At 39.2% G+C, this 57,671-nt stretch carries 35 protein-coding genes and 1 pseudogene; 15 read left to right on the top strand and 21 right to left on the bottom strand.

The window, feature by feature from the left end:
* The first annotated feature begins 86 nt into the window (after window positions 1-86).
* Entirely contained in the window at window positions 87-1,235 is a 1,149-nt protein-coding gene (locus AC2JBO_RS05080) for an alkaline phosphatase family protein (protein WP_496952545.1), read from the top strand.
* A gap of 259 nt (window positions 1,236-1,494) precedes the next feature.
* Here the strand turns inward: AC2JBO_RS05080 and AC2JBO_RS05075 are convergent, their stop codons facing one another.
* The gene (locus tag AC2JBO_RS05075) at window positions 1,495-7,194 is read right to left on the bottom strand and encodes a phytase (RefSeq protein ID WP_496952544.1); all 5,700 of its coding nucleotides are present in this window, start codon (window positions 7,192-7,194) and stop codon (window positions 1,495-1,497) included.
* Window positions 7,195-7,557: 363 nt separating this feature from the next.
* Window positions 7,558-8,163 carry a DUF8692 domain-containing protein gene (locus AC2JBO_RS05070; protein WP_496952543.1) on the bottom strand — a complete coding sequence of 202 codons (606 nt, stop codon included), beginning with the start codon at window positions 8,161-8,163 and terminating at the stop codon, window positions 7,558-7,560.
* A gap of 190 nt (window positions 8,164-8,353) precedes the next feature.
* On the opposite strand from AC2JBO_RS05070, the gene AC2JBO_RS05065 reads away from it, so the two are divergent.
* Together AC2JBO_RS05065 and AC2JBO_RS05060 are read left to right on the top strand one after the other, a co-directional pair.
* The gene (locus tag AC2JBO_RS05065; protein WP_496952542.1) at window positions 8,354-9,094 is read left to right on the top strand and encodes a dienelactone hydrolase family protein; all 741 of its coding nucleotides are present in this window, start codon (window positions 8,354-8,356) and stop codon (window positions 9,092-9,094) included.
* Window positions 9,095-9,218: 124 nt separating this feature from the next.
* Window positions 9,219-9,470 (top strand): hypothetical protein, encoded by a 252-nt coding sequence (locus tag AC2JBO_RS05060; protein ID WP_496952541.1) that lies wholly within the window; start codon window positions 9,219-9,221, stop codon window positions 9,468-9,470.
* Between the two features lie 178 nt (window positions 9,471-9,648).
* Here the strand turns inward: AC2JBO_RS05060 and AC2JBO_RS05055 are convergent, their stop codons facing one another.
* The 8 genes from AC2JBO_RS05055 to AC2JBO_RS05020 form a co-directional block, all read right to left on the bottom strand.
* The gene (locus AC2JBO_RS05055; protein WP_496952540.1) at window positions 9,649-9,828 is read right to left on the bottom strand and encodes a hypothetical protein; all 180 of its coding nucleotides are present in this window, start codon (window positions 9,826-9,828) and stop codon (window positions 9,649-9,651) included.
* Between the two features lie 4 nt (window positions 9,829-9,832).
* A complete protein-coding gene (locus tag AC2JBO_RS05050; protein ID WP_496952539.1) occupies window positions 9,833-10,276 on the bottom strand; it encodes a type II toxin-antitoxin system VapC family toxin in 444 nt (147 codons plus the stop codon).
* Window positions 10,277-10,529: 253 nt separating this feature from the next.
* On the bottom strand, window positions 10,530-11,912 hold the full coding sequence (locus AC2JBO_RS05045) for a reverse transcriptase family protein (RefSeq protein WP_496952538.1): 1,383 nt from the start codon (window positions 11,910-11,912) through the stop codon (window positions 10,530-10,532).
* 450 nt (window positions 11,913-12,362) lie between these two features.
* Window positions 12,363-14,000, bottom strand: a complete 1,638-nt coding sequence (locus AC2JBO_RS05040; protein ID WP_496952537.1) for an SWIM zinc finger family protein — start codon at window positions 13,998-14,000, stop codon at window positions 12,363-12,365.
* 84 nt (window positions 14,001-14,084) lie between these two features.
* Window positions 14,085-17,333: a WGR domain-containing protein gene (locus AC2JBO_RS05035; protein ID WP_496952536.1), complete on the bottom strand. Its 3,249-nt coding sequence runs from the start codon at window positions 17,331-17,333 to the stop codon at window positions 14,085-14,087.
* A gap of 112 nt (window positions 17,334-17,445) precedes the next feature.
* A complete protein-coding gene (locus AC2JBO_RS05030) occupies window positions 17,446-17,760 on the bottom strand; it encodes a type II toxin-antitoxin system RelE/ParE family toxin (protein ID WP_496952535.1) in 315 nt (104 codons plus the stop codon).
* Complete coding sequence (locus AC2JBO_RS05025) at window positions 17,757-18,041, bottom strand: type II toxin-antitoxin system Phd/YefM family antitoxin (RefSeq protein WP_496952534.1); 285 nt, start codon at window positions 18,039-18,041, stop codon at window positions 17,757-17,759. The genes AC2JBO_RS05030 and AC2JBO_RS05025 overlap by 4 nt, the downstream gene beginning before the upstream one ends.
* Window positions 18,042-18,162: 121 nt before the next feature.
* Window positions 18,163-19,125, bottom strand: coding sequence for an aldo/keto reductase (locus AC2JBO_RS05020; RefSeq protein ID WP_496952533.1), 963 nt, complete (start codon window positions 19,123-19,125; stop codon window positions 18,163-18,165).
* Between the two features lie 90 nt (window positions 19,126-19,215).
* Between AC2JBO_RS05020 and AC2JBO_RS05015 the strand changes: the two genes are divergently transcribed.
* A complete protein-coding gene (locus tag AC2JBO_RS05015; RefSeq protein ID WP_496952532.1) occupies window positions 19,216-19,809 on the top strand; it encodes a DUF1802 family protein in 594 nt (197 codons plus the stop codon).
* A gap of 36 nt (window positions 19,810-19,845) precedes the next feature.
* On the opposite strand, the gene AC2JBO_RS05010 is transcribed toward AC2JBO_RS05015, so the two are convergent.
* Together AC2JBO_RS05010 and AC2JBO_RS05005 are read right to left on the bottom strand one after the other, a co-directional pair.
* Window positions 19,846-21,381, bottom strand: a complete 1,536-nt coding sequence (locus AC2JBO_RS05010) for a P-loop domain-containing protein (RefSeq protein ID WP_496952531.1) — start codon at window positions 21,379-21,381, stop codon at window positions 19,846-19,848.
* A gap of 388 nt (window positions 21,382-21,769) precedes the next feature.
* Window positions 21,770-22,609 carry a fasciclin domain-containing protein gene (locus tag AC2JBO_RS05005; RefSeq protein WP_496952530.1) on the bottom strand — a complete coding sequence of 280 codons (840 nt, stop codon included), beginning with the start codon at window positions 22,607-22,609 and terminating at the stop codon, window positions 21,770-21,772.
* An 87-nt stretch (window positions 22,610-22,696) separates the two neighbouring features.
* Here AC2JBO_RS05005 and AC2JBO_RS05000 point away from each other — a divergent pair, with 87 nt between their 5' ends.
* Complete coding sequence (locus AC2JBO_RS05000; protein WP_496952529.1) at window positions 22,697-23,386, top strand: PD-(D/E)XK nuclease family protein; 690 nt, start codon at window positions 22,697-22,699, stop codon at window positions 23,384-23,386.
* 58 nt (window positions 23,387-23,444) lie between these two features.
* Here AC2JBO_RS05000 and AC2JBO_RS04995 read toward each other — a convergent pair whose 3' ends face one another.
* From AC2JBO_RS04995 to AC2JBO_RS04985, 3 genes are all read right to left on the bottom strand, one after another.
* The gene (locus AC2JBO_RS04995) at window positions 23,445-24,668 is read right to left on the bottom strand and encodes a DUF790 family protein (RefSeq protein ID WP_496952528.1); all 1,224 of its coding nucleotides are present in this window, start codon (window positions 24,666-24,668) and stop codon (window positions 23,445-23,447) included.
* 216 nt (window positions 24,669-24,884) lie between these two features.
* Window positions 24,885-26,981 (bottom strand): S-layer homology domain-containing protein, encoded by a 2,097-nt coding sequence (locus AC2JBO_RS04990; protein WP_496952527.1) that lies wholly within the window; start codon window positions 26,979-26,981, stop codon window positions 24,885-24,887.
* A gap of 166 nt (window positions 26,982-27,147) precedes the next feature.
* On the bottom strand, window positions 27,148-28,680 hold the full coding sequence (locus AC2JBO_RS04985; protein ID WP_496952526.1) for a DEAD/DEAH box helicase family protein: 1,533 nt from the start codon (window positions 28,678-28,680) through the stop codon (window positions 27,148-27,150).
* Window positions 28,681-28,742: 62 nt separating this feature from the next.
* Here AC2JBO_RS04985 and AC2JBO_RS04980 point away from each other — a divergent pair, with 62 nt between their 5' ends.
* From AC2JBO_RS04980 to AC2JBO_RS04945, 8 genes are all read left to right on the top strand, one after another.
* The gene (locus AC2JBO_RS04980; RefSeq protein ID WP_496952525.1) at window positions 28,743-30,074 is read left to right on the top strand and encodes an adenylate/guanylate cyclase domain-containing protein; all 1,332 of its coding nucleotides are present in this window, start codon (window positions 28,743-28,745) and stop codon (window positions 30,072-30,074) included.
* Between the two features lie 199 nt (window positions 30,075-30,273).
* Complete coding sequence (locus AC2JBO_RS04975) at window positions 30,274-32,460, top strand: CHASE3 domain-containing protein (protein ID WP_496952524.1); 2,187 nt, start codon at window positions 30,274-30,276, stop codon at window positions 32,458-32,460.
* A gap of 100 nt (window positions 32,461-32,560) precedes the next feature.
* The gene (locus AC2JBO_RS04970) at window positions 32,561-34,075 is read left to right on the top strand and encodes a sensor histidine kinase (protein ID WP_496952523.1); all 1,515 of its coding nucleotides are present in this window, start codon (window positions 32,561-32,563) and stop codon (window positions 34,073-34,075) included.
* 106 nt (window positions 34,076-34,181) lie between these two features.
* Window positions 34,182-34,628, top strand: coding sequence for a response regulator (locus AC2JBO_RS04965; RefSeq protein ID WP_496952522.1), 447 nt, complete (start codon window positions 34,182-34,184; stop codon window positions 34,626-34,628).
* A 70-nt stretch (window positions 34,629-34,698) separates the two neighbouring features.
* Window positions 34,699-36,540, top strand: coding sequence for a tetratricopeptide repeat protein (locus AC2JBO_RS04960; protein WP_496952521.1), 1,842 nt, complete (start codon window positions 34,699-34,701; stop codon window positions 36,538-36,540).
* Window positions 36,541-36,712: 172 nt separating this feature from the next.
* A complete protein-coding gene (locus AC2JBO_RS04955) occupies window positions 36,713-36,898 on the top strand; it encodes a ribbon-helix-helix domain-containing protein (protein WP_496952520.1) in 186 nt (61 codons plus the stop codon).
* A gap of 81 nt (window positions 36,899-36,979) precedes the next feature.
* Window positions 36,980-37,924 carry a hypothetical protein gene (locus tag AC2JBO_RS04950; RefSeq protein ID WP_496952519.1) on the top strand — a complete coding sequence of 315 codons (945 nt, stop codon included), beginning with the start codon at window positions 36,980-36,982 and terminating at the stop codon, window positions 37,922-37,924.
* Window positions 37,925-37,996: 72 nt separating this feature from the next.
* Window positions 37,997-39,952, top strand: coding sequence for an Hsp70 family protein (locus tag AC2JBO_RS04945; protein WP_496952518.1), 1,956 nt, complete (start codon window positions 37,997-37,999; stop codon window positions 39,950-39,952).
* A gap of 537 nt (window positions 39,953-40,489) precedes the next feature.
* Here the strand turns inward: AC2JBO_RS04945 and AC2JBO_RS04940 are convergent.
* The 4 genes from AC2JBO_RS04940 to AC2JBO_RS04925 all read right to left on the bottom strand — a co-directional run bounded on the left by AC2JBO_RS04940 (window position 40,490) and on the right by AC2JBO_RS04925 (window position 48,354).
* On the bottom strand, window positions 40,490-42,181 hold the full coding sequence (locus tag AC2JBO_RS04940; RefSeq protein WP_496952517.1) for a DUF262 domain-containing protein: 1,692 nt from the start codon (window positions 42,179-42,181) through the stop codon (window positions 40,490-40,492).
* A gap of 212 nt (window positions 42,182-42,393) precedes the next feature.
* Complete coding sequence (locus AC2JBO_RS04935; protein ID WP_496952516.1) at window positions 42,394-44,616, bottom strand: CHASE2 domain-containing protein; 2,223 nt, start codon at window positions 44,614-44,616, stop codon at window positions 42,394-42,396.
* Window positions 44,617-44,782: 166 nt separating this feature from the next.
* Complete coding sequence (locus AC2JBO_RS04930; protein ID WP_496952515.1) at window positions 44,783-45,562, bottom strand: DUF928 domain-containing protein; 780 nt, start codon at window positions 45,560-45,562, stop codon at window positions 44,783-44,785.
* A gap of 95 nt (window positions 45,563-45,657) precedes the next feature.
* Entirely contained in the window at window positions 45,658-48,354 is a 2,697-nt protein-coding gene (locus AC2JBO_RS04925) for a CHAT domain-containing protein (RefSeq protein WP_496952514.1), read from the bottom strand.
* Window positions 48,355-48,881: 527 nt separating this feature from the next.
* Here AC2JBO_RS04925 and AC2JBO_RS04920 point away from each other — a divergent pair.
* Both AC2JBO_RS04920 and AC2JBO_RS04915 read left to right on the top strand, forming a co-directional pair.
* Window positions 48,882-49,385: a toxin-activating lysine-acyltransferase gene (locus tag AC2JBO_RS04920; protein WP_496952513.1), complete on the top strand. Its 504-nt coding sequence runs from the start codon at window positions 48,882-48,884 to the stop codon at window positions 49,383-49,385.
* A gap of 67 nt (window positions 49,386-49,452) precedes the next feature.
* Window positions 49,453-56,526 carry a calcium-binding protein gene (locus tag AC2JBO_RS04915; RefSeq protein ID WP_496952512.1) on the top strand — a complete coding sequence of 2,358 codons (7,074 nt, stop codon included), beginning with the start codon at window positions 49,453-49,455 and terminating at the stop codon, window positions 56,524-56,526.
* A gap of 100 nt (window positions 56,527-56,626) precedes the next feature.
* Here AC2JBO_RS04915 and AC2JBO_RS04910 read toward each other — a convergent pair whose 3' ends face one another.
* Window positions 56,627-57,385 (bottom strand): DUF928 domain-containing protein, encoded by a 759-nt coding sequence (locus AC2JBO_RS04910; protein WP_496952511.1) that lies wholly within the window; start codon window positions 57,383-57,385, stop codon window positions 56,627-56,629.
* Window positions 57,378-57,671, bottom strand: a pseudogene (locus AC2JBO_RS04905) (CHASE2 domain-containing protein); the annotation flags it as partial. The gene AC2JBO_RS04910 and the pseudogene AC2JBO_RS04905, both read right to left, overlap by 8 nt.

The following is a 57,671-nucleotide window of genomic DNA, read 5'->3' as shown; positions in this document are numbered from 1 at the left end:
ACATAATTAACCACATAGACAACAAAAAGACACATCGACTTTATCTGAGCTAATTATAATCAAGATGTTCAATATACCTAAAATCTATGTTAAAGCGTTTTCCTAAACTAAAGTCTTTTCTTCCTCTAATCGCATTCACTTTGATAACAGGCTATGTAAACAAAAGTAAAGATGAAGCTGTATCCAATCCAATTAAAGTTAATACAATCGCAGCAGTAACAGGCGCCGATGAAAAAATTCCTAAGTATAATCACATATTTGTCATCATTGCAGAAAATAAAGCTTATAGTCAAATGATAGGTGATGGTAAAAATACACCTAATTTGACTAATTTCGCAAATACTTACGGACTAGCAACTAACTTTTACGGTGAAGTTCATCCAAGTGAAGCTAATTATATTGCAATACTTGGAGGTAGTACCTTTGGTATTCATGATGACGATGCTTATTATTGCCAAGCTGGAAGTTCTGACCGTTTTTGTCATAACTCCAAAAAAGCCGACTATGCTAATCATACAATCGATAGTCGCAGTTTAATTGACCAACTCGAAGAAAATAAATTAACTTGGAAAGGATATTTTGAAGATATTCCAACTCCTGGTTCTAAAGCTGTTGTTTATCCTGATGCTAAACGCGCGCTTTATGCTTCAAAGCATAACGGGTTCATGAACTTCAAAAAAGTGCAAAATGACCCTGACATTGCAAATAAAATTGTTGGCTTAAATCAATTAACTACTGACCTACAATCAAATCAGGCACCTAACTATAGCCATATTATCTTAAATCAGTGTGATGAAATGCATGGACTTGCAGAATGTCCTAATCTGAACAATTTGATAGCAGTAGGGGATAAGCAGATAGGTAATATAGTCAGTCAAATACAAAATTCTAAATTATGGAAATCAACAGAAAATAATGCCATAGTTATCACGTGGGATGAAGACGATAACCCAATAATAAAAACAGAAACTCAGGGTTGTTGTGGTACTGACCCAAAAAGTAAGGCAAACTTTGGTGGTGGACACATTGCCACTATTGTTATTACTAATCATGGTGGGCGCCATATTGTTGATGCAACACCTTATAACCATTATTCACTATTGCGAACTACTGAAGATGCTTTTGGAATTCACGAATATTTAAATTATGCGGGTGACACAGAACACGGTGTTAAACCAATGACAAGCTTGTTCGCAACAGAAGTACATCAGATTTCTTTACAAACCACAAAATAATAGTAACCGTTCCTAACGTAGAATGACACTTACCTAACAATTGTAGGTTGGGTGGAGGCTTAGTTCGCACATGTTATGGCTATGGAGAAACAATTGACACAAAGCTTTAATTAGTAATCACGGAGATTGAGACAAAATATCTGCTTTTCTAGGCGCCTGAATGTAACAAATCCCCCTAAATACCCCTTAATAACTTAATAACTTAATAAAATTAGGCATGGCACAGGCAGGATGCCTGTGCCACATGAAATATGGAATACTATGCGAAGGTTGTGCTGGTGATGGTGTTGGACTGTACCGACTTCAGTGTTGCTAGTAAGTCGTTACTGCTAGTAACACGAAGTTGTGTGTCGGAACCTGTTTGGCTAATGGTTATGTCGTTGAATTTAAAACCACTGCCTAAACTAATTGTGTCGTTGGTGCCAAATCCATATATAGTAGCTTCACCGACACCTTGGTCTAATTTAAAGGTGTCTCTTCCACTTCCAGTATAGATAGTATCAATTCCTGAAGATGTTATTGTGTTGTCACCTTCACCTGCGTAGATTGTGTTGTTGCCACGACCTACGTTGATGATATCGTTTCCGGCGCCTGTATAGATTAAGTTATTGCCGTTACCAGCAAAGATGTTGTTGTTTCCTTCTCCTGCGTAGAAGATGTTGTTACCGTTGCCTGCGTCGAAGTAGTCGTTTCCGGCGCCTGCATACAAGTTATTATTACCTTCACCACCACGCACTATATTATTACCTTCACCTGCATAAATGGTGTCGTTACCACCAAAGCCGTAAATGTTATTATCAGCACTAGTGCCGTATAAAGTATCGTCTTCAGCAGTTCCACGGATAGCTACTGCGCGCGGGTTAACTTCAAACTGGCTAACGATACGAGGAGTACGGTTGATAACATCAGTTGGGTTAGCTTCTAGTTGTTCACGGGTATAAGCATCAACACCGTAGGTTGTTAATACTAGTTTTTGTGTGGTGGGGTCTATATCAAACTCTGTCCAACCAAAAGTATGGGCAGCTATGTAATCTCCCTGAAGTAATTTGGCGTTAATTAAACCGTCTGCTTGGGGAAGGTTGTTGTTCAAACCAAGCGGGTCATAACCAAGTCCAGCAAGTTGCTGGTTGACTAAGTTCTTGATAAACTGGTCTTTACCTGTTGTCGGTAAGGAGTCATAAAAGGCTTTTTGTGCAGTGGAAAGTAAACCTAAGTTACTAGCAATTCCCGCTACTGTTTGACCAAATGGAGCATCAAATGCTACCGAACCTGTAGTAATTTCAAAGGCGCCTGTTGCAAATTGTCGCTGTCCTGGTGCGGTTTGGTAAGTAAGATTGTTTACTAAAGTACCGTGAATATCCGCAGAAACAAATACAACGTTATCGATGTTGTTGTCATCGATATATTTCAATATTTCGGTACGTTCCGCAGCATATCCTTCGTAACGGTCGGATGCACCCGAAACTCCTAAGTTTTGCGCTGGTTCGGGAACCATAACAAATTTCCAGGTGATACCTTTGTTTTGGGCATCGAGTAAATCTCGCTTCAAGTCTTGCACTTGCGGGCGCCCTAACAATGTACGATTGGGATTGAACGAGTTTACTAGGAACGAAGTTGGGTTTGTTGGGTCAGCAGCAGGTAGTTCAGCATCGCGGAATGAACGCGCGTCTAGTACGAACGAAGCAGCATCACTACCGTAAGTATTATAACGGTAAAGTTTGCGTTCTCCGGCTGTGCGTGCATCACCAGTTTCACCGTAAAATTCATTACGGATAGGGTTATATTCTTGGAATGCTTGTAAACCGTTTTCGTACAATGGCGAATCGTTGACTAATCCTGTGTTGGCGCCATACAATGCTTGCTCACGAGCTGAAGCTTTCGCTAAATCTTCACCACCTTCAAAATCATTAACAACTTCGTGGTCATCGATAGTTGCCAAGATAGAAGTAGACGCGCGTAAATCACTCCATGTGTTTTGACCGTAACGCTTACCATATACTTCAGCGTGTTTGGTGCGATAATCATCAAGGGTTATTGCTTGAGTTTTTTCGGTTCCATCAGGATTTTTGAGCGCTGGTGAGGGAAAATCAGCGTAGATAGTATCACCAAATTCAAAGAAAAAGTCCAAGTTACGGTTGTCAGCGTTGGAAATTGCTGGATAAGGACTTAATTCACCTCGCCAATCTCCTGCTACTCCAAATGTTAACCCAGCTTTTGTGCCTAATGCTGCTGCTGTATTAAATTTTCCTGTGGCAGAGGCGCCTGCTGCATCGGTAACACGGTAGTAATATTGAGTTCCAGAGTTTAAGCCTGTAACATCAACTTTTACAGGTTGTAAGCTGTTAGTTACATTTGCTGTTGTTGTACCTGCAATGCTACTAAAATCGGATGACGTGGAATATTCAAATTTGACGGCGCCTGTAAAGTTACTACGTGCCCACAATACTGTAGAGTTTTGGGTAGTATCACCACTAGCAATTCCATTTAATAAAGAATTTGCTTGAGGTGCGCGCGGGTTGTAGTTGGTAGTATCTATTTTTAACGGGTTCGGTAAAGCGTTCGCAATATTTTCCCAAGGTACAAATTTAAAGTTGGTATTGACGTTCTCACCGTTAACAAGTTTTGCTGGTAGGTTTTGACCGTCTTGGGTGACGAATAAACCAAATGGGAAGTTAGGACCTAATGGTACATTAATAACGTCGGCGCCATCTGAATTTTGAACGCTATCAATTGCTCCGTTGTTACCTACTGCAAATCTACCCAAGAAATCATTACTGCCTTCACGAGTATATACTGCAAAGGTACTGTCACCCTGACTCGATGCGAGTAAGTACCCTGTACCGTCTTTACCGTAATATATAGTCAACCCTTCCGCGTCATCGGTAAGATTTTTTCCACCTTCAAAACGCACTTTGTCTATTAAAGTACCTGTTGTACCACCATCAGGTTCTGCTTGGAACTTCCAAATACCTACATCTTCTTGGGCAATATATAAATAACCAAGTTCTTGGTCTACAACTGTTCCTTCGGTTTGCGGCGAACGTCCTTCTGCTGTTGGTGAAGGTAAAGTAAAGTTGCGAACGAGTTCGGCGCCTATATTACCATTACCTTTGTCAACTAGTTTAAACTGTCCAACATCTCCCGTTGCTCTGCGGTTAACGAAGGCATAAAAATCACCTGTTTTAGGGCTATGATATAAAGCTAATCCATATGCACTGCGTGTTGATGGTGAATATGGAGGTGCAAACGGCGCCGCTTCAAATAGTGTACTAATATTGCTATCGGTGATATCTTTGAGATACTGACCAGAAGTACCGTTAGGGTCGATTTGGAAAATTGCGAGTTTATCGTTGTTACGGTCGGATGCTACGGCGATATCTACAGACTTTCCACCTAGCTTAAAGCCGTACTGTAAATCAACGTTGTTATATCTAATATTACCTGGATTTATTTCCTGTAAAAGATTACCAGATAAATCATATACTCGTAAACCTGCATTTTTGGCAGTTCCAAGCACTAAGCTCTTTTGACTATCTGTAGAATTTACATAGATAGCAGGGTCATCTGCATCCGCGCGTTGACTAAATGGTAAAGTTGAATCGTTAACTAAATCGGGACGAGTTTCAACGGTTGGGATAACTGTGGGTACTAAGTCAGCATCTAAAGCTAATATTTGAGTAAATTGTGTAGCACTAAAGTTATTATCGCTGACTAATACAATAGACTGGCGCCCGTCAGCAAGTTTCGGACCAAACGTCAAACCTTCAACGTTATCGAGTCCGGTAGGTAACTTTAGGTCATCAAGGTTTAATAACAACCGTTTTTCAACAGGTCTTATTGCTGCTAATTTATCACTGCTTAGATTATTTAACGAATCAATTGTACTAATATCACTGGCGCCTTGCAAAGTGATTTCATACAGTTTGATAGTATTACCTGTACCTGTTGAGAAGGAACGTTCTAAAGCAAGTAGTGTACCGCGATTATCTAATGCTAGTAAATCTACTAGTCCGTTGTTATTAGATGCTGTAGTTGGGTTTGATGGCGCCGCTACAGCATCGGTATTATATAAGTATTCTTTCTCAGGTTGTCCAGTAATGAGGTTGTATTGAATTATTCGCGAACGAGTTCCATTAGTTGTTGTGGCAACAGCACCATCTTGGAACAATGCGTTTTCGGTAGCTGTGTACAGGAATTTTTGGTCTGGAGAAATAGTCAAACTTTCAAATGCTAAGTTGTTACGAACACCTGCTGTTTGAGTATCACCCGCATCAACTCTACCGTTATTATTTGTATCTTGAACAAAGGGAAGGAATTTTGTGGGTACTGGCAGTGACCGAATAAACTGTCCTGTTGTTAAAGAGTATTCGTTAACAAACGGGTTAGTTACACGTCCTGCACTTGGGTTAACTTCACCTTCTGAAGAAATAAATACTGTACCTTTATTTGTAAGGGCAATACCTTCTGGGTCAAGACTTAATTCTGGGTACAAGTTACCGCTGGCATCTTTGATAGGAGTTGCGTTTGTAAAAGTGGCGCCAGTGGTAGCGATAGTATTCGGGTTGGTTGTAAAAGTATAGAACCGCGCGGGGCCAAATTGCGAACGGTCATCAGAGATTGCATAAAAGCGGTTATTAACAGCATCGTATGTAACACCCGATAAACCACCTAATTGTGTTTGCCTTCCATTTACTGTACCTGCGGCGCCGTCAGGAATAAAGCCTGTAGGAATTATAGTTTGTCCCTGGAAAGAAATATTCGGAATTGTTGCACCATTTGTAGAAGGGGAAACTTGAAGGTCTGCCCATACTAAACGGTGGTCGGAACTGGGGAAACCTCCAGGTAAGCTAGAGTTAAATGTACCGACTGCGGAGAATCCTGGGTCTGTGTTGAGAGGCCAGTAAACTGCACTATTATTTATAGTGAGATTACTTGAAGGTAAAACGTAGTCGGTGCGAAGATTTCCTGGGGCAGTATCTGCAAAGTCTGCTGTGTCGAAAGCTGGGTTGCCTCTTTGTGTACGGTTGGCGCCTCCTTGTAATTCTGATTGTTGGGGTCCACCTGCACTTGTAGGGATAAAATTAGTGTTAACGCGCGGGTTGTTGAGAATCTGGAGAATGGCGTTATCAAAGCTATCACCATCGTTAGGGTCAGCGTTTTGATCCCCCATGATGACAAATTGAGACCCGGCATTCAAACCGCCTTTATTACCGCCATCATCATATATATAGTTACCTTGACCAGGGGTAATATAATCTGACCAAAAACGAATTTCGTCATGGTTGCGTTTGCCGTTGCGGTCTTCGGGGCCATCAAATGTAGGTGGTGTTGGATGACTAACTAAAGCGTGAACGGTTTCACCGTTTATTTTGATGGGTATATCCCAATGACTTTTTGAAGAAAGACGTAAAATAGCTTGTTCTTCCGGAGAGTACCAAGGTGTGGAAGCGGGAGTCGCGATGGTGGAAAGAAGCGAGTTTGGCATGTCCTTCCATAAGAAGTTTTGGAAGGTGCGGATATTTGCTGTATCTATAGGGTATTTTGACAGCAGCAACATTCCAAATTGACCGGGGAAATTACCAAACCCAAATGCATCATCTCCGTATCCTGGGGCGCCTGGTGTTGTGACGACGCTACCATTGTTGTTGAGGTCAAAGCCAGAAGCTATACCAGTGTTGGAAGGGGCAATGTAAACGTAGGGATAGTTAACAGGAGTGGCGCCGTTTTGGCTTACTGAGAGGTAGTTTTGTTGGAGGAGTTTAACTGGCGCCAGTGGGTCACTAGCAACATAGTCAAATTCGTTGATAAGTAAAATATCGGGGTTGTTGCGTTGAATGATTTCAGCAACAGCTTTGGCTTGGGCATTATTTGGTGTCGATAAATCTCTAACTAAATCACCTTCGTTGTTGCGGTTGAGGGAAGCGTTAAACTGGGAAAAGCGAATAGTTGAGGAATCCATATATATTTTCAAGGGGCTGTAGATTGTGTTTATAAATCACAGAGGTTAATTTTTACTGATACGATGAAAATCAATCTGCCTAAAGTAGTATTTTTTATTGATTTGAATCAAGTATTTCTGACGATATTTTGCTTTGCAATATTTACTACTTTGACCATTAACCCCTGTATATACTATTGAAAGTCTGTTAATTTAAATACTGATATGTTTTAGTTTATGCAATGGTTAAGGTCTTGTAGGTTGGGTGGAAGCTTTGCGTTCACGTAGTGTTCCGTGGGAAAACCCAACAAAGCATCAAAAAATGTTAAGTTTAAAAATACGAACCGCAAAGCACGCTAAGTACGCAAAGAAAGAAAGGGAGATTTAAGTGTTTTTTGAGAATGAGTTTATTATTTCTTTGTAGCAAACTAGCCAAAAATAAAGTGCAGCATTAAGTCCGCTGAACAACTTGGGTATACCTTCTGCAAAGTTTGAGATATTTTGAATATGTAGTGAGTCAATAGTAACTGCGATTATGAGTAAAATTAAGCTTGCTAAAAGTAAAATATAGGGTGTTGATTTAATTCTTTTCCAGAAAGCTTTGCCATAACTAAAGGCAATTATTGCATAAACAAAGATAGTTAGGAGCTTTGGGATACCAAAATAGGCGAATATTATATGAACACGATATATTTCATTGATTAGGAAACCTAACATTAGTAGCGCAGAATAAAAAATAAAACTATTGTTTTGATTATGAGGCTTAATCTTGTTCAGTAAACCAAAAGTAAATGCACAAACTACTGGAGGTATACAGCACAATAACTCGAATGTATGCGTCAATACTCCTGCGGTGGGATATTCTGGACTTGCTGGCGGATTAAACAATCCTCCTATAGGTAGATTTAACGAATAAGCGCAGGCGATTATTGATATCATTACTAGTAAACATAAGCTGTTGACCCAAATAATGGAACGGTAATTTTTCATAAATATCTATTCAAAAACTATAATTTTGGTAACTACTACAGAGTTTTAATCTGGCTATTGATTATACACAAGATATTTACGATTTTCCAGAAATTACTATTAATTATGTATAAAGATACAGTCAATAAAAGTTGGAACGAATGTAACCAAAATGTATTAAATTAATCTTGTCGCGTTTTTGAAATATACAATGACAAACTTTGAAATTAATACATCTGATGTCAAAGTACCTAATAACGACTTGAAAATTGACGCTTACTTAGCTCAACCTACACAAACAGAGCAAATTCCAGCAGTTATAGTTATTCAAGAAATCTTTGGTGTCAACAGTCACATTCGGGATGTCACCGAACGGATAGCTAAACAAGGGTATGTGGCAATTGCACCTGCGATGTTTCAACGTGTTGCTCCTGGTTTTGATGTTGGGTACTCTCAAGAAGACATGCAGCTTGGTTATCAGTATATGCAACAAATCAAGGCGCCGGATATTATGAGTGATATTCAAGCGACTATTGCTTATCTTAAAACTTTACCCAATGTTAAGGCGGAAGCAATAGGCGGCATTGGTTTTTGTTTTGGTGGTCATGTTGCTTACTTAGCTGCAACACTACCCGATATTAAAGCAACTGCTTCGTTCTACGGAGGTGGAATTGCTACTTCGGGTCTTGGTGCGGATACTGCAACAATTAACCGAACTTCGGAAATAAAATGTACTATTTACACATTTTTTGGTACAAAAGATTCATTAATTCCACAGGAGCAAAATCAGCAAATAGAGGCAGAGTTGAAGAAACATCATATCAATCATCGTGTATTTAGGTACGATGCAGACCACGGATTTTTCTGCGACCAGCGCGCGAGTTATAATCCTGAAGCTGCTGCAGATGCTTGGCAACATGTATTGGAATTGTTCCAAAATAATTTAAAGTAACATCTTGTGGAACGGGCATCTCTTGCCCGTCGCTTCGCGATAAATTGATTATGCCGTAACGCAGAAGCCGCGTAAAAGATACATATTTATAATCAAAAAAGAATAATTAAAAAAGAGGTACTCAATGGCACGGGAAGTAACAGATACCGATAACATAACTTGGTCATGCGCTGAGGCTTATTCAGGGCTTTCTGACAACGAAGAAAAAAGCGATGCTGCTAAAGTTAGTGGTGAGGATGATACATATTGGGTTGTTTGTACTCCAAGTGGTGGCGCCAAGTCAGTAAGGATTAAGCTATCAGGTGATTGGGAAAATTCATATTCGGATGAAGAACTACTAGACCAGATTAAGCAAGAACTACAACCAACAGCTTAATAGTAGTAAAATCGGTATATAAAGCGTTAGGTATGTGGTATATTGAAAAAAGTTCAGCGTAGCAATAAGGGTGTAGGGTGCGTGATAGCTATTACAATCTACAATAAAATTAAAAATTAAAAAGCTATCACGCACCTCCCTCCGTCACTTGTCACAACATTTGAATTTACATAAATTATTAATTTTCAATTTTTTCATTAGTCTTAATAAGTTTTGGAGGATAAGAAACATAAGTAATTTTACTTTTTTTCTCACTCTCTTTGATATCTTTGTAAATTGCCCATAAGTCGTAATTAAATTTAGCGGCATGGGCTTCTCGAACTTGTCTTATTTCTTCTACAATTGGGTCTTCTTTCATTGTTTTAAGTCTCCAAAAGTTCCTCTGGTGTACAAATTGCGACTGGTTCATAACCTCTTGAACGACAAAAACGTTCAACTTGTTGGCGAATTGCCGCGTTTGCAATATGCTTACAATTCCATGTTATTAAATAATCCACCCCGTTTGTAACCGCAATAGCAATATGAAATGCATCATCAGTAGCTTTTTTAGGTAGTATACCAGTTTCAACCAGCGTTTGTGCTAATGATACCGCTTCTTCTGTAATTTCAAGCAATTCTATCCCAGATAAAACTTTAAGCCTTTCTTGGGCTGCAATGGTATCTCCTGCACTAACTTCTCGAATAACCAGTTCCCAAGCAACAATGTTAAATGCTTCTCTACAATTTTCCCACCAGTCTCGTGTGGTCTGTTGGTGTCCCGCAATAACTACATCACGGTTAGGACGGGAAGTTAAATAACTAATCACCGAAGTTTTTACATAAACTTTGGCTTTTATAAGACAACTAATTATTTTTATAATAGAGTTATTCTACTATAATTAGAATTTACGATACTGTCACAATCAGGAGTCGGTGCGTGACGCTACAAGTCTTACTTCTACGTTGAAATTCCTTTATAGCGTCACGCACCCTACGATTTTTATGTGCCACTCGCCTAAGTCCTGTATATATAGCAACTGCGTGTGTTGTGGATACAAGAGAATTTACTATAAGCGTATTTTACTTGAGTTTTTCTTTGATTCGTTTTACTTGCTCTTGAAACTCGGCTCCTTTTTCTGGGTTGACCATTGCGATAAAATCAGCAAAGCCTGTAATTGCAGCAATGGTGTTGGAAGTGTTGCCCCAGTGTTTGCCTTTTATACCAGATTTTTCGATTTGATATAAAGTCGCGCGGAATTTGTTTAGTGTTTTTCTAGAAACAGTGGGTTTCTCGTTGACTACTACACCTGTAACTTCTTGTTGGTTGTATTTTCTTTGGATTCGAGTTTTATCTTGGTTTATTGTAAAGCCTTCGTGTGTAACGATGGACTCTGTACGTCGGAGAATGTTACAGATGGAGTTGAGGCTGTCACCAGAAGCAGAAAAGGTTAAATCATCTGCATAGCGAGTATAAGTGAAACCTAATTTTTCTGCCATTTCTGTTAAGCGACGGTCTAAACGACGACAAAGCAAGTTGGAAATGGCTGGACTGGCTGGTGAACCTTGGGGAAGAAATCTATCACCAACCGCAACATAATAATTTTCACCGTCTAATTCGAGTTCTTCGACTTCAGCAGCAGTACATATTAAAGCAAAAATAGTTGCTGCGGCGCCTGAATAACCGAAGGAACGGAATAGTCCTTTGACTCTTTTGTAAGATATGGAAGGGAAAAAGTCTTTTAAGTCAAAGTTTATAATTACTTCAGCACCAACGTGAGGAGTTGCGTTAGATACGATAGAACGTTCTCGACGAAAGCCATGTGCAGCATCATGAAGTTCTAATTTTTCAAGAATACTTCCTAATATCCAGTGCTGCGCTTGCTTCAAATTTGGCATGGGCGCCGATATAATGCGTTCTCCCCCTGTTTTCTTGGGCATTTTGAAGCGGATATAGTGAGAGACTGTGGAAGTTTTGCGGTTGAATGCTAAGAAACGCAATTTACCAACAGTGATTCCCATTGCTACTGCTATTTGTTCGGGAGTATTACAAATAGGTAACGAGAGTGAATTTAATCTTTCTTCATTACCTTCAGTATTGTTTAAATCACCTGAAACGTCTTCACCAAGGTAAAGAATTTCTTTCTCTTTTCTTTGTTTCCAAGCTTCCGCACGTTCTTTTCGTTCTCGCTCTTGCCGTTCTTTGGTTTCCTGGCACCTGCGACGTGATTCTTCTGAGCGTTTCTGATGAGCCTGTTCGTGTTGTAGTAGCTGTGAATTTTGCTGTCGTAATGTTTGTAATTCCCTTTGAATTTCTTCCTGGCGCCGAATATCTTCTTCTGAGTCTTGGGGTGAATCACCTTGCCAAAAGCCATAGCGTTGCATGTCTTCGAGAATGAATTTTTCCTTGCCAACTTCGCGGACAAATTGGCGCATTTCTTCTCGGTTACGGGGCTGGTCGCTCATATCATGCTGTAGAGACTAAATATTTAATGCTTTCAGCTTAACTTTGAGGCTTCAAAAATGTCAGGATTATTTGTATAAAAAATTACGCACATCTGCTAGTTTGTAAACCCCTTCGTAAATCCCTCAAGGCTAGACAGTTTTACTCAGCGGAGCCACCCCCAACCTTTTTTAAACAGAGTCACAGTCTCAAATGTCACTTTGCATTTGGAACTGAATAGTCGTCGGTTTTACTGAAACCAAACCGCGACACTGGGTGGCGGAGCGCCGTAAAGAACTGGCTAGTGATGCATGTTTAAACTTAGCGCAAGGACGATGATACATCGTCCGGATTGCAAGGTTAATACTTACGACTAGCTGCTGTGCGCGAACTTTTATTTTTTTGTATCTATAGCTTAATCGTACTCTAGTGATTTTGGGAAGGGGGAAAGCTAAAAATTTACAAAGTGATATTTATTCAGACTGGCGCCTAAATTGCATTCGTAAGGCTAGCATGTGTTCACAGGGACCTTTGTAGAGTTTGTGGTGCTTGTACCAGCTACAAGTGCATTGAGCTTGTGTGATACGCTCATCTTTGTCAATGGTTAAAGATGGGGTGTAAGTTTTGCCTTTACTTATGACACGACCGTTCAAGGTCAATATGCCTTCTTTTTCGTTGACAGATGTAACTTGTACAGCGTTTTGCTTTAAGAAGCGTGTAGCTTTTTCTTCGCGCTCGTTGGCAAAGCGTAAACGCTCTATCGGTAGCGGTTCGCGGCTTAGTTCTCTAACTCGATACACTTGTTTGTTTAAGTCATATATTACTCTACCTGCTTGTGTATAAGCACTTAAGGCTCCCATTACTGTTGTACGAGTAATACCTAAGCGTTGTGAAAGATTATCTATATTTTCTACCCAATTTTCCCGCAGTGCATTAAATATTGTCCTTTGTGTCCACTCGTCAACATCCGCGCGCGGCGCCATCAAGTCAAAGTTACCAGCACTTGCCCAGTCATTGGCTGTCCACCCTGACAAACCCAAGGTAAAAGACATATCACCTAAGTCGGCTACGTAAAAGGAAGGCATACCCGTACCTAATAAGTACACTGTAAATTTTTCGGCAACAGGAATCAGCCGTTCGAGAATGTGAAGACGACGGCGCCCCCATATACGAATTGTTTGAGCATCCCCATGATAAATAGAACGATGACAGACGAGTTCTATATTCCAGGGTTCAAATATAACCCGCACTGGTTCACCTGGTTTGAGGTGGTAACACATACTGCGCGGACCTTCTTTTTCTTTGTGGCGCCGTAGTATGAAACATAAGTTATGGACATCCATTGGGTGCAAGTCGAAGCTCGTTGCTGGTAAGCACATTGCTGAACTGACTTGTAGAAAACCTCTGACCCAGCTATCAGGTAAGTCTATTTTGACTTCTTTATAGGTGTCTTCGTTTGTGGTCTGAACTTCAAAGCCAGAAGGGTCTACTTGTAGCTGTGTTGTTTTGTAACTGCGGATTTTCTGAAATTCATTATATAGTGATGCTGAATAATCTACGTTGGTTGTTCCGCAGGCAAATTCTTTGATGTTTTTGAAGACTTCATAACTGGCGCCTAAACGTCCATAACTAGATTCGTCGATGCTGAAACATTCAAAAAATACTTCATCTGGGTGAACGGTTATTACAGGGTCGAGGACATACCAAGCATCGCGGTTCTTTTCATACAAGTATTGGAAGTAACGTCTTTGAGCTTCATAATAATTGGCACGCTGTTTGTATATACGATTTGTTAGTTCGTTATATTCGGTTTGTAGTTGCTGGATTTTTTCGGCAATGTCTTGGCGCAGTGTTGTTACTAGTTGCCAGTCTATTTGGTCTTGTTTCGCGCGCCATTCTTTGTATGCGGTTTTGTCTTTGGGTTTGAAGCGTAGGTCTGATACTACTACGTCGTGTAATGCCATTATGGCTTCGCGAAAGGCTATGTTTTGCCGTAGTTCGCCTATGAAGTATGTGGGTGGACGCTTTGTGTCGGGGGAGAAGGACATTTGAGTGTCGCTACCGTTTTGTATTATTTCTGTGCTTTTTTTATAGGTGTAGTTAAATTCCATGTTTTTAAAAAGATGATTTACCACAAAGACACATAATCCGGAGGATTTGCCGCAGGGTAGGGCACAAAGAAGGAAGAAAGAGAGTTATTTGCTTCTTGTTTCAGTTACACTTTTTAAGTTGAATGGTAGTGAGATATGAGGAAATTTTTTACGAATTTTTAACATTATTTGTATTGTCATTGATTTATTTCCTATTGCTATTGTTGCTGATTGCCGTGACATTATTTCTGCCACTATAGTCGCGGCAGTTTCACTTTTTTGTACTTCTGTTTCTAGAAAGACTAAAATTCTCTTTTTTACTATACTACCACGATTTACAAGAGATAATACACGTATAAAAAATGGCATTAATTCACGTAATCGTTCTGGATTGTTTTCTGCGTATTCTTCTAAAAAGTTGCTAGCAAATAGCTGCATATCTGCTGATGGATGTTCGCTAAATTTGAGGAGGTATTCTTGTCCTTGTTGGGTGTGGAAGTTTCGAGTTACTAAGTCACGTCCTAGTTGCCTTACATTTTCTCGGACGCTATCACAGATGGCTATTAAAACTTCTGGTGCAATTTCTTCAGGCGCCAAGTCTTGGGTAAATACTCTAAATGCAAACTCTCGTGAGTCGTCCCATTTTGACTCTAACAAGCGTACTGCTGCTAGCATTTGTTCAGAATCCGCGCGTAAACGGTTTAATATTTGGCAAAATATCTGTGTTGCGGCTTGACGAACTGTAAAAATTTCATGGTTGGCAAGTTTTACAATTTCGCTGGTTGCTAATTCTGGTATTAAAGCTTGATAATTTTCATGCAGTAGTATACCTCCTAGTTCTTGAGCATGGGGATACTTCGCGCGCAAAAGTTTGAAAATGGTTTCTTTAGTAATACTTGATGTCCATCCTTGTAAGTCTTTTAGTAGTAAAGTTTGTAAATAGATGTTAATTCCTTCATATTTTTCTGGGATGAGTAAAATATCAATTAAATCTAAAGCTAGTTGAATGTTGAAGCAATTATAAGTTAAAGCTAAATATCGGATAGTGGGTTTGATGGCATTACGTATTGCTGGACTAATATTTGTTGCCATGACGACAATTAAGCTTCTATATTCTTCAATTAGGTTTTCGTTAGGTAATGCACTAAATAATCTTAGACCAATTACTCGGACTCGTTCATGTGAAGATTCTAAAATATTTACTATTAATTCTGGTGGTACAGACTCGGCGCCTATTTCATGATTCAATAAAATACGGGCGCCTAATTCCTGAATTATTGCCAGAGGGTGTATGATTAACTGTTGAATGGTATTTAGTGATATACTGCGTAGCTGAAGTGTGAAGTTGATTAGTAAAACAGCCATTAAGTCTTTGACTGTATTGTGTTGATATTCAGATATTGATGAAGATTTTAGTGACAGTAATTTAGCAATAATTATTTCAATAAATATAAGTGCTACACTGTTTGAAATAATACTGCTATTTAATATACTGCGGGCTAATTTACGAGTTTCTACATATTCGCTAGTAATTAATTTTGGTATAAAAGTATTGTCTTGTAAAAAGGTGTCTCGCCTTTTGCTAATTAGTCGTAAAGCTTGACCGCGCGCTTTCTCATCAATACAATTTGCCAGCGCTAAAATTAACTCGTTGTTTGGCTCGGTATAATTATATTTTCTCCTTGTGACATCAAAACCAAATTGTACGGTAGTTAAATAAGGCTTTTTAACCAGTTCAATAATTGTACTGATATCAATAGCATCTAATAACGACGAAGAACTATTTAAAACTTTGACTGCAAAATTGTGGACAGGACGACACTTGCTTTCTAAAAGTAATCTTACCAAGATAGTTGGATTTTGTTCCCAAAGTTGTGGGAAAGCTTCTTCTCGCTGTAAGTGGATTATTTCCCCAGATAGCTTATAAGCTTCTCGACATGACCATGCGTGTGCATTAGATTTTAATTCATAGCGTAGACTATTTTCGTAAAGAATATGATTAAAGGTTATATATCGAGCAAATACATCCCAAATTTTCTTATACTCATACTCGACAAATGGGTTTACTAGAACAGTTTGAAGAATAGATGATTCTGTAAATTGTGTAAGTTGTTCAGAAGAAATTTTACGCTTGAAAACAGACTCTTTTACTGGTTCTGCATCGGCATCAGAATATTGGAGTAAAATTTCGGCAGCTATTCTTACATAGTCAGGGTCGCCATCTTCACCTAGTTTTCTGAGAGTACGCCATAGGCGCCGCAAAAAATAGTCACGGGTTTTTGTACTATAAGCAAGCTTTGAGTCAGGACGTTTTAGTTCTTCTGTAATTTCATCATTAATTAGTTCCTTATAACTTCTTGTTTTTGAGTCCCAATACAAACCAGATTTTTTAAGATGCTTATCCTCTGCTACTTGAATAGTTTTTTTTCTACTGGAAAACATAGGTAATTGCTTGTCGAAGCGGTAAGCTAAAATAGCAAATACTTCTGCATCACGACGGTATTCGGCAATTTTAAAAATATGTCGTATTCGCTGAAAGTAATTAGGTGCAAAAGGGGCGTGGCGTAAAATATTTAACAGTGCAGGACGCACGTGTTGATTATCTATTTGGTAAATAGTATCGAGAACAGCAAAATTTTGATAATCTCCACTTCCTAGGTATGTGCGGAGTGCAGCAGTAAATGACTCTGAGGAACCATCGCGCGCTAAATTCCGTAATTCCGAAGGCAAACTTTCAATTTTTTGCGCTAGTAAATTTGTTTTGCTATCATCATCTACTAGCTTTAATAACGCTTCAAAAGCAATACGTCTGACAAAATCAGATGTTGCGCTTGTTTGGTGTAACTGGGTGACGAATGGTATTGCTTCACTGGCGCCACACCATCCTAATGACCATATTATGCAGTAATCTCTTAAAGGGGCACCTGTACCAAGAAGATTGATAAGTAACGGTGTAGCTTCTATAATTTTAAGCTCCCCCGCGCGCCATATTGCCCTTTCTAAGTTCCATTTGTTGGGCTGATTATCTGCTAGACGGTTAATAACTGCTTGCTTGTGTGGGTCATCTACTGTTATGGGTTGAGTTAAATCAAATTTATTTAAGTTATTTTCTGCAACACTTTCTATATATCCCTTTTTCCGCTTCTGTTCGATTAACTTATCAAATACTTTCTGCGCTTCTTCTAAAGGTACAGCTTGAACTGTCTTTGAACCCTCTTTTAAATTTCCACCACGCTTGCCGTAGCGGAAGTTAACCAGATAACGCTGGTTCCCTATTTGACATAAGTCAACTTCGTAAACTCGATTCGATGTAACCTCTTGGTGATGCAGCGTTGTACGCTTAACCAGCTTCATATAGATTTTTGACCACTGATAAACCGTTAGAATACTATTTTGGCTTATACAGAGAAAAATAGTCAGATGGTAAATATACGGTCTTTTACGTCTTTATATGAACATCTTGGACTTAAAACTCAGCTTCTATGTTCCGTGCGCTATGAAGAACACGAAGTATAATTACGTGCGTATCTTGAATGGTGAAAAATATGCGATATGTGTTTCTTCCTTTTCCAAATAATAGTTGCCTTATTTCTTCTTCAAAAGCATTATCAATTGAAGCCAATGCACACCTTGCTGGAAATGTATCAAGTGTAAGAATCGAATTATTAATTTCATTTACCCATAGTTTTGCTTGTTCAGGCGAGTCATTTTTGCGAATCCATTTTGCTACTTCTTTTATATCAACTTTTGCTGCCGGAAGGATAATAACTTGATATTTCATTTTTCTAGCGATTCCAATATTTCCTTAAATGCTTCATCAGCGGGTTGACCCTCTCCTGCTTTCATTTGGTTAATCGCTACTTTGACTGCTTCTATTGTCTCAAGTCTTTCAACTAATTTTAACAGCTTCTGATATGACTTCACATCTTGCACTATGACCTCAGCTTTCCCATCAACAGTTAATACCATTGGTTGACCAGTCTCTCGCAACTGCTCAATAAATTGTGTGGTATTTTGTTGAAAGTTTGATAGGGAATCTATACCCTGTGCAGCATTAAGCATATAAATAGTAACTTTATTTGGATTAAATATTTATTGTAGCAAGATTCTTAGATTTTAACAGGCATCCTGCATGTTCTACAAGACAAACTCTTGTAGAACAGGCAAGGATGCCCATCCTTCTTTATGCCCAAGTCCACATTCCAGGGCTATCATCAAGGTAGTCGGTGACGAGGCGCCCAATACCATCAATTTCTTGTAAATCTTCGTCTGATAGTTTTACTATTGCAGCTTTGGCATTAGCTACAGCTTGTTCGGTATTTCTGGCGCCTACTATTGCATTACTTTGAGGTTGAGCTATTAACCAAGCTATCGCAAGTTGAGCAAGTGTACAATTATGACTTTCGGCAATAGAACGTAATTTTTCTAATGCGGAGAGCGCGCGTTCAAAGTTCTCACCTTGAAATAATTTATTATCAGCGCGGTTATCTCCTTGCTCAAATTTATGTCCTTTTTCAAACTTCCCTGTTAATAAACCTTGTGCGAGGGGTGAGTAGGCAATAATTGATATTTGATTTTCCACACAGTAAGGCGCCGCATCTTTTTCTACGTAGCGCCAAAATAAAGAGTATGGAGGTTGTAAACTGTCAATACGTCCGTATTGAGTTGCTTCTTGAAGTTGGGCGCCTGAAAAGTTAGAAACACCTATTGCCCGTATTTTCCCCTGTGCCTTTAATTCATTTAGTGCGCGCATTGTTTCTTCTATTGGCACTATTTCCGTATTGAAGGCGCCGGAAGGCCAATGAATTTGATACAAGTCTATGTAGTCAGTTTTGAGATTTTTAAGTGAATTCTCGCAAGCCTCTATGACTTGATTGTACTTCAGATGGTTAGCGAATACTTTAGTGGCATATTCTACTTGGTCACGCTTATCGGAAAGTGCTTCTGCTACAATTCTTTCAGAATGTCCTTGCCCATAAACTTCTGCTGTGTCGATGGTTGTTATACCTGCATCAACTGCCGCGCGTATTGCTTTTATTGAGTCATCATCTTCTATACCTACCCATTGTTTCTTACCCGCTTGCCAAGTTCCCATAAGAATGGGTGTAATATGCACCTCGGATGTTCCTAACTGTCGCTTTTCCATATTTCACCTGAATTAAAATTCACTACCTGGATAGTTTTTTAGTTTATAGAACTTAGTGTTCAATAAAAATCAGTGTTAAAGTAGATATTTATGAAATTAACTAGTACTTTCCACGCTTTAAAGGAATGGGCTGTTGCAATTGAAGCTTTGGAAGCAGGTGATACTGTGATGCTGCTTCGCAAAGGTGGTATCCACGAACTAGGTGGACGCTTTCAAGTTGCCCAAGCACAAGTTTTACTATATCCGACTTATGAACACCAGCAACCAAGATTGCTTAAATCTGAATACGAAGCGCGCGTTGTTCCTGTAACATCCGGTTGGCATCCACAAACTGTACGTATTGGTAGCTGGGCACATATTACTGACATTTTGCCTGTAACATCCGAAAACGTTGTTAACGAATTATTGCCTTTTCATATTTGGAACGAGCATTTCCTAAATGACCGTCTCAAGTGGAAACCGCGTCAACCCTTATTTGTATTGCTGCTACGCGCGTACAAGTTAGCACGAGTTGAGGAAATTCCTTACCGTGACTCATATGGTGGTTGTAAATCTTGGATTGATTTGGAGGGTTCAATTAGTATAGATGATGCAATACCTGTCTTACCTGAATCTACTTATAACCAAACTGTAAATGATATTCGCTGTATAATTGGTGATAAGTTATATGCTCCATCTATATAAGATAGATAAGAACGTATATCACAATTTTGGCGCCTCTTATTGAAAACAAAAAGTAAATTTTCCTGAGTTTCCCCTTCCTGAAGAACCTTGCACACTTCCTGCTGTGTTACTTCGCAGTGCAACATAACGTTTGATTAACATTCGCAGTTGTTCTGGTTGTAATAACTTCGGAAATTTGTTAATTGCTAGTTCAAGGTCATCAAGATAAGCTGCATGACTAGAGAAAGCATTAAATTTAGCTTGCATCCATTTTTCTGAAAGAGTTAGTAAGGTGCAAAGCTCCTGCTCACGTCGTGCAGCATCAAGATGTCTGACTAGGTATAACAGTCCATACTCATCGCAATTTGTCCAGTCTACCTCTTCCCAAGTGATAGAATCTGGTTTGTAGTACACAATAATTAAGTTATGCTGTAAGGAAGCATCCGACCAAAAATCTCCACTACGTTTTCGGTCGAGTAAATAATCCCGCAGTGATTCATGGAAAATAGTATAAGTTACATTGCCTTGTGCATCTTTATTTTCATCTAATAAAGGACGCAGTATTTCCAGACTTTGCAATAACTTCTCAATCTCAATACCTGTAAATTTGCTTAACTGCTCTTGTGTTAAAGGTTGCTGTGCGACCGTCAATCTTCCTAAAATGTGCTGATAATCACATTCATCACGATTGATACGCTCAAGGAAGTTGTGGTATATATCATCAATACTGTGGGGCAACGTATCGAGGTTATCTATATTTTGCTGTGCTGCTATGTTGTCTATTACTAACTTTGCATACAAAAAATTGCCTTTTGCATAGTTGGCAATCTGACTGATTAAACTTCCGCTTGGTAAATGTTCAGGGGGCGCCTCTCCTGAACGGTTATAATCCAAAAATTGAAAACGTGGATCTTTGAAACGTCCCTCGATATACTGCCAGATGTCTGCTAGATTCAATGAAGACGTGTTTTCTATATAGTATGGTGTAACGTTTGTAAATTCCCGTAGTAATGGGTCTTTGGGACGAGATGTCAAAATAAAGCGTACCCAATCGGGTAACTCTAAGCTATACAATTGTGCAAGTAACCTAATTATATTTTCATCCCCTGTAATTCCAGCTTCGTACAACGAATCAATCAAAATGACTACATCTGTTGAAAGTTGCTGTAATTGTGTCAAAGGTAGACGAATTAAGATTTCAAGCTCGTTTTCTGGGTCATTTGGCGCCAAATTTTGAATGTAAAGTTTTGTTAGCTCACTTCCAGTTAGTGAGTCAATATAATTAACTTGAGTTTGTAAGTCAGTTGGTTTAATTGTACTTGCCAAAGCTTGTCCATAGTTTGGCAAATTTCCTAACTGTACAGCCAAAGACCTTAATATGTAGCTGGATTTTGTAGTTTCTACGTCCCCCATTGTACAAAAATGGTACGCTGTTACATAATTGCGCGTAATCAATTGCGTAGAAATACTGCTTAAACCTACCCCAGGTTCCCCAGTTAGAATTAAAAAACGTTGATTTTTATTTAATAACCAGTTATTTATATGTTGAAAAAGCCAATCACGCCCAATAAAATTTTCTATAAGAGTTTTCATATTATTTGTATAAAAAATAATAGCAAGTTGAAGTAACTACCTAAAATCTGGTATTTGACTTCATACGACATAGAGTTAAGCTAACACATGATTTTTAATAAAGTCTTTAGATTTTGGTATAGCATATCAGTCTGATTTAACTACAATTCTATCCGCAAGTCGATGCCTAGTACAGTTAACCACATAACAATATAGTCGGAAATCACTATTGACAAATAGCAACAAAAATGCATATATGAATGATTAATTGATTTTACGTCGTTTTGGACAATGTAGAGACATGAATGATGATCAAAACGCGATGTAGAGACGTGAAATTTCACGTCTCTACACAAATAGGGCTAATATATTATCGACAATGCAGCGTTCGGAGTCGGAAATATTCTAATTATGGTGTTTGACCGGGTGTAGGTGCTGGGTTTACTTCGGGTGTTTGACCAGGTGTAGGTACTTGGTTTTGTGTAGGTGTTTGGTTTTGTGTAGGTGTTTGGTTTGTTCCAGGTGCTGTATTTGGTGCTGGCGCCTGATTTGGTCGAGTTGTGGGGTTTGACTCTTGTTGGAGTTTTGCTGCGATGGTTTTGCGTAAGCTTGCTGGTAGAAGTACGCGGTTAACTGCGTGAATTACACCGTTACTTGCTTTGATGTCAGTTTGGGTAACACTGGCATCGTTTATAATCACCTTCTTACCAGTTTTGCGAACAGTTACCGTACCACCGAGAGTTTTGATAGAACCATTTTTTAGTTGACTAGCAGTAACTTTACGAGGTACAACGTGATAGGAAAGCACTTCCCTTAACAATTCTTTGTTCTGAGGTTCGAGTAAAAGCTGTAAGGCGCCTTGAGGTAAGGAAGAGCTAAAAGCTTGGTCGGTAGGTGCAAAGATTGTATAAGAACCGCTGGAAAGGGTGCTAGACAAACCTGCTGCTTCAACAGCTTGTGCAAGTGTAGTAAATGTACCACTCGACTGCGCTACTTGTAATAGATTTTCATTCGCCGTGTTTGTTGGATTTTTGGCTGGTGTGGATCGATTTGTTGATGGTTTTGTGGTGCCAGTGGGAGTATCTGTAGTGCTACCTGGAGATTCTGGAGTATTTGTTGGAGATTCTGGAGTATTTGTTGGCGCTCCCGGATTTTGATTTGTTTGTGCAGTTACAGGTACTGCTAGGGCGCTAATACCTATCATAGTAGCAGCAGCAATTCTGACAGGATTTATGATTTTGTTAAACATGATTACACTGGTTTGTAATTAAATACGCACGGTTATCAAGTTAGTTAAGTTTTGTATATAATTCCTCTAGCAAAAGTAGTATTTTTTATGTTTGATATTCAATTACTCCCCCGTATAAATGCTAAGGTTACACGTCAAAATGGTAAACAATATTACGTTGATGCTGATGGAAAAAGTTTTCCTAGCGTGACAACAATATTGAATGCAACCAAACCACAAAAAGACCGTGATAGGCTAGCTAATTGGAAAGCACGTATCGGTGTAGAAGAAGCGACTAAAATTACAACAAAAGCTAGTCGTCGTGGTACTCAAACACACAAGCATATTGAACGTTATTTACTTAATCAAGACCCTATTTGTCCTGAAGCTAGTCTTCCATACTGGGAAAGTATTAAACCTGTTTTAGATAAAATTGATACTGTTAGATTAATTGAAGGCTCGGTTTTTAACTACAATTTCAACTATTCGGGTCAAGTTGACTGTGTTGCCAGCTATGAAGGTATAAATTGTATTTGCGAGTGGAAAACTGCTGATAAGCCAAAAGGTTCTATAGAAAGATTATATGAATATCCATTGCAGTTAGCAGCATATTTAGGAGCAGTGAGTGAGTCTTACCGTGAGTATGATATTGAAGTGAAACGCGCGCTTTTGGTTGTAGCTATTCCAAATACTCCCGCAGAAGTCTTTTGGTTTGATACCGAAGCGATGGAAGAATACTGGTTGATATGGGAGAAGCGAGTTAGAGAATATTGGGAAAAACGTAGCATAGGCTTATAGCCTGTGCAATAATATAGTTATTTTTTACCACAAAGACACAAAGGACACAAAGAGAGTTTTAAACATCCTCTAATACTGCTAGTACTGCTTTTGGTTGTAATTTATCTTTGAACCAAACGATACGCGCGGGTACGTCGTTTAATTTTACTCCTGCTTTTTCTAAGTTTAGTCTTTCGGAAATTGCTAGGATTAAGTTATTGCATCCTGAACGTCGGACTTGAGAAAATTTCTTTTGTAAATATTCTGGGCGCCAGTACCCTACAATCTCTAGTAAGTAATCTCTACCATCTGGATGAACGAGACGAAAATCGGGAATCATGACGCTACCGGGTATTGGAATTAAATCAACTTCGCGCTCTAATTGCCATTCAGTTTTAAGAGATTCCCATTTATCGGCAAACGATGCTTCTAACATACTATCGTATGGTTTCCCAGGTGGGTAATGTGTGACTAAACCACAATCTGCAGAGTGAAGCGCAAATCTTCCTATTTTCCAAGTATCGTTGTACACATCGCGCATTTTTAATGTTGCAGCAAGGCTCCATTTGGTAACGTGGAGGATAGCGGGAATTAATTTTGCTATAGCAAGACCATAGCGTGTACTCGGAGTAAATAAACTGACTGGACCATCAATTGTAATCGTAAACCCGTGGTCTGAGTCTCCTTCGATATAAGCCATTAATTGAAATAATTTCAAATACCGAAATAAAAGTTTATATTCTCCAGGGTTATTACGATGCGCGTTGATAACTAACTGACTTGCTTTGTAAAATATCCCTTGGACTTGTGAAAGATTGTATCGATGTATTAATGCTTCAGGGTTTGGTTCCTCGAAAGCTGTTAAAATCCTGTTTTCTGATAAATCGGCGTATAAACCTGATTTTACTTGTTCGGGTAATACTTCACGCTCAAGTTCCTTACTCAATTCGTCAGCTATATATGTAAGTGTAGCCTGTGTTTGCTGTTTACTAGGCGCCGATAAAGCAGCACGAGCAAATACACGTTCGCGTAGAAAAAGTGGATCAATGGGACTGACTATTTCAAAATTGCAAAAACTGCTTTTGAGAATATAAGCTAATCCTCGCTTAACTCGGTAATCAGTACTTTCCCCTTCTAATTCAGATAATTGTCGTTCTAATTCACCTTGAGTTTTACCTCGCATTGCCTGAAAACAATTAATTAACTCAGTTGCTAACTCTAAACTTTTCGCTTCAATCTTCAAACGCTTTGGTATAATTTGTTCACCATTTTGGCGAGAAATAAGTAAATCAGTTGGTAACATTTATTATCTCAACTAAAAAAATCATGCGTGGGACTCAAGCTTGGCTTAAAGTTTAGCTTTTTGTGCCTGAAGTTTTTCAATATCCCTTTAAGTTATATCTGCCCATCACAATGATAGAGAAAATTTGTCAACGTTTTGACATATTACTTTAAAATAAGTACTTCCCGTCTTTTTATACAACGGGGAGTACTTATTTATGTGTATAGTAAATTATTATTACCTTTTATTACCTGGTGTGCGTCCTCCTTCGTCATTGCTGCCACCATGTGGATGAGAGTTACCTGGGTCACATCCTTCGGCGCCGTTTCCAATACCTTGGTTACAGTGACGTTTAGGTTTTTTACCACTTTCATCGTCAGCTTCTGAAACACGCGATTCAATTTCGGTATTACTTCCTCCAGCAACATATTCAGAAGAAATATCGCTGACTTGACCTGTGCTAACTAGTGCTTTGTAAATTAATGCGCTAACTTCAGCACGGGTTGCGACTTTATTCGCATTTAGGGTTTCTATATTTGGATAGTTGACGACGATACCCCGTTCGGTAAGGGCAGCAATGGCACTCCGAACTTCACTACGAATGGTAGTAGAATCACTGTAAGCTGCGAGTATTGCTTCGGTTGAACCTGTAACTGTGTAATTCAAACCGCGCGCTATTGCTAGCATTGCTTCTAAACGTGACAAACCTTGAGTTGGTTTAAATTGATTACCAGAAGTCGTTAAAAATCCTGTTTGATAAGCTTCGCGAATAGCATTAAATGCCCAATAACGAGAAGAGACATCGCTGAAGGAAGCAATTTTGCGAACTTTTGCTTTTTCAAACGCTTGAGCAATTATCGCTGCAAATTGGGCACGAGTTACTTGTTCATCAGGACGGAAAGAACCATCGGGGAAACCTTCGATAATTTCCATTGCTGCTAGCTCGGCAATAAAATCTTTTGCCCAGTGATTTACAGATACATCTGAGAACTTGACTTGAATACCGTTAGCAACACCAACCTCACGATATTCCATCATCATTTTACTGACATCGAAAGTCGAGGCGCCGTCGTCGCTAACTTCATTTACTGCCACCAACTGACTTGGTGTAGCTTTTAATGCCGCAGCGAGGTTAGAACTAGAAGCATTGATAGATTGTCGAACTAGCGCATACTCACCTTGGGTAAAAGATGTAGGATAAACGCTGCGACTGGCAACTGCTGATAATCCTTCAACTTGGAATTGATTGACATTCACTTGCTGCAAACTGCTTAAAAAAGCAACACGTTGTTCGTTTACCTGGGTGAAATAATCATATGTTGTGCTACCTGAGTCAATGGCACCATCAAAATTGGTATCTAAACCGTAAACTGTACGAACGACTTTATAGCCACTGGGATTATTGGACAATATGAGATTGACACCAGTATTTGCTGACAAACATTCAAATTCGCTGTAGCCGATAAAGCGATTTTGAGTATCATACAATCGGACAACAATTCTATCGCCAGCTTTCAAACCCTTAACAAATTTCGCTTTTTGTTTGATTTTGTACTTATAGTCACCCAAAAAGCGTTCTTTGAGATAACCCTTACCACGTTTACCTTTCACAGAAACGCGCGCTATAACTTCTTCAAAATTACCTGACGGTTGAAGAATTGCAAGACTAAAACCGGGTTTTTTGCTTTTTACATCAACAGTTGCAGCACTAACTCTAGTACTAGACGCGATATATCGCGTCTCTACATTGCTTGCAGCATTTATATTTGTTTCGTTCTCACGACTAACCGCAGTTGTTCTAGTAGAAAGTACTTGACTACGACGTTCAACAGTATTAGTACGACTGCTTATTTGTTCGTTAACAGTTCGTGTTTTTAGAATTGTTGCAGTTACTGTCTGACTAGATTTCTCATCAATTTTGGCTATACTGCCAGATTCATCTGTACGATAAACCCAAGCTTGCGTACTACCAGCTACAACAACTTGCCAACCAGGGAGTAAAGCTTGTGAACAAACTTCATCGGACTGTAAACCCAAACAGCCATTAGACCAAGTAGTCTTTTCAGCTTTGAGAACGCGCAAAGAAGAAACTTCAACCGAAGCGCGTTGAGAAATATCTTTAAAAACAGATGCTTTTACAACTTCCGGCAAGTTATCGTCATCCTCTGCGGTTGGTTGTTCATCTGATTGTGCTATTAGTTGTGATTCTTTGATGCTGGTAGGCAACCCTGATGTTGTGTTTGCAGAAGCTATTGGTGAAACCATTGCTACATAGGCAACTGCAAAAATTACTTTGCTAAAAAAAGCCAAGAAATTTTGATTTTGGTTTTTCATCCTACACCATACCGATTAAATAAAAGTCAAAGAAGCGTAATCGCTTCCTCACCTAGTTATCCCGTATGGCACCTTAAACCAACATTTAACACAAAACCTTAAGCAATTTTCATAATTTACGTAATTACACAGAATATACTATAAGTATTGTATTTATTGTATACTATCAAAAATTAGGGTTATCACCTGAGTCATTAGAGTTAACAGAATTATCGTTCCATAAACCTAATTGTTCAGCAGCGCGCGGAGTTTTCTTTTGACCAGTACCATACACAACTTTTAAATTCCCCTTATTCTCCTCCTCTTTCCTTTGCGTCCTTTGCGTCCTTTGCGGTTCGTTTCTTCTTCTTGCTGATGTACCTTCCTCACTAGTATCTTCTGTCACCACTTCATATAATATTGCCTGCTTATTTGCCTCCTGACCCTTCCTCAACACCCGTCCTAGTCTCTGCGTATATTCACGTACAGAACCTGTTCCCGATAAAATAATAGCTATCTTTGCAGCAGGCACATCAACACCTTCATTCAACACATGGGAAGCAACCAAAGTCTTAAACTCACCTTCTTTAAACTTAGTTAAAATCTCGTGTCTTTCTTTCACTGGTGTTTGATGAGTAATCGCTGGGATTAAAAATTCATTAGAAATTTTATACACAGTATTATTATCAGCAGTGAAAATTAATATTCTATCTGGATAATGCTGTGATAATAAGTCGGTAAGAATTCTAATTTTCCCATCAGTGCCCAAAGCAATATCCTTGGCTTCGCGATGCGCTAACATTGCTTTGCGTCCAGCTTGGGAACGCGCGGAAGCCATCACAAAATTTTGCCATCCTTGAAGACTGCCCAAAGATATTTTAGATTCTTTTAAAAAATCATTGCGAATTTGCATCAATTTATTGTACCGCTCGCGTTCGTGCTGCGATAACTTAACTTTGATTTGGACGATTTCATGTTCTGCTAACGCTTTCCCTGCTAAATCCTCCGCACGTTTGCGATATACCTCCCGACCAATCAAAATATCTAAATCAGCGTGTTTCCCATCAGTACGTTCGGGAGTTGCCGATAAACCCAACCTATAAGGAGCAATCGCATACTCCGCAATGACTCGATTAAAATCAGTTGGTAAATGGTGACACTCGTCAAAAATAATCAGCGCGTACATACTTCCTAATGTTTCCGCGTGTATCGCTGCACTATCATATGTTGCCACTAATATCGGAGTTTTATCGCGCGAACCTCCTCCCAACAAACCAATATCCGCATCTGGGAACGCTGCCTTGAGATGTGCGTACCACTGATGCATTAAATCTAACGTTGGCACCACAATCAACGTTGTGCGTGGTGTTGCCTGCATTGCCATTTGCGCTAAATACGTCTTTCCTGCTGCTGTCGGTAACACCACAACGCCTTGTCTACCTGCCAACTTCCACGCTGCTAGCGCTTCACTTTGGTGCTGGTAAGGTTCCATTTCCAGACTTGCTACCAAGTCCACCTGGTAAAACGCTTTGGCATCATCGTTAAAAATAGTATTCTCCGCTTGTAGTGATTCGACAAGCGCGCGGTATTGAATCGCGGGTATACGGAATTTTTCTACCCGGTCATCCCATGTGGCAAAATCCATCCAACTTCTGCCCCTAGGTGGTGGATGCAAAATTAATGTGCCACGATCAAAAGTTAAGGTAGGGGTGCGAGCCATTTTTGGCGGTTCCCGTTGTTGTATCTGTTCTATCTATTTATTACTAATAGCGTAAAAAGCGTATGATTAACCCGCCTGATTTTGGCAAAAACAAAAACCATGATAAATTCCTCAATCAAATAATGTCCCACTGGGGAAACCTTCCCAACTTGTTTGATTCCTATAGCGCGCAGCGACAGCGATTTATGCTCAAGCGAATGCAACTGCAAGCGCAGATTATGATGATTGTTGTGCTAACGCTGATCGGTTTTTTCGTATGGATTAACAACCAAGCCACTAATAAAATAAGCGCGCTTACTATCGGAGTTGTGATTGAATTGTTCATTCTGTTTTGCTGGTTTTTCTGCCGAAACCGGATTGGGCGCCGTTATCCGCATTTAATTTTCTTGTGTTTATGCTGGTCGGTAACATGTGCAGTACAAATAGATATAGCTATATTATTCAATAATATTGAACCCCGTACAAATATGTGGATGTTAATGTTTGTCACACAAGCAACAATTATACCTGTTGCTTGGCGCCTGCATTTACTATCACAGATTGGAACAATTATTTGTTACGCATTTTTATACTTAATTTATCACCCAGTATTGAAAAATTCGCTTGCTTACTATGTTGAACAAGGACTTTATTTATTCTGGACTTGTATAATTTGTAATATTTCAGTAATTTTATACGAGCAATTACGTAAAAATGAATATGACGCACGTACAGAAATGGAAGCAGCACAGCAGAAATCGGAGCGGTTGCTATTGAATATCTTACCGGAGATGATAGCGAGTCAGCTTAAACAAGAACAAACGACAATAGCAGATAGTTTTGGTTCCTGCTCAGTGTTATTTGCGGATATTGTCGGATTTACAGAACTTTCTAGTTTTACCTCACCAGCAGAGTTAGTTGAGTTATTAAATGAAATATTCTCAATGTTCGATAAACTAGTTGAACAACACGGAGTTGAGAAAATAAAAACAATTGGTGATGCTTATATGGCTGTTGCTGGTTTACCAATTCAACGTCACGACCATGCAGAATCCATAGCAGATATGGCGTTAGATATGCAGCTAGCTATACAAAAATTTAATCAAAAAAACAATTCTTCATGTTCTATTCGTATTGGAATCAGCACAGGTCCCGTTGTTGCTGGTGTGATTGGTTTAAAGAAATTTGCCTACGACTTGTGGGGAGATACAGTAAATACCGCAAGTCGCATGGAATCACATGGTATTCCTGGATGCATCCAAGTTTGTGAAGGAACTTATGAATGTTTAAAAGATAAATATGTATTTGAAAACAGAGGTGTAATTAAAGTTAAGGGGAAGGGGGAGATGATGACTTATTTGTTGAAGGGGAAGTTAGAATTCATAATTCATAATTCAGGAGTTAGGAGTAATTAATCTGGACGTAGGTTGGGTGCAACGCAGCAAAACCCAACATTTGTATATTAATCGTGTGATAGAGGCGGGTTTAGATGAATATTCGTTTGTCATTGATCATGGTTGGATAACCGCCCCTACATATCGGCTCCAATCTAAAATAGTAATCGGGGACAAATTACCCTTACCCCTTTCCCTTTGCCCTTTCCCCCTCTTTTTAATGAAGCTACCACTGACTCGACAGATTAATCTTGGTTTAGGGCTGACGCTGCTGTTGGTGATTTTTAATGCAGCGCTTTCCTATCGCAATACTTTGAAAGTAGTCAATAACGAACGGTCGGTTGCTCAAACGCATGAGGTAATTAGTGAGCTTGAAAAAACTCTGTCTACGCTTAAAGACGCGGAAACTGGGCAACGTGGTTATTTACTCACGGGTGATGACCGTTATTTAGAACCTTATAAAAATGCTATCAATACAGTTAATCAGCAAATTGGTAGTTTGCAGCAGCTAACTCGCGACAACGTTAAACAGCAACAGCAGATTGTTGATTTAAAGAAGTCTGTAGATACAAAGTTAACTGAGCTTGAAAGTACTATCGATATCAAACAGACTCAAGGGCAAGAAGCTGCTTTACAAGTAGTGCGAAGCAATAGAGGTAAGCTGATTATGGATAAAATCCGGCGCCAGATAGCTGATATGCAGATGGAAGAAAAGAAACTGTTGCAACTACGTAATGCTGAGTCTAAAGCTAGTATTGATAGTAGCTTAGTATCTTTAGTAATAGCCAACAGCGTAAATATACTAGGAGTTGGAATTATTTATTACTTATTTCGTCGTGATAGAATTCTTCGCCATCAAGAGCAAACTAAGCTTTTGCAGCTTTTTCAGCAGTTGCAGCAAGAGCGTAATCGCTTGGAAACAATGATGCAACAATTACCTGTAGGCGCCGTAATTGCAGATGCTGAAGGAAAACTGATTCTTGGTAACAAGCAAGCAGAAAAGATTTTAGGACATGCACTTGTTACGACAGAAAATATTGATGATTATAGTAAGTACAAGGCTTTACATCCAGATGGACGACGTTATCAAACTCATGAGTATCCAGTAGTTCGCTCGTTGACGACAGGGGAATGTGTTGTAGATGAAGAATTTAGGTATCCTCAACCCGATGGTAGCGAGCGAATTGTTTATATTAGCTCTACACCTGTTCGTGAGTCAGAAAAAATTATTGCTGCGGTTGCAACGTTTTATGATGTTACCCAGTTAAAAACAACTGAAGCAGAATTACGCAGCAGCGACGAGAAATTTCGCCAGCTAGCAGAAAATATTCATGAAGTTTTTTGGATTTTTGACCCAAGAAACACTCAGTTAATTTATCTCAGTCCAGCATATGAGACAATTTGGGGACGCACGGTTGAAAGTCTACGAAATAATCCTATGGAATGGAGTCAGGCTATTCATCCAGATGATAAACAGCGTCATGCAGAACTACACCGAGAAAATATACATCGTGGCACCTTAAATATAGAGTACCGGATAATTCGTCCTGATGGTCAAGTACGCTGGATTCAAGACCGAGGTTTTCCGGTTCGTAATGAAGAAGGAGAAATTTACCGAATTGCTGGGGTAGCAGAAGATGTTACCGAACGCAAGCGCAAAGAGGCAGAAATTCAGCAGCTTAACGAGACATTAGAGCAACGAGTTCAAGAACGCACTTTACAACTAAAAGAAGTAAATGCCGAAATGGAGGCTTTTGCTTATTCAATATCTCACGATTTACGCGCGCCTTTACGAACGATGCAGGGTTTTGCTCAAGCTTTGGAAGAAGACTACGGTGATCAACTCGACGAAATAGCGCAGGAATATATTCAATATATAACCGAAGGTGCCGTTCAAATGGATACCTTAATCGCCGACTTGTTATCATACAGTCGTTTAACGCGCGCTCAAATTGAACTACAAGAAGTAGATTTAAACAGCATCGTTGAAGAAGCATTAAAACAACTAGGCGCCCAAATTCAACAACAACATGCTGTAATTACAGTGGATACTCTACCAAAAGTAATAACTCACCGCTCTACCTTAGTTCAAGTGGTGACAAATCTAGTTAGTAATGCTATCAAATTTGTAGAACCATCAATACAGCCAAAAGTACATATTTATGCGCGCGAGCAGCAAAACTCAGTATATTTATGGGTTGAAGACAACGGTATCGGTATTGCACCTCAACACCAAGAACGAATTTTTCGAGTTTTTGAACGCTTACACGGTGCAGAGTCCTACCCTGGTACGGGTATTGGTTTAGCTATTGTTCGCAAAGCAATCGAACGTATGGGTGGCCAAGTTGGGGTAGAATCACAAATTAGTAGTGGCAGCAGATTTTGGATTAAATTGACCAAAAGGTAGGGTGCGTGACGCTATAACAATTCTTAAACGAAGCTAATTATCTAGTAGCGTCACGCACCTTACGAGTTACAAGTTAGGAGTTAGGAGTCAAACTAAAGAAATGCTCCATGTCTTAGTTATTGACGATAATAAAGCAGACCGCGCGTTGGTAATTCGAGAACTAAAGCGCGAATTTGCTCAAATTGAGGTTCAAGAAATTGTTGACGAAAAGGAATTAGCTACTGCTTTGACTGCAAAACAATTCAATGCCGTTATTACTGATTATGAACTACGTTGGACTACTGGGCTTGATATTTTAAGAACTGTTAAACATTTGTACCCTTACTGCCCTGTAATCATGTTTACTGGTACAGGTAGCGAAGAAATTGCGGTTGAAGCGATGAAGTCTGGGCTAGATGATTATATTCTGAAATCGCAATCTAAGTATATTAAATTAGCAGTAGCATTACATGTTGCGATTGAACGCTTAGAAAATCGGCGCTCTTCTGAGTTATTAGAAATTCACTTGCGTAGATTACTTAATCAGTTACAGGTAGGAACATTTAGGGCAAACGCTAATGGAAATTACATTGAAAGCAATACAGTTTTTCTCAAATTGCTAGGTATAGATAATTTAACACAATTACAAACTAGAGATATACTGAACATTTGCGAATACTACTCAATCTTGGAAAAGCTACCAGAACCGCAGCAAGAATTGGAACTTGAATTGCAACGTGATGATAGCACACCTATTTGGGTAACTTTGAGTATAACTCTGAATGAGATTGATGGACAAAAGGTACTTGATGGCTTGATTAAAGATATTACAGCACGTAAACAAGTTCAAATTGAAAGACAACAGCTAAACTTTATTTTAGAACAGCGCGTAATTGAACGTACTGCTGAACTCGAAGCTACAAATCGCGCGTTAGATGAAACAAATAAAAAGTTAGTCATGGTAAACCAAGATTTAGAAACGTTTACTTACTCGGTTTCCCATGACTTGCGTTCACCACTACGCGCGATTCAAGGATTTGGTACAATACTCCAAAATCAGAGACTTGAGCCAGAGCGTCAACAAGAATATCTACAGCGTATTATTACTAGCATACAGTCTGCTACCAGACTTATTGATGATTTATTAATGTACAGCCGTATTAGTCGTAGCGAGTTACCATTAAGACTTATTGATTTGTCTTGTGTAGTCGCAGAAGTCTTAATACAGCTAGAACCAACGATACAGCAGCGACAAGCAACAGTACAAGTCGAAGAACCTTTGCCTGATGTTATCGGCAACTATACTATTCTAATTCAAGTTATTTCTAACTTGGTAAGTAACGCAGTAAAATTCGTTGCTCCTGAAGTTAAACCAGTCGTGCAAATACGTGCAGAACACACTTATGATAAAATACGTCTCTGGATAGAGGATAATGGTATTGGAATTCCTCAGAAATATCAGGAGCGTATATTCACTGTATTTACGCGCTTACATAGTAATGAGGAATATCCCGGTACTGGTATTGGTCTAGCTATCGTCCGTAAAGGCGCCGAGCGTCTAAATGCCCTTGTTGGTGTAGAATCACACCCAGGACAAGGTAGTCGATTTTGGATCGAATTTAGTGCTGAGTGCTGAGTGCTGAGTGCTGAGTGCTGAGTGCTGAGTGCTGAGTTCTGAGTTCTGAGTTCTGAGTGCTGAGTAATATTCCTAATTCCTAACTTATAACTCCTAACTTATAAAAATGAGTAGTCAAGATACTATACTATTGGTAGAAGACAATCGTAAAGATGTTTTGCTAATGCAACGTGCGGTTCGTAAAGCCGGAATTGTTAACCCGCTGCAAATCGTTAATGATGGTGATGCGGCGGTACTATATTTATCTAGACAGGCGCCTTATGATGACCGTAACATATACCCCCTACCTGTGCTAATTTTACTCGATTTAAAACTACCACGTCGGTCAGGGGCTGAAGTTTTAATGTGGTTACGGCAACAACCTGGACTAAAGCGTGTACCTGTTGTTGTTCTGACCGCTTCTCAAGAATATATAGATATTAACAACGTTTACGATTTAGGTGTAAATGCTTATATCGTTAAACCTGTTGCCTTTAATGATTTAGTGGAAATTGTTAAAACTCTTAACCTACACTGGATGGTTTTTAATGAGAAACCACAACTCTCTATATAAATAGCAGAGAAACGTGATATATCACGTCTTTACAAAGTTAGAATGGTATTGCTGCTATGTGTATGTTGCCGTGTCTGACTCTCTATCATTGCGCGATAAATATCTGGCTTTAATTTCGGAAATAGTAGAAGCCACATTAAAGGGTAAAATTAGTTCTGTTGAGCAGGTTTACCAAATGCTGCTCAAGGGAGTTAGTGTTGATACAGGGGAAGTTTTTGAGATGCTGTTGGCAGAGCAAGTTAGTTCCACTCAGCTTTCCGTTGACTCTCTTAAGGACGAACTCAAAAAAGCCAAACTTACTCGTAGTCTACGCGCGATGAAGACTATTCAAACACAATGGCAGCGTGCGGAGGAACAAAACAAAGCGAGTGCAGTCACAGCGTCGGCAATTCGAGAAATTATCACAGCAGAACCAGATAAACAGCTAAGTGTATTTTTACGCACGGTTGACCCAAATCAAAAGCAACCATTAAACATTCAGCAAATTCAACAGTTAGCAAAGTCTTTACAACAATACGCCCAAGCAGATTCTAATTTACAACAAATATATGATGGAGTCAATCGTGGCATTGGATCATGGCAGCGTATCCAAGATAACTTAGTTAGCTGGATGTATGAACGGCAAGAAACAATGGGGTTTGGTGGGGCGCCTGGTGATAGTGGTCCTTGGGCAACTTGGGCAAAACACGTTAAAAGCGAAATACCCCAAGCGTTATTTAAAACTTTGGCTTCAGAAAAATCAGCAATCGAATTTGCCGAACAGCAACGCGCGCTTCAATTAAGCGATTGGGTAGAGTTAGCTATAGTCTTACAATATATTCAACGTGGGTTAGTTCACTGGTTCGACCAACAACCTTATAACGTAAAGGCAGGTTCCAAACTTTCGATATCAACGTTTTTGACTTTTGCGGTAATTTGGAGTTTGCTGGCAAATGGTTTTCAGAATATTTCCAAAATATACACTGATGGCTGTTGGCAAATTATGCTACAAATATTACGTACTTTCTCACAACGCCAGTATTTTCCATTATATGGAGGCATTTTTGCATCGTTTTCTGGTAATTATTTACGCGATGCATTAGATTATTTAGACGAACCGCTACGTAATGCCGAGGGAACGCAAGAAAAAGCGAGAATTTTAACATTACTTGGATATTCACAACGCGCGATGGGTCAAAACCAGCGTGCAAAAGGTTTTCATATTGAAGCGTTGGAGATAGCTCGTTTTTCGGGTGATAGAATTTGTGAAATTGCAAACCTTAACCATCTTAGCCGTTCTTGTGTTGAAGAGAAAGATTATAGCGAAGCCATAAATTACAGTCAGCGCGCGTTAATACTGAGTCGGCAAGCAGGTGATAAAGTAGGGGAAGAAAACGCGCTAGTTAATTTAGGTTACAGCGAAGTCATGAACGCACAGCAAGAAGACGCTCTTGCAGATAGTTATGAAATGCCGATTAATTATTTACAGCAAGGTTTAAAATTATCTGAGCAACTCGGTGATATACAGGGTAAAGCTTTATGTTTGAGTAGTTTGGGGATAGCGTATCAAGTTATTGGGGAGTTGCAACTTGCAGTCACAAATTTAGAAGCAGGGTTTCAAGCAGCACAATTAGCAGGAGATTTATATTTACAGGGTTTAAATTTATCGCACTTAGCTGCAACTAATTATAGCCTTGCCAATTTTGAACGTGCGGTGTATACTGCCTCATTGGCAATGTACTTGTTAAATCAAATTGCATCGCGCGAGTGGCATAAACCTGCATCTTTGCTAACTCGACTACAATCACAATTAGGTGAGAATAATTTTCAACAAGCGTTAGAACAAAGCCGTCCTAGAATTATTGCGGTTATCGGTGTAGATGGTTACGATTATTTGCCGCAATTATTAGAAGATTATAAACGGGAATTGTAATTACCCATACCACACACCCCATACCCCATACCCTCAAGGGTGGGGCTATACGAACAAAGCCCGCCTTCGCGGGCTAAGATAAAAGGATGTAAATTATTCTTGTAGAATGGGTGCCTTGCATGTTTCTACATAATAGAAATATATGTTGTTAAAAATAACGGGAAAACGATAAATGAATATATCATTAACACCAGACCTGGAGCAATTTATTGAAAATCAAATAAATAGCGGTAAGTGTGCTTCTTATGAAGAAGTTATCAAAGCCGCGTTACAGAAAGCAGTGATGAGTAAGTCTAAAGTAGTATTAACGATTATCATTATTTATTTAAACATCAATCTTGAACTAGTCGGCGCCTAACAAAGTAAACTACTATAATTTAATCTGATTATATAAAGCAGTTTGTATATAAAATTACTTTTATATTAATTATTACACTGTATGACAACACTTACAAACTACTACCAACGAATAAAAGATAAATTAAAGTCTCAGCTTCAGCCAAATATGGCGCCTGAAGTTGCGGTCAAGGTTATTCAACGTGAAATAGACGCGCTTACCGATATTAACAGCGAGTATATGCAGAGCTTGACTCCACCTCAAGCAAGACTCGCACGCACGATGTTACAATCTTTGAGCCAGTATACAAGTGTTTTATTACTAGTCAAACCCCAGATAGATGATAATATACAACAACAGCCAAATTTGACAGAATTAACAGCAAAGTTAGTATCTCCAATCAAAGATGCAATTACGGCGCCTAATTATAAGCTTCGGTTGATGCAAAAAGCAGAGCAAAGTCGAGAATTTCTTAGTAGTTTACTAGCTGGGGGGTTAGCGGGAGTTCTTGAAGGTGGATGGTATTGGGGACTTATAGGCGCCGCAATAGGTGGTATAACTGGAGGTGCAATAGCACAGGTTATTAAGCCGTCTAAAGATAAAGAGAATCAAGTTTTAGAAGTAAGTCAAATCGAAGTAAGTAATGTAAGTATAGATATAGATAAGTTACTAAATTATCTTTATCAAGCTTTACAGTCAATTGATATTACAGTTGCAGGTTATCGAAACGAGGATAAAATACCATCTGAGGGTATAGAGAATAATCTCGATTTATTAGAGTATCTCCAAGATTTAATGGCTGATGGACTCGATGATAACATTCAGTTACCTGTAACTGTAAGGCGCCGTATTGAGCAAGCAGCTAGTGTATTAAGGCATCATGGTATTGAAGCGCTTACTTACAAGCCAAGTGTAGACCAAGATATGTTTTATTTTGAACCAAGTTTGGATGGGTCGGCTAGTGATTATATTACGCTTAAACACGCTTTGGTGAAAGATAACCGTGTTTTATTACCTGGTTACGTTATTGAACCAAATAAGTGCTGAGTAATAATTAACTTCGTACTCAGCACTCAGAACTCAGCACTCAGCACTCAGCACTCAGTACTATTTGATATTATGGAAGATTATCTAAATACTAAAATTATTGGTTTCGACTTAGGTCATGGTGAAACATCACTGACCTGGGTCAGCGCAAATAACCAAGATACTCCCCAAAGTTTACTAATCAACAACCGCAAAAGTCAAATCACCGCTATCGCGAACCACCCAACGCGCGGTACTCTTATTGGTGATATGGCTTTTCAAATTTCTGATGCCAATACTTTTGATATTGCGTTCAAAAGTAGACGGTTCGATGACAAGGAGTATCAGAAGACTATTCAAGATTTTGTAAAAGCTATCTATGACCACTTAATTTCTACCACACAAATTCAAACCTCCGATACAAACTACTTCTTTATCGGTTGTCCTTCGGGATGGTGGCAAGAAGAAATTAATACGTATAAGCAGCTTTTATGTGAGATTTTACCCAATTCTAACATTGTTAAAGAATCCCGTGCGGCTTTGATGCACGCGAAAGAAAGCGGTATCTTTACTATTCAAGAGCTGCAAAAATCTGTATTGATTATCGATATTGGTTCTTCGACTACCGATTATACCCTCGTTAAGGGTATGGCTGATACTCCTATTGACTTTGGATACGATTTAGGCGCCTTGCTTATCGATAAAGAAATATTACAATTAACTCTAGAACTGCACCGTCAATACCGTCAAGGAAATGAAAAAATCGTTCATCTTGCCGACCATTTAAATGAAAGTGAAATTTTACAGCTAGAAGAAGTTGAACAGCTAGAAGCGATATTTCAACAACATCCTATATATAGGAACCGTTGCGAGTTACGCTGTCGCAAAGCCAAAGAAGAATATTTTAACTTTTTTCAACTACACGAAGATAGCTTCGTGAATGTTGGTAGCGAAGATATTCAGCGTAGGTATAAATTTATGCCTTTGGTCAATGGCAAAATAATGGATATTATTCTAAATAAACCTTTGGCTAAATTAGATAATAAAAGTTGGCGCCAAGCTTTCACTGACCAGCTATTAACAGTACAGAAAAAATTATCTGAATTAGATATTGAACCAAGCGCGATACTACTTACAGGTAGTGCATCTAAAATGTACTTTGTTTTAGACACTTGTCAAGAGGTGTTTCCCCAACTTTCTTGTAAACGTGACGGGGAACCTGAACTGAGTATCGCTAGAGGACTCGCACGTTGGGGAAGGGTGTATCTTCGTACATCTGGCTTTGTTAAAGAAATAAGTCAATTTCTTGACAATGAGCTTACAAGTATTGTAGGAAACTACATACCTACATTTTTAGATAAACTTGCAGAAGAACTTGCAACTGGTTTAGTCAATGAAGTTATTACAACAAGTATTAAAGACTGGCGCCAGCGTAAGATTAGCACATTAAAAGCACTCGAAGCGGATATTGAACAAAAAGCGAAAGCTTGGTTAGCAGGAAGTGAAGGAAATCAGAAAGTCACAAATTGCCTGGTAGACTGGTTATCAACAGTGCAAAATGAGGTTCGCGAACAAACTGATGCAATTTCTCGTAAATATAACTTGCCTTTAGGTACATTAAATGCTAGAGAGATAAACTTGAGTGACCAAACCGAGAAAGTGTCAACATCGGTATCATTTGAGGACTTAACAGGACTTTCGGTATTTATGGGACACTTAGTTGGCTTAATAGTCGGCGCCGTTTTAGCAGGATTATTCCATATATTGGTATTTGCGGGAATATTGGCGCCTATCTTAGGAATAGTCGCATACTTTGCTGGAGAATCTTTGGTTAAAGAAACTGATATTCCAGGTTGGGTACGAAATTTTGTGTCAGACGCGCGTATTAGTAATTTAGCGACAACCAAGAAACCAGAGCTACAGCAAAAAATCCATGAAACCCTAACAAAAGACCCCACCATTGCAATTAAATTAGCCAAAGCTATAAGCGAATGGTTAAAAGAAAGCGTTCAAGAACAAGCAGACAAAGCAAGGTTATTAATAGCTTAAAATAAACTCTTGTGGAGCAGGCATCCCTGCCTCCCCTAAACGTCTTCTTAACGACTCTCCCTTGTAACAATACTTTATTTAATTATCGAATTCTGGAGCTAAAGCACAGACTTGTAGTCATGCACCAGCACGAGCTATGGCAATACTGCTCGGTTAAGAACTAAAATCCCCCCAACTCGGTTAGGGGCAGGGCTGATTCATTCTAAAAAGAAAAATTGCTATTGCCCTTTGTGTTCTACCCTTTGGGAAAACCTTCGGTTTATGTGTCTTTGTGGTTCTTTAAAGAAATAAACCACAAAGGGCACAAAGGGCACAAAGAAAAGACGGGAGTTACGTGTAATTTCGTAGCAAATTTCAACTGAACTTAATTTCCTTCCAAGAATGAATCAGTAGAGCTATGGTGCGTCAAAGCACATGATTTTTTGTTTTATTGAAGACCGTAATAGCTTTGACGCACCCTACGTAGCGTTTACACTAATATAACTGGCGCCGTGAATAGACAAGTAAGGCACCAGTACTATCACTAAAACTTAGTATCTATAAACGCCAAAGCTCTTTAAATACATTAATTAAACTTTCTTGTCGTTTTTCAATTACTTCTGGTCTCCATTCTTTTTCTGTCAAAACCTGAGTAGTCAGCGCAAAGGGAGAAACACCAGATTTTGTTTTAAAATATTTCTCTTTTTTAGTCTCAAAATCATAATTTTTTGCCTCACTATTTTTATAGTAAGGTAGTAATACTAAATTTCCTAAACGATGGACATATTTTTCATGCTCTTCTTTACTCGGAAACCATTTAAGCCATTCACTGTCAGATGCTAGATTTTGTGGCAACACATGCTCTACAGTGATAGTAGAATACTTGTACTCAGCTTCTGCGCGCGATAATGCTGCATCTAAACGTAATAAAACATACAACCGAATTTTCCTCATCAAATAGAGTTCAGAATTAAAAATTCTTAATATGTTATCTTTTTCTAATTGCTGTAACTGTAGTGGTGAACCAGGTGTATACAAATCCGTCCCTGATTCAATAGCTTTAAGTAATTTACTATAACGCTCGACTCTTTCATATATATTGTACCTTTGAATCATCAAACCTGATGCAAGACGGTCTAAATCGGTAAAGAAGCGTAACAACAGTTCGGGTTTATGGTAATTTTGCGAGAGAAATAAAATTGCAGGTGGTATCCAATCGGAATTATCTATCCAAGATAACCATTGAAAACTTTGGTTAACTTTTGCTTCTAATATATCGCTTTTATAAGATTGATTTTTAATATCATAAAATGCGTTAGCTAGTGGGATAAGAATTTTATCAATGAATTCGCGAGGGTATTGGGTAGGGGATGGATTGACATCTTTGTAAAATTCCTTAAGAATACTTTGAGTAGGTTTACTTTTAACGTGAATCATTTTAATATGAGAGAAGAGACTTTTAAATTCTTCTCTGCCTAGCTTTTCTTCGGCTTCTTCCCATTTCAAGCTATATAGATCTTGTTTATCCGCATCAATTTTACCAAGAATTTCTGACTTAAAAATATCTGCATGTGATAAATCTAGCCCACGATTGTTGATAACTGAGAAAATACGGTAAGCAGAATCAATATCTGGAGTTTGCACAACGACTAAAAAGCAGCATCTTAAGATAAACTTAGTTAAACTTTGCAATTTATCTTGATTAAATTCTTGTAAGATTTCTTTGACCAAAAGAGTATTGTGTTTTAGATTTTTACGACTTTCAGAAAGACCTGAATCAAGTAATGATTCTAGTTTAGCTATACCACCTTTATTTTGAATATACTCTTTAAAAAATGCAGCGTCTCTTTCACGTAAAGTCAGACGATAAATAGTAGATTCAGCATCCAGAAAAAAATCTGGTTCTTGGTATATATATGGAGTTATTTTGTCTTTATAGTCAGGAGATACTAATTCTCTTAGAACAGATATGATTATAGTTAACGTAGTTAAACGTTGCTGCCCATCAATAACCTTTGAATCTGGCTTATCATCCTTTATTAGTACAATACTTCCTAAAAAGTAAGGATTTATTTCATCAATATTTTCTGAACCTTCTTCTAAGGCTGTAATCAAATCGTTTAGTAGTTCTCCGGCTTGTTCTTTTCCCCAAGCGTAAGGACGCTGATACATCGGAATGGTAAAGGTAAAGTCATCTTTAAATACTTTATGCAGAGGATATTCAGATGCTTGAATTTTGACAGGAGTCATAAATATTTGATGTTTAAGATTACATACTTATTCTTCCCATTTTTTACACAAAATCTCCAATGCGCTCACAATATAATTATTATATCACATTTTATACTTTTAATATACTCTCAAATAATCCTTTAAGAGATGTTGCTGAAGTTGCATAAAAAGCAGAAGCCTGGAAAAGATTCAAACAAAATATTGATGCTGACCGCCCTGAAGGACAAAAACTATATTCTTAATCTTAATGTGTTGAGAACTGCGCTTGCTTTTGGCGAAATAGCTGTAAATGATATTAGGAAATGGCGCCCGTCAACATCAGATTTTTTTACCACCTTGGCATACAGGTATTTCTCTTCTATAGTCAGGGAAGCATCAATTAATAACTTGAGTTTAAGATTACTAAAAAGTTTTAATTCTTGTGAAACTTGCAGTTGCGCGCCTTTTTCTGATAGACCAATTAATTCACCTTCAAATACTGTGTCAAGGACGTGTTTTCCCTGCAAAACTGTGTACTCTACAGCTACTTTTTGATTTAAGCTGATGATTACCTCATTCTCTTGAGGCAGGAATAGGTTATATTCAGCCCCAATGCCGTTAATTTCATAAATTGTTATAGGTTCTTTCATTCCTTTGGGTTCTATTTCTTGTTTTCCGACAATCTGGAGGTCAATATTGGCATCTTTTCGGGTATTTTCGGAAATCAAAATCTGTCCCCCCACGGTATAAGTTTCGATTCGCGCAGCCAAATTGACATGACTGCCGATGACGGTATATTGAGCGCGTTTTTGAGAACCAATATTTCCTGCCACGACCTCACCTGTATTGATACCAATTCCCATTTCGAGGATTGGTAAATTCATTCGCTTATTTTGTTCGTTAACTTGCTGCATTGCCAATTGCATCCCTACAGCACAGGCGATTGCTCTAGTAGAATCATCTTTACGATTAATCGGCGCCCCAAACATTACAAAAATGCCATCACCCATAAAGTCACTAATCGTGCCTTTATATTGATTAATAACATCTGTCATTGCTCCTAAATAAAGATTTAAGACCTTTACTACTTGCTCAGGTGGCAATTGCTCAGAAATAGCGGAGAATCCTCTTAAATCAGATACAAGAACTGTGACTTTTTTCCGTTCTCCTCCCAGCTTTAAACCAGAAGGAGTTTCCAGTATATTGGCGACTATTTCGTCAGTTAGATAACGACCAAGGGTTTTTCGCATCTCAGTAGCGCTTTGGGCAATATACTGAGTTACAGCAATCGCCGCTCCTCCTAATGCCAGCAGGGAAGGTACAACGGGAATCCACCAACCAGCAAGAAACGCTACAAAGCTGGCGCCAAATAAACAACCCCCCGTTAGGAAAACGCTGACAACCATGAGGTTTTTCTGTTTATTGTTATGGCGTTGTACCCAGGACAGAGTAGCACCAATGATTGACCAGCCCAAAATCAATAGCCATTCTAGCTGCTCAGGTAAGCATTTTATTAGTGGACGATTATCCAAAGCCGCACTTAAAATTTGGCTAATTAAATTAGCGTGAATTGTCACACCCGCCATGCGTTCTGGGGAAGTAAACATATTACTGGTGTAAGGTGTGTAAAATAAGTCCTTCAAACTCTCAGCAGTTGCACCAATTAATACGACCTTGCCCCGCATTAAGTCTTTTGGGATGTGGTCTTCTTGCACGTTTGTGAGGGAAACTCTGGTAAACTGCTCTATTCGTCCTCGGTAGTTTAACAGCACTTGGTAGCTGCCAGCATTTGCTCGGACGTAACCCCCATCATTTGCTTCAAAAATAGGAAAAACACCCCGACCTAATTGCAAGTAATTAGAGTTATTTTTTGCTGGTTGCTCGGTAATACCTTGAGCTTTTAAGTATAATAATGCCAGTTTCAACCCAAAGCTTTCAAGAGTCTCCTCCTTATTTAAGTTTAAGTACAACAATCCGCGCCGAATTTTACCATCCCCATCTAAAGGTAAATCATTGGCGCCAATTTGCTGACGTTGTTTCAGCGCTGGAGGTGCATCAACCGCAGAACTATCGATACTATCAGAGATTTTTTGCACTCCAATCAAATTGGGAGTAGACTCAAACACCTTAAGTAGCTCTTGATGACCAGGGTTGACGGGTAAGTCACGGTAGATATCTAAACCGATCGCTCTAGGTTGCTGCTGTTTGATTTTGTTTAGCAAGCTAGCAAGTGACTCATCAGACATGGGCCATTGACCTTGTTTACGGATATCTGCCTCATTAATATCAACTATGAGAATGCGGGTATCAAGTGGTTCTGGTGGTCGGAGGATAAAAAATTGATCCAACGCTGCCAATTCCAACAATTGCAGTAATCCTGTTAAGCGTAGTGCAATCACCAGGAGTGTAACATTGGGAACTGCAAATAAAATACCCCGCCATTGCCAAATTTGCGGTTTCAGCTTTGCCCACATAGTGCCTACATTATATTTATTAAATTTAGTGGTCTGTGTAATTTATTTTTGGGGATTAAGAAAATGGACTACAAAGGACGCAAAGAAAGAATTATTAAGAGATGACCCACCAAATTTAATGACATAGAGTATTAGATATTTAGTACTGATTGTTCAGGAGCCAGTACTATTGTGATGATGAATTATCAGCTGTACAGCAGTTAATCAATGGCTCTTTTACAATCGCATCTAGCCCAACTGATTGTAAAAATTTTTGCCAATCCATCTTAACTTTTGAATTATTTGGCTCGGCACGATGTAGCTTTACCAAAGTAGTTAGCGCTTCGTGCCAAATCCCTGCTTCTGCATAGAGAGTAGGCAACTTTCCCTCCGATGCTTTTGCTAAAGCTTGTGATAAGCGTAATTCTGGCTGAGTACGTTCCACCCAACCATCTACACTTGGGTTTCCACCCTCGTCTTCAGCATCACAAACAACTGTCAGCTTCCAGCGGTAAGTTTTACCTACTGCAAGTGCAGGCGCACTATCAGGAAGAGTAAAGCTAATAATTCCAGGTTTACCCGGAAGTCTAAAAGATGTTTCATAAAATACGGTTTGATTTTTATCTGTCAGGATGGTCAACTTGGCTGTTTTAGTCACAGATGTCGGTACATGCCAGAAAAATGTTGGATGTTTAGCAAATGTTAGCCCTAACTTATTTGGAGGTACTAGCGGAGTTATTTGTTTGTTTCTTGATATGCAAGAAATACTACGGGTTGAACCACCAGCACTTACAGGAGGGTTTCCCCGCTGTGGTGGTTTAAATCCCTGGCTAAGAAGCCAAGTTTTCTTGGTATGCTCCGTCTGAAGTTGTATTTCGTGTCCTGCGAAAGCAGAAAGTGTAACGCAGTTCAAACACAAGGGTAAAAAAAAGGCTACACAATATAGCGATGGCTTAATCCATTTCATGTTGATATAGGGGTAGGGGTTAACTGCCTAAGTTAAGTATTCCCAAAAGCAAACTCAGATTTTGCATTCAACTAAAAACTGTGGATTTACCATAATTACGGCTGACCAATCAACAGAAAAGCGGCCCAATCAAATGGATCCGGATGTTGTTTCATTGTGGTCAACATGGCTTGACGCAATGCAATGGCTTTATCAGGCTGACGTTGCATGTTGCGATAGAATTCAGTCATCAGTGAAGTAGTTGGGTTATCGGGTACTGACCATAAAGAAACTACGACACTGGGAACTTTTGCATTAACGAACGCGCGAGATAAACCAACCACCCCATCTCCAGTAATTCTACCTCTCCCTGTGTTGCAAGCGCTAAGAACAACTAATTCATTGTTCAATTTAAGATTGAGAATTTCACTGGCAGTCAGGATACCATTTTCCTGTATCGAGGTTTGACTTTGGGATGTAGGATCGGGAGCAAGGGCAATTGCTCCTGGTATTCCTAATCCACTAAAGTCATCCAGCAATCCGTGGGTTGCTAAGTGAACTACGCTTGAATTGGTCATCTGTTGCACTACTTCTGATTTATTAGCGTTGGCGCCAATTAGCGCTTTGGCGTTGAAAAGTTGGGCAATAGCTTTGGCTTCTTCCTCAGAACCGGGTAGGGGAGATAATTGTTCGGGTGGTTCCCCTACCTCAGTTACAACTTTTGGCATGGTTGGATTACCGACAATTAAAGCGGAGGCAGAATTCTTGGTTGCTCTCTGCTTTCGCAGTTGGTATGTGAGGTCTAATACTTGAATGGAAGGGGCAAATGAAATTGTGTGCTTTTCAATTAAGAATTTGCCTGTGGCATCTTGAAGCGCGGCAAAAGGGGCTAGAAAAAGTGATCTATGAGGTATCAAAACGACATGGGCATTTGCATCTTGAGGAAGTAAGTCGGCAACGGGCTGAATTAATAATTGCTGAAGTTTAAATAAGGGGTTGGCATCGGTTTGAGATGTGTTGCTGTTCCCACCAAAGCTGCGATTTCTCTTTTGGAGGAAGTTACGACTTTTAGTGACTAAATCACTTAGTCCTTTTGGATAACATAACTGGGGGTTTTGGCACTGCCACAAGGGTTTTAAGTCTACTCGACGTAGTGTTACATTGCCTGTAGGTTGAACTACCCAAATCAAAAGTTCAGATTCGCGCGTTTCCAGTTTCCCCTGAACTTTGAAATTTCCTGGCACGATGGAATATTCTACTAAGGTGGCACGCTGATTTTGAGCAATTTTTTTAATTTCAGCAATCGTTGGAGAAGCAAGAGGCTTAGAAAGTGGCTCTTTTTTGTCAGCAACAGAGGAAAGACTGCGAGCAAGTAGTTCGGCAAAAGCGCGCGCACGTCCCCGTTCGGAAATTTCTAGAGCGGCTTCAGGTTGATTTTGGTTAACTAGAACTGATTGCAGGTTACTGTAAGGTGCATTTTGAGTTTCAAAAATGGAGATTTTGAAGCTATCATTGCTGCCAAGTCTGGCTCGCAGAGACTCCCAAATTTCAATTGCCTCTCGCAGGGTTTTGTCTGCTCCTGTTAAATTACCTGATTGAACCCTAACAGCTGCGGCATTAATTTTCGCAATACCTTCTTCCCGGCGATTGCTACGCGAGGAGGCATACTGAAAATACTGCTGATAAGCCTCTAAAGCTTTCTCGTTATTACCCATCTGAAAGTATGCAAGTCCTTGATTGCCGCGAATGCGATATAAAATATCGGCATCTCGTAACTTATTCCAAGTAATTTTCCAGGCTTCCTCATAGAGTGAGAGCGCTTTATTATAATCTCCCTGTGAATAAGCTATCCCTCCTAAATTTGCCAGTGCTAAAGTTTCCGAGCGTAAGTCTTTAAATTCGCGCGCGACCGCTAAACGTTGCTGCTGATAATTGGCAGCTTCAGCATAGTCACCTTGGGTTTGATAAATAACCCCCAAGTTTCCCAGAGCCAAGCTTATAAGTACACGTTCCTTAATTTTCTGAGCAAGGGTTAAAGCTTGAGAGTAATAGTCAATTGCTTTCTTAGATTCTCCCAATGCTTGATAAACAATGCCCAAATCGTTTAAAGCTTTTGCTTCTCCTGCTTGGTCTTTAATTTTTCGAGATAAAGCTAAACGCTTTTGGTGAAACGTAATTGCCTGCACGTACAAATCAGCTCCATAATAAGCATTCCCTAAATTACCTAATGCTTGAGCTACTTGAGACTGTGTAGTATTACTATTTGTACTAAGAGATTGAATTAACCTCCAAAAGTCATTTAAATAAGCTATCGCCTCCGCGTAATAATTCCCTTTTTGGACATGTGCTAGTCCCAAATTTCCTAGAAGCATTACTTCTAATTCTGAGTCTGAGTTTTGTTTAACAATTTCTAATCCTTGTTTATAGTAATCAATCGCGCGGTCATATTCGCCTTGAAGATGACGGGATAATCCTAATGCTGCTAAGGTTTTGGCAATTTTACGAGGTTCTTTACTCGCACGTGCTATATCTAAATCAGACTCAGAGATAGATTCGTTTTGCAAACCATCAAGCGAAAAGTAAGCAATTCCAGTATTGCTAATTCGTTGTCCCTCCCATTGTAGGTTCTGAAGAGGTTGATAAAGGGTAAGTACTTGAGCTTGTTGATTAGTTTGTGCTGGCTTGGTTTGCGGACTTGTTGCTTTACCCAAAGATTTTGCCAAAGAGTCTTTAGTCAGAACTGGTTGCCATGCAAGTGTTGGTATCAAGCCAAGGGTTAAACAAAGAGTAAAAATATTTTTTTTAGGAAACATAATATCAAATAAGAAACTAGGGATTAGAATAACAGAACATCTTATGCTATTTTTTTAATCCTTGCCCCTTTCTATGATTCAATTCCGACCGTGCGAAGTCAACATACTAAAAGGCGCATAAACTCTCCTTAATTATTCGTAACAAACCAAGCGCTTTTACTAACGCTTGGTATAGCGAGGGGAGTGCGTGGTTAATAATATACCGTACAACTATTACTATCTCCTGACAATTTATACTGGGTGCTTATGCTGGCTCCGGGTTTTTGAGGCAGAAGCTGATAGAAAAAATTGTATAAAAAGTAACTTAATTAATTTGCGTAAGCCTACGAAAAAACATTCAAGCTAAAAGCCTTGATATGCCTTAATTTGAAATAGATAATTGAGCGTATCTTCATCAGCGAATTAAATGATTGTACTTATAGTTTATTAAGCCTTAACTTTCTATCAATTTTATACTAAGCAAGATTCTCGATGCGATTTTAGCAATCTATAGCTTCAATAAAGAGAGTAGTATCTTGTAAAAAAAAATGCAACTACTTTCAGAACCAGAAATGCCAAATACAACAGAATCCCACATTCTCACCCCAGATAAACAACAAACCAATACAATAGAATCATTTTCTGTTCAACAACGTTTACAAATGATTGGTGTAATAACTCATTTAATGATGAGTTCTCCACTGCACCGAAAATACAATGTCGCAGATATTGCAGAGCGATTTGTTCCAGCTTTAATTCACAATCAATTTCGGTATTACGAAATTAACGGTAGACCAATTGGATTTGTTAATTGGGCATGGTTAAGTGATGAAGTTGAGCAAAAATTCATGACAGCAGAATATATTTTGAATCTTGATGAGTGGCAGGGTGGCAACAACTTATGGTTTCCTGAATTTATTGCCCCATTCGGTCACGCGCGTTTGATTGTCAAAGACTTACGTACAAATATATTACCCAAAGGAACACCAGCAAAGTCCTTCAAAATTCATCCAGACGGCAGCTTACGTTCTATTTATTATTGGACAGTATAAGTTGTCTACTAATCTTTTTCAAACATTTTGTTTTAATTCATTAACTTAATTAGTTGGGAGATTTGTCATGGGAAAAGTAGTAAAAAAAGTAGTAAATGTAGTAGAAGATGTCAATAATGCCGTTAACCCCTTTTATAAAAATGGTGGTAGTGGCAACGATGATTTTGCAATCTACGGTGCTGGTGCAGCTTACGGAAATGATGGTAATGACACCCTTAAAGCCTATGCACTTTACGTTAAGCTTGATGGTGGCTCTGGTGATGATACTATCAAGTCTTACTCAGGTAGGTCTGACCTTTACGGTGGTTCTGGTAACGACAATATCGAAGCTTGGGGAATATCTAATTATATAGATGGAGGTTCTGGCAATGACACCATTAAAGCCTATGCGGCTTCCAATCAAATTTATGCAGGTGAGGGCTACGATACAATTTATGCCTATGGTGGTTACAACAAAATAGATGCTAATGACGACGGACTTGCTGACTATATCTACGCAGAAGGTGGTTACAACGATATTGATGCTGGTTGGGGTAATGACACCATAACTGCCTATGGTGGTTACAATGATATAGATGCTGGAAACGGCAATGACACCATCACTGCTTATGGTGGCTATAACAAAATTTATGCTCGTTCTGGTTCTGACACAATTAAAGCTTACGGTGGTGGAAACGTAATTGATGCTGATGATGATGGTAATGCTGATACCATCATTGCTGAAGGTGGCGCCAATATTATTGATGCGGGTAGTGGAAATGACACTATCACAGCAAAAGGTGGCTACAACGATATAGATGCTGGAAATGGTAACGACACCATTACTGCGGAAGGTGGCTATAACAAAATTTATGCCCGTTTTGGCTCTGATACGATAAAAGCTTACGGTGCTGGTAACGTAATTGATGCCAATGACGATGGACTTGCTGACAATATTTATGTTGAAGGCGCCTACAACGATATTGATGCTGGTTCTGGTAATGACACGATTACAGCAAAAGGTGGCTACAACGATATAGATGCTGGAAACGGTGATGATACCATCATTGCTGAAGGTGGCACCAATACTATTGATGCGGGTTCTGGTAATGACATAATCACAGCTAAAGGCGGCTATAACAAAATTTATGCTCGCTCTGGTTATGACACAATTAAAGCTTACGGTGCTAGTAATGTAATTGATGCCAATGACGACGGACTTGCTGACAATATCTACGTTGAAGGCGCCTACAACGACATAGATGCGGGTAGTGGAAATGATACGATCACAGCTAAAGGTGGTTATAACGACATTGATGCTGGAGACGGCAATGATACCATCACTGCTGAAGGTGGTTATAACAAGATTTATGGTGGTTCAGGAGATAACCGCATCACTGCTTATGGTGGGTACAACAAAATTTACACAAATGGCGACAGTAATTCTAATGTTATCAAAGCTTATGGTGGCGGTAATTATATTCAAGGCAGTTCCAGCAAAACCTTTTCAGAAAATGTACTAACTGGATATATAACTGAGTACAAAAATATTGGTTTTTTACGCATTCCTATATCTACTCCTGTGTATACTACAGTACAAAGAGTATACAATGGTAGCGATGATATCTACGCAGAAGGTGGCGCCAATATTATTGATGCAGGTTCTGGCAATGACACCATCACAGCGAAAGGTGGCTACAACAATATTGATGCTGGAGATGGTAATGACACTATTACTGCTGAAGGTGGCTATAACAAAATTTATGCCCGTTCCGGCTCTGATACGATAAAAGCTTACGGTGCTGGTAATGTAATTGATGCCAATGATGATGGACTTGCGGACAATATTTACGTTGAAGGCGCCTACAACGATATAGATGCTGGTTCTGGTAATGACACTATCACAGCAAAAGGTGGTTACAACGATATTGATGCTGGAGACGGTAATGATACCATCACAGCTGAAGGTGGCTATAACAAAATTTACGCTCGTTCCGGTTCGGATACGATAAAAGCCTATGGTGGCGCCAACGTAATAGATGCTAATGATGATAATAATGCTGACAATATCTACGCCGCAGGTGGCGCCAATATCATTGATACTGGTTCTGGTAGTGATAATATTGAAGCCTATGGTGCTGCCAATGTCATCAACGCTAGCAATGGCAACAATAAAATCATCGCAGGTGGCGGTGCCAACGTAATTAATACTGGTTCTGGTAACGACGATATAGAAGCTTACGGTGGCGCTAATGTCATTAACGCTAGCGACGGCAATAATAAAATCATTGCTGGTGGTGTTGCGAATGTAGTTACTACAGGTTCTGGGGCTGACAATATCATTGCGGTTGGTGGTACTAACGTAATTCAATCTGGTTCAGGAAATGATGAGATTGTTGTTGGTGGTGGGCTAAATGTAGTTCTCTCCGGTTCAGGAAACGACAAAGTTATAGCTGGTGGTGGCGCCAACGTTGTTTATGACTCTGACGGTAACAACGAGATATATGGACTTGCTGCTGGCAACGTATTTGTCAAAACTGGTAGTGGTACTGATACTATGGCTGCTATTGGTGGAGCAAACGTTTTTGCCAAGATTGGTAGCGGTAACACCAATATGTATGCTGGTGGTGCCTACAATATTCTCACCAAAGTTAGCGATAGCTACGACAAAGATACCATGATTGCCGTAGGTAAAGGTAATTTACTAACCCAAGTAGGTCATGGTTCCTCGACAATGGTTGGTGTTGGTTTATACAATATATTGACATCTTGGGGTGATAGTAAAGACCTTATTGTTGGTGTGGGTAAAGTCAATGCCATGATTGGTGGTGGCGCCGATGATATCATGGTTGCTGCTGGTATGGGGAATATTGCTTTCGGTGATTCCCTAGGAATGACTTTGAATGGTTTTGGTTCCAGTGAAACCAAGAATGCAGGTAAAGATGCTAAAACCGATAAAATTAACGCTGGTGTAGATTGGAAAAATGCTGGTAATGTTGACACAACTAAGCAAGTCACCGGAAATGATGTGATTGTCACCCTTGGAAAATATAATGCTGCTGTAGGTGATGCAGGAGCAGATATTGTTGTTGCTGGGGGACTCTATAACTTTGTTTATGGAGATAGTTTAAATAAAGGTTGGACTTTAGATTCGATTCAAATTCCTGGTGTTAGCGATTTACTTCCTGGTGTTGATTGGAATTATATCGCGAGCTTAATACCAAATGTTAATTTTCAAGTTCCAAGTATTGATTTTAACTTGAAAAATTTCAATTACAAGATTCCAGATATTAATTTTAGTCTTCCAAATGTCAATATCCCCGGTTTTGATTTCACTCTTCCAAATGTAAATGTTCCTAATCTTGATTTCAACCTCTCAAATTTCAATATTCCAGATATTGATTTGACGAATTTGTTCAAGATAAATATTACAGGTTTAGATTTTCCTAGTTTGAGTTTGAGCTTAGATCAACTTCTTGGTATTGATATTAACGTTGATATCCCAGATTTGAGTTTTGATTTAGACTTCAACTTCAATCTTACTGATTTTAATTTCTCTTTAACTGATTTTGGTTTTGGTTCTTTTTACGTTCCTAAAATTTCTTTGCCTAGTTTCAGTTTACCTAGTTGGGAAACACCAAGCTTTACTATCCCAATAGTAAATTTTGATATTCCTAGCTTAAATATTCCTAATTTGAGTCTACCCAGTTTGTCTCTACCAACTATTTCTCTGCCTAATTTCTCTAATTTTTCTTTCCCTGATTTATCGATACCTGGCTTATCTTTACCCAATTTATCCAATTTACCCAATTTACCTAATTTACCTAATTTTGACTACACATCTCGATTCAGCTTTGATTTCTACAACGGTAACGGTGATATTCTTGTCGCAGCAGGTAAACTCAATGTTGTTGGTGGCGCCTTGGGGGATGACATTATTATCAGTGCTGGTCAAAATAATGTCATGTTTGGCGGTGCTGGTAACGACTTAGTATTTGGTGCTGGTCAAAATAATCTGGTACTAGGTGATGAAGGTAACGACCTGATTCTCAATGCAGGTAAATCTAACTATATTCTCAGTGGTAGTGATAACGATACTATCCTCGCTGCTGGACAAACTAACGTTGTACTGGCTGGTAGCGGCAATGATATTGTGGCATCTCTCGGTAAAAGCAACAATATCCTCGCTCAAAGTGGTGATGATATTGTTATCGGTTTAGGTGAAAGTAACCGAGTTAGCGGTGGTGATGGTAACGACGTATTACTCGCTGGTGGTAAGTCGAATATCTTCCTCGGTGGCGCCGGTGATGACGTTATTGTCGGTATTGGTCAAAACAACACCATATCTGGTGATCGTGGCAATGACTGGATTATTGCAGGAGGAAGTAACAACAAGGTTCTCGATTTCTTTGGCAATAATACTGTTGTTAGCATTGGTTCAAGTAATAGAATTTACACCTTCGAGGGCAATGACTTTATCTTTGCTGGCGGTAAGCAAAATTCTGTTAATACTGGTAATGGAAATGACATTATCCTTGCAGGCGGTCAGAAAAACTCTGTGAGCGCTGGTAACGGAGATGACATTATCGTTGCTGTTAGCCAAACTAACATTTTAAGTGGTGGTAATGGTAGTGACTTAATTTTTGCTGGTGGAAGCAAAAATATTATTTATGAAGAAGGTTACTTGAACCATTTAAATTATGGCTCAATTGAACTTCCTAGCACCGATGACTTTATCCCTGATATCCCCTCTGAAATAAATATTGAAAGCTTTTTCCCAGATGTTAACTGGAATCGCTTAAAAAATATTGACCTAGGCTCTTTGGAATTACCAAGCCTATCAAATTTTCTCCTCTCCTCCGATAGTACAAATACTAGCTTTGACCTCAACTTCAACTTAAATTTTTCTGATTTTGACTACTCTTTAGATGAGTTTGGGTTTGATTCTGTCTCAACTTCTGCTGATATTTCTATACCCAGCTTCAGTTTACCTAACTTAAGCACATTAGATAAAAGTAGTACTAACGATATTCAAACCCTAAGTTGTACACTATCAAATCTTTCCCTTCCTAGCTTTAGTCTTCCTGACTTCTCTTCGCTTAAGTTATCTTTACCTAACTCGTCAAATCTTACTCCCAACTTATCTCAATTCAACTCTAATTACTTCCTGAATCGATTCAAATTTAATTTCTACCAGGATAACGGCGATATTATCGTTGCGGCAGGTAAACTTAATATTGTTAGCGCTGCATTAGGAGATGACATTCTAGTTAGCGCTGGTAAAAATAACGTCATGTTAGGTGGTGCTGGTAATGACGTAGTATTGGGTGCCGGTCAAAATAATGCTGTACTAGGTGATGAGGGTAATGACCTAATATTTAGTGCTGGTAAGTCTAACTACATTCTTGGTGGTAGCGGCGCCGATACTATCCTTGCTGCTGGACAAACTAACATCATAGCTGCTGGTAGTGATGACGATATCATTGTTGCTCTCGGTAAAACCAACAATGTTCTAGCTCAAAGCGGTAACGATATTGTCATCGGTTTAGGTGAAAGTAACATAATTAGTGGTGGCGATGGTGAGGATGTTCTACTAGCTGGCGGTAAGTCTAATATTTTCCTCGGTGGCGAAGGCAATGATACGATTTTTGGTATCGGTAAAAGCAATATTGTCTTCGGTGGTAATGGCGATGACTGGATGCTTGCAGGCGGAAAATCCAATTACTTCATTGATTTCTACGGTCAAGAAACGGTTGTTAACATTGGAATAGGAAACAAAATATACACCTTTGCTGACAACGATACTATTTTCTCTAATGGTATTAACAACAAAGTCTATACTGGTGAAGGTGATGACACTATTACCGCTACCGACATTTATAGTAAATTTAATGCAGGTAGTGGTAATGACTTAATTAATGCTGGTGGTTATTACAATACTTTTGATGCTAGCGATGGTGATGATACTATTATCAGCGATGGTGAGAATAACACTATCAAAGGTGGAAGTGGTAGTAATATGTTCTTTATCGGTGGTAACAATAACACCTTCATTGGCGGCACTGGCTATGATACCTATAGCCTAGAGAAGTGGAATACTGATGGTTCTTTAGCTGGCAAACTTACTGCTTACATTGACAACCAAGGTGATACGGCTACAACTGATACATTGACATTTGACTTCTCATACAGTACAAATAATATCACCTTCAAGCAGTTTGGAGATTTAGACCTAGAAATAAGCATTCTTAATGCTGACCAAACAATTATTCTGCAAAACTGGTATGCGGATGAAAGCCAACGTATTGATACCTTCCAATTTAATGATGGTTTTAGCTTGCAGCAGGATAAAGTTCAAGAGTTAGTTAAAGCTTTTAGCACTGATAATATTACTGAGGGTAATGATAACGAGTTTAAGCTTTATCAAGAATCTAAATCAGCTAAGTTTTATTTGTGGGGTCAAGATAGTATTTTTGACAGCACTCAATCAACATATGTTATTACCCACGGATGGCAAAGTGATGGAGTCACAGCTACTGACTTTATAGATTTAGCTGAATCGATTGCAGCATACAATCCTAACGCCAATATTTTCTTAACTGATTGGACAGATTTGGCCGATAACTACAATTATATGGAATCTGCCGATGACACAGCCATTGTTGGCAAAGAGCTAGGGGAATTCTTAAGTAATTTAGGCGTTAATTCTACCAATACAACCCTTATCGGTCACAGTTTAGGCGCCCATGTGAGCGGTATTGCTGCCGACACTTACGATAGCCTAACTGGTAGTGCTTTGAATACAGTTATAGCTCTCGATCCAGCAGGGCCATTGTTTGAGTATGGATTTAAGGAAGAGTCAGAACGACTTGATGCCACAGATGCAAACCATGTTATTGCCCTACACTCTAGTAGCCTTCTCGGTTACGACAACACCCTTGGTAGCTTGGATGTTTACTTAAATTGGAATGATACGTTTCAAGCGGGTCAGTCAAGTTTTATTGGTAATCACACTTACCCAATTGAGTTGTTGAGTGATCTTTACCAAGGTAGTTCTTATGCTCAGAGCAATGGTTCAACATTTGCATTAAATGACTTGTTTACCTTGGGAGGCAGCCAGTATATTAACACCACATTAGTTAGTAATACTACACTGGTTTAATGAGAAGAAGAGTCAATAAATCATCGACATGAAATTTATCTACTTTGGCACGCTTGAGACTCAGGCGTGCTTTTTTTGTCTTGCATTGAAGAGTACTACTTTATTTGCGACTGAGCGCTTCCACCGCAAAGTTTTCTAATCCCACCGACTTCAATAAACTCTTCCATTCTTGTGCTATTGCTGTATCTTGAGAATTCTTTAAGCGCAGTTCTGCTAAAGTTGTTAAGGCATCGAACCAAATGCCATTTTCAGCATAGAGTCGCGCTTGTTTATTTATAGGTGTTTGCTTTAGCTGTTGGCTCAATTTAGTACTGGGGTTAATACGCTGTATCCAGCCATCCACCACGAATAATTCTTCCTCTTCTAAATCTTTTGGTTTCACTTTCGCTTGCAACAACCAATGGTATATCCGATTGGGCTTGAGTGCTGGAGCGGTGGCAGGTAGCTGCACGCCGATAATGCCAGGTTTTGTAGGAACAGTGGCAGGCATCTTATATAGGGAAATACCTGCGTCATCCTGCAACACAAGTTCAATAGTGCTACATCCTCTAGCAAAAGGTATATAAAACCAAAAGGTGGGTCGTTCGCGCGTTGTTAATCCCCAAACGTCTTGGTCTTTCTGAGAATTATTAAATGAGGGGACAAGGGCAGTTAAGGGAGTCTGGCTGCGGAGACACTCGCCTCGACTGGCGCCTGTTCCCCGTTTTCCTGGCGCCCCTCGACTGGGAGGTGGAGGAGGCTGATACTGGGCAATCAAATTAGTTGGCAGATTTGCCTGTGCTGCGGTCATAGCACTAGTATTAATAAATACGAGTAAGGCGATTAAGCTCAGAGTCTCCGGCGTGAATTTATTAATCATTTTTTTCGTTTCGTGCTAACAATTTGATAACAATAAAAGTGCTGCCACCACTGCCAAAGAGGGCAAGCACAGGGGGAATCAAAGGTATCCAGCAACCAAGCCAAATTAACAGCCCCAAACAACTAATGTATATGGTAACAATAGTTACTATAGCAGCAAAACCGGATAACTTTGGTTGTCGTAGCAATCCCAAAAAACTACCCGCGATCGCCCAAAGCAAAATCCAAATACCTTCTCCCCAGAATGGCAATACCGAGAGTAGTGGGCGCCCATCTAGGGCAGCACT

The sequence above is a fragment of the Calothrix sp. CBUCES-K 9914 genome (assembly GCF_059640475.1).
This window is presented reverse-complemented; position numbering and strand designations above follow the sequence as displayed.

What these genes read in the sequence shown, in the direction of transcription:
- AC2JBO_RS05020 (WP_496952533.1), bottom strand. Translation starts at nt 19,125, where the DNA reads ATGGAAAAGCGACAGTTAGGAACATCCGAGGTGCATATTACACCCATT.
- AC2JBO_RS04940 (WP_496952517.1), bottom strand. Translation starts at nt 42,181, where the DNA reads ATGACTCCTGTCAAAATTCAAGCATCTGAATATCCTCTGCATAAAGTA.
- AC2JBO_RS04985 (WP_496952526.1), bottom strand. Translation starts at nt 28,680, where the DNA reads ATGGCTCGCACCCCTACCTTAACTTTTGATCGTGGCACATTAATTTTG.
- AC2JBO_RS05070 (WP_496952543.1), bottom strand. Translation starts at nt 8,163, where the DNA reads ATGAAAAATTACCGTTCCATTATTTGGGTCAACAGCTTATGTTTACTA.
- AC2JBO_RS04920 (WP_496952513.1), top strand. Translation starts at nt 48,882, where the DNA reads ATGCAACTACTTTCAGAACCAGAAATGCCAAATACAACAGAATCCCAC.
- AC2JBO_RS04970 (WP_496952523.1), top strand. Translation starts at nt 32,561, where the DNA reads ATGCTCCATGTCTTAGTTATTGACGATAATAAAGCAGACCGCGCGTTG.
- AC2JBO_RS04955 (WP_496952520.1), top strand. Translation starts at nt 36,713, where the DNA reads ATGAATATATCATTAACACCAGACCTGGAGCAATTTATTGAAAATCAA.
- AC2JBO_RS04910 (WP_496952511.1), bottom strand. Translation starts at nt 57,385, where the DNA reads ATGATTAATAAATTCACGCCGGAGACTCTGAGCTTAATCGCCTTACTC.
- AC2JBO_RS05055 (WP_496952540.1), bottom strand. Translation starts at nt 9,828, where the DNA reads ATGAAAGAAGACCCAATTGTAGAAGAAATAAGACAAGTTCGAGAAGCC.
- AC2JBO_RS04915 (WP_496952512.1), top strand. Translation starts at nt 49,453, where the DNA reads ATGGGAAAAGTAGTAAAAAAAGTAGTAAATGTAGTAGAAGATGTCAAT.
- AC2JBO_RS04975 (WP_496952524.1), top strand. Translation starts at nt 30,274, where the DNA reads ATGAAGCTACCACTGACTCGACAGATTAATCTTGGTTTAGGGCTGACG.
- AC2JBO_RS05010 (WP_496952531.1), bottom strand. Translation starts at nt 21,381, where the DNA reads ATGAAAACTCTTATAGAAAATTTTATTGGGCGTGATTGGCTTTTTCAA.
- AC2JBO_RS04990 (WP_496952527.1), bottom strand. Translation starts at nt 26,981, where the DNA reads ATGAAAAACCAAAATCAAAATTTCTTGGCTTTTTTTAGCAAAGTAATT.
- AC2JBO_RS05030 (WP_496952535.1), bottom strand. Translation starts at nt 17,760, where the DNA reads ATGAAATATCAAGTTATTATCCTTCCGGCAGCAAAAGTTGATATAAAA.
- AC2JBO_RS04965 (WP_496952522.1), top strand. Translation starts at nt 34,182, where the DNA reads ATGAGTAGTCAAGATACTATACTATTGGTAGAAGACAATCGTAAAGAT.
- AC2JBO_RS04930 (WP_496952515.1), bottom strand. Translation starts at nt 45,562, where the DNA reads ATGAAATGGATTAAGCCATCGCTATATTGTGTAGCCTTTTTTTTACCC.
- AC2JBO_RS05060 (WP_496952541.1), top strand. Translation starts at nt 9,219, where the DNA reads ATGGCACGGGAAGTAACAGATACCGATAACATAACTTGGTCATGCGCT.
- AC2JBO_RS05075 (WP_496952544.1), bottom strand. Translation starts at nt 7,194, where the DNA reads ATGGATTCCTCAACTATTCGCTTTTCCCAGTTTAACGCTTCCCTCAAC.
- AC2JBO_RS05065 (WP_496952542.1), top strand. Translation starts at nt 8,354, where the DNA reads ATGACAAACTTTGAAATTAATACATCTGATGTCAAAGTACCTAATAAC.
- AC2JBO_RS04980 (WP_496952525.1), top strand. Translation starts at nt 28,743, where the DNA reads ATGATTAACCCGCCTGATTTTGGCAAAAACAAAAACCATGATAAATTC.
- AC2JBO_RS05000 (WP_496952529.1), top strand. Translation starts at nt 22,697, where the DNA reads ATGTTTGATATTCAATTACTCCCCCGTATAAATGCTAAGGTTACACGT.
- AC2JBO_RS05025 (WP_496952534.1), bottom strand. Translation starts at nt 18,041, where the DNA reads ATGCTTAATGCTGCACAGGGTATAGATTCCCTATCAAACTTTCAACAA.
- AC2JBO_RS04925 (WP_496952514.1), bottom strand. Translation starts at nt 48,354, where the DNA reads ATGTTTCCTAAAAAAAATATTTTTACTCTTTGTTTAACCCTTGGCTTG.
- AC2JBO_RS05035 (WP_496952536.1), bottom strand. Translation starts at nt 17,333, where the DNA reads ATGAAGCTGGTTAAGCGTACAACGCTGCATCACCAAGAGGTTACATCG.
- AC2JBO_RS05005 (WP_496952530.1), bottom strand. Translation starts at nt 22,609, where the DNA reads ATGTTTAACAAAATCATAAATCCTGTCAGAATTGCTGCTGCTACTATG.
- AC2JBO_RS05080 (WP_496952545.1), top strand. Translation starts at nt 87, where the DNA reads ATGTTAAAGCGTTTTCCTAAACTAAAGTCTTTTCTTCCTCTAATCGCA.
- AC2JBO_RS05040 (WP_496952537.1), bottom strand. Translation starts at nt 14,000, where the DNA reads ATGGAATTTAACTACACCTATAAAAAAAGCACAGAAATAATACAAAAC.
- AC2JBO_RS05015 (WP_496952532.1), top strand. Translation starts at nt 19,216, where the DNA reads ATGAAATTAACTAGTACTTTCCACGCTTTAAAGGAATGGGCTGTTGCA.
- AC2JBO_RS05045 (WP_496952538.1), bottom strand. Translation starts at nt 11,912, where the DNA reads ATGAGCGACCAGCCCCGTAACCGAGAAGAAATGCGCCAATTTGTCCGC.
- AC2JBO_RS04945 (WP_496952518.1), top strand. Translation starts at nt 37,997, where the DNA reads ATGGAAGATTATCTAAATACTAAAATTATTGGTTTCGACTTAGGTCAT.
- AC2JBO_RS04950 (WP_496952519.1), top strand. Translation starts at nt 36,980, where the DNA reads ATGACAACACTTACAAACTACTACCAACGAATAAAAGATAAATTAAAG.
- AC2JBO_RS04995 (WP_496952528.1), bottom strand. Translation starts at nt 24,668, where the DNA reads ATGTTACCAACTGATTTACTTATTTCTCGCCAAAATGGTGAACAAATT.
- AC2JBO_RS04935 (WP_496952516.1), bottom strand. Translation starts at nt 44,616, where the DNA reads ATGTGGGCAAAGCTGAAACCGCAAATTTGGCAATGGCGGGGTATTTTA.